The organism is Pseudomonas sp. S30 (assembly GCF_016518545.1).
Taxonomy (GTDB): domain Bacteria; phylum Pseudomonadota; class Gammaproteobacteria; order Pseudomonadales; family Pseudomonadaceae; genus Aquipseudomonas.
In genome coordinates, this window is the sequence record NZ_JACVTO010000008.1 from 171,317 (window position 1) to 228,045 (window position 56,729).

Consider the following 56,729-nt stretch of genomic DNA (forward strand, 5'->3'; position numbering starts at 1 on the left):
GACAACCTGTTCGCCCAGCACCTGGTGCACAAGACTTCCCTGTCGTGCCTGGCCTGGATCGTGTTCGGCGTGCTGCTGTGGGGGCGAACGCGCCTGGGCTGGCGCGGCCACAAGGCGATCCGCTGGACCCTGGCGGGCTTCTGCCTGCTGATGCTGGCCTATTTCGGCAGCAAGCTGGTTCGCGAATTCATCCTGCACATCTGACGAGCAGCCATGAACACTCTGCCATACGCCCCTTTGCTCGGCACCTTGGCACTGGCGCTGCTGTGGTCGGCGCTGTTCTGCGCCGTCGATGTGGCGCGCCAGCAGGCCTGTGCCCAGCACGACGACGGCGAGCCGCCCTTGCCAGCGCTGCCAGGCCAGGCCCTGGTGCTGTGCGCCAGCCTGGGACGCGTGCTGGTGGTGGGCCTGGCGTGCCTGATCGGCCAGCGCCAGGGCGGGGAGCAAGGTTTCTGGCTGGGTGCGCTCGGCGCCGCCCTGGCCCTGCTGGTACTGGCCGACTACCTGCCCCGTCGCCTGGCCCGTCGCAACCCCCAGGCCTTCGTCAGCCTCGGGGGCAGCCTGCTGAGATGGCCGCTGGCCTTGCTGCAACCGCCCGCCTGCCTGCTCGACGGCATCGCCAGGTTGCTACTTCGCCCGTTCAGGGTGCAGCCCACCGCCGTCGCCCTGCACCCGCAGGACGAGGCGCACGGCGATGACGAACAGCCCCAGGAGCCGCCTCGCCATGGCCTGGTGCAGGGCCTGCGGGCGCTGGACAAGGTCACCGTCAACGACATCCTGGTGCCGCGCAACGAAGTCGAAGGGATCAATCTCGACGACCCCATCGAGCTGATCCGCCAGCAACTGATCGACAGCCGCCACACACGCCTGCCGGTTTACCACAACGACATCAATCAGGTCGAAGCCATCCTCAACATCAAGCTGGTCAGCCATGTGCTGAGCAGCCCTGAGTTGAGCCTGGAGCATCTGAAAAGCGCCTGCTACGAGCCCTATTTCGTGCCGGAAAGCACGGCGCTGCAGTTGCAGTTGCTGAACTTCCACAAGCAGCAGCGACGCCTGGGCGTGGTGGTCGACGAGTACGGCGAAGTGCTGGGCATCGTCACGCTCGAAGACATCCTGGAAGAAATCGTCGGCGAGTTCGAGGAAGAACAGAGCCTGGACAATCCGCACATCCATCCCCAGGTCGATGGCCGCTTCGTCATCGACGGCACCGCCTCGCTGCGCGAACTCAACCGCAGCCTGGGCTGGCACCTGCCTTGCGATGGCGGACCGAAGACGCTCAACGGCCTGGTCACCGAGGCCCTGGAAAGCATTCCTGCCAGCGCGGTGTGCCTGAAGATCGGCCGCTACCGCCTGGAAATCCTCGAGACCGAGGACAACTGCGCCAGCAAGGTGCTGGTCTGGACGCAGAACCGCTAGCTATACTCCCCCACGCTTACCCAGCCCTGCCGTGCCGCCCGCTATCCGCACCCGGCGCTCCACGGCCAGTCCGCTTCCGACGCGCCCGCGCTCCTGTCCGTTACCCCGAACAGCGTCCGCACCCTGCCACCCCCTGGGATTTCGTCGGACCTGCGAACCACAACAATATGTGCCGGCCTGCACCTGCAGCTGTGCCAACGACTGTTCAGGGACCTTCGCATGACAACCCGCAGCATTGACGCCGACTCTGCCCCGGCGACGCCGGTCAACTCGCCTGCCCGCGTGGCGACCGCCAGCTTCATCGGTACCGCCATCGAGTTCTACGATTTCTACGTCTACGCCACGGCCGCCGCCCTGGTCATCGGCCCGGTGTTCTTCCCTTCGGGGTCGGGCACCGCGCAGATGCTGGCGGCGTTTCTGACATTCGGCATCGCCTTCCTCGCCCGGCCGCTGGGCTCGGCGCTGTTCGGTCATTTCGGCGACCGTATCGGGCGCAAGTCGACGCTGGTCGCGTCGCTGCTGCTGATGGGGGTGTCGACCACCCTGATCGGCGTGCTGCCCGGTTACGACAGCATCGGCGTGTGGGCGCCGGTCATCCTCTGCGTGCTGCGCTTCGGCCAGGGGCTGGGGCTGGGCGGCGAATGGGGTGGCGCGGCGCTGCTGGCCACCGAGAATGCGCCCGAGGGCAAGCGCGCCTGGTTCGGCATGTTCCCGCAGCTCGGCCCGTCCATTGGCTTCCTGGCCGCCAACGGGCTGTTCCTCACCCTGGCGCTGCTGCTCAGCGACGAGCAGTTCCGCGCGTGGGGCTGGCGCATTCCCTTCCTGCTCAGCGCCGCGCTGGTGCTGGTCGGCCTCTATGTGCGGCTCAAGCTGGAAGAGAGCCCGGTATTCGCCAGGGCCGTGGCGCGCCACGAACGGGTGAAGATGCCGGTGGTCGAGCTGTTCGCCCAATACTGGCTGCCGACCCTGCTGGGCGCCGCGGCCATGGTGGTGTGCTATGCGCTGTTCTACATCTCCACGGTGTTCTCGCTCAGCTACGGCGTTTCGACGCTCGGCTACAGCCGCGAGACGTTCCTGGGCCTGCTGTGCTTCGCGGTGGTCTTCATGGCCCTGGCCACACCACTGTCTGCCTGGCTCAGCGACCGCTATGGGCGCAAGCCGGTGCTGGTGGCAGGCGGGGTATTGGCGATCGCGTCCGGGTTCGCCATGGAACCGCTGCTGACCTCGGGCTCGACCACCGGCGTGGCGCTGTTCCTGGCCATGGAACTGTTCCTGATGGGTGTGACCTTCGCGCCCATGGGCGCCTTGCTGCCCGAGCTGTTCCCCACCCATGTGCGCTATACCGGCGCGTCGGCGGCGTACAACCTGGGGGGAATCGTCGGCGCTTCGGCCGCACCGTTCTTCGCCCAGAAACTGGTGAGCCTGGGCGGCCTGAGCTGGGTGGGTGGCTATGTGTCGGCTGCCGCGCTGATCAGCCTGATCGCGGTGCTGTGCCTGAAAGAGACGCGCCATGCGCAGCTCTGAGCGGCAAGCGACAAGCGGTCACGGGGTCTCATCGGGCTTCTTGTCGCCCGCCGCTGGCGACCTGCCGCCAGCGGTTGAGGGCTTCCCTCAGAACTCGACCTTGACGGCCTGGGCCGCGCGAGTGGCCTTGGCCCTCGCCGCCTCGACGCTCTCGTCGCGCGCCAGGCACACGCCCATGCGCCGGGTCCCATTGATTTGCGGCTTGCCGAACAGGCGAATGGCCGTGTCGGGCTCGCTCAGCGCCGCGCCGAGATTGGCGAAGGCAGTCTGCTGCGACTGCCCCTCGGGCAGGATCACCGCCGAAGCCGAGGGCCCGAACTGACGCACGACCGGAATCGGCAGGCCCAGGATGGCGCGGGCATGCAGGGCAAATTGCGACAGATCCTGGGAGATCAGGGTGACCAGGCCGGTGTCGTGGGGGCGTGGCGAGACCTCGCTGAACCACACCTGGTCACCCTTGACGAACAGTTCCACACCGAACAGGCCACGGCCGCCCAGCGCGTCGGTGACCGCCTGGGCCACGCGCTGGGATTCGGCCAGCGCCTTGGGCGTCATGGCTTGGGGCTGCCACGACTCCTGGTAGTCGCCTTTTTCCTGACGGTGGCCGACAGGCTCCAGGAAGGTAGTACCCCCCACGTGGCGCACGGTCAGCAGGGTGATTTCGTAGTCGAAGTCGACGAAGCCTTCGATGATCACCCGCCCCTTGCCGGCACGACCGCCTTCCTGGGCATAGTCCCAGGCCTTGCGCAGGTCATCGGCGCTGCGCAGCAGGCTCTGGCCCTTGCCCGAAGAGCTCATCACCGGCTTGACCACGCAGGGGTAGCCCAGGTCGGCCGCAGCACGGGCGTAGTCCTCGAAGGTATCGGCGAAGTGGTAGGGCGAGGTCGGCAGGTCCAGCTCTTCGGCGGCCAGCCGGCGAATGCCTTCGCGGTTCATGGTCAACTGGGTGGCGCGGGCGGTGGGCACCACGTTGAAGCCTTCACTCTCCAGCTCCACCAAGGTGGCGGTGGCGATGGCTTCGATCTCCGGCACGATATAGTGCGGCTTTTCAGCTTCGATCACCGCGCGCAAAGCCACGCCATCGAGCATGTTGATCACATGGCTGCGGTGCGCGACCTGCATGGCCGGCGCATCGGCGTAACGGTCCACGGCGATCACCTCGACGCCCAGGCGCTGCAGTTCGATCACCACTTCCTTGCCCAGCTCGCCGCAGCCGCACAACAGCACGCGGGTGGCGGTGGGCGACAATGGGGTTCCGATACGGGTCATTTCAGGTCCTCGCAGGCGTGCGGGGCAAGCCACGAAGGCCCGCCCGCTGAAAAAGGAGCGGTAGTCTACCTCAAACGGCGGCCGTCAGCCGGCCGCCAGCAGGCGGCGTGCGCGCCAGGCCATGATCAGCCAGACGACCGTCACACCGGCGAACTTGGATGCCAGGGCGGTGCCGACCACCACCGGCGTGAGGGCGCCGATCATGCCGAAGAAGATCAAGGTATCGACCGGGATGCTCAGCGCCGAACTCAGCCACAGTCGATCGCGCAGCGGCCGGCGGGTGACGCTGAAGACCAGCCAGTCGATCAGTTCCGAGACGAAGAAGGCCGTGGCGCTGGCCAGGGCGATGGCGGGTTCGGAGGTGGCGTAGGACAACACCAGCGCCACCAGCATGGCGACCAGCGCGCCATGGCCGAAGCGGGTCTGGACCATGTCGCGCAGGATGAACACCAGTCCGCCCCAGGCGGACCAGATGACGTCCAGGTGCGGAGCGCTGGAAAAGGCGTAGTTGATCAGCACCACGCTGCTGATGTAGGCGATGAGGTAGACCATGATCCGAAGGTTCGCAGGGCAAGTGCGACAGGGTAGCCTCGACGGCCTCGTGGGTAAACCGCAGCGGCGACGGCAGGTTGTTAGGGGCGCGCAGTCACCTGCTGATCACGCCGGCACACGTGGCGGATTACCCCAGCACCAACCCGGCCGCTACCGCCCGCTCATGACAGCGCTGAATCACTGCCCGACGCTGGTCATCGTCCATCCGCGTCCACTGGGTGATCTCCTGCACCGTTCGCTGGCAGCCGGTGCAGATGTCCTGTTCGTCCAGCGCGCAGATATTGACGCAGGGCGATGCCACTGGCTGCAGGTCAGTCTTCATCGAGCACCAGCTCACGGGCGTAGCGCTCGGCATTGTGCACGTAGTGGGCGGCGCTGGCCTCCAGCATGCGTTTCTGCTGCTCGGTGAGCTCGCGCACCACCTTGCCCGGCGAGCCCATCACCAGCGAGCCGTCGGGGATCTCCTTGCCTTCGGGGATCAGCGCGTTGGCGCCGATGATGCAGTACCGGCCGATTCGCGCGCCGTTGAGAATCACCGCATTGATGCCGATCAGGCTGTAGTCGCCGACGCTGCACCCGTGCAGCATGGCGTTGTGGCCGATGGTCACGCCCTTGCCCAGCGTGAGCGGCGAGCCCATGTCGGTGTGCATCACCGTGCCGTCCTGAACATTGCTGTCCTGGCCAATGTCGATCAGCTCGTTGTCACCGCGCAGTACGGCGCCGAACCAGACACTGGCGCGCGCCTGCAGGCGGACCTTGCCGATCAGTGCAGCGGTGGGGGCGGCCCAGCTGCTGGGGTGGGCGTCGACGCGCGACTGGCCCAGGCGGTACTTCATGCGTGCTTCCTCACGGTAAAGGCCGGTGGCGGGTGAACCCCGCTCAGTTCTGGATGAAACGTTCCGGCGGCTGGTGCAGACTGATACCGGCATCGAACAGCAGGTTGACCAGCTCGACGATCATGATCGCCGACAACCCCCAGATCTTGTAGTCACCGTACCGGTAGCTGGGCACATACCAACTGCGGCCCTGGTAGTCGATGCGGTGGGTATGGTCACGCGGGTCCTGGCGAAAGAACGCCAGCGGCACGGTGAACACGGCGGCGATTTCGGCGTCGTTGGCGCGGTACTCGACGTAATCCGGGATCAGTCCGACGAACGGCGTCACCTTCAGGCCATGCAGGGAAATCAGCGGGCTCAGCGGACCGACCACCTCCACCAGCCCTGGCGGCAGGCCGATCTCTTCCTCGGCCTCGCGCAGGGCGGTGAACACCAGGTCCGGGTCTTCTGGATCGCGTCGGCCTCCGGGAAAGGCCACCTCGCCGCCGTGGGTGGAAAGCCCCTGCGCACGCAGGGTCAGCACCAGTTCGGGCTCCTCGCTTCGGGTGATGGGCAGCAGCACAGCCGCCTCGGGAAAACGGCGATCCGCTTCCAGGGGGACGGGGGTGTGGTTGCCCATTCGGCGAAGAAGCTCGTCCAGCATTGCGCACTCTCGATTCCAAAGCCTGCCCTGCATCATGCACCAAAGCCGCGAGGCACCCAAGCCCTGGCCGCTTGCGGCGGGCGCCTGGACCACGCCAAGATGAGGGATTCACTCAGGACGATCAGCATGAATTTCTGCAGCGCGTGCGGCAACCCGGTCATTCAACGGATTCCCGAGGGCGACAGCCGGCCACGCTACGTGTGCCCGGCCTGCCATACCATTCACTACCAGAACCCCAACATCGTCGCCGGGGTGCTGCCGACCTGGGGCAGCCAGGTACTGCTGTGCCGTCGCGCGATCGAACCGCGCCGGGGGTTCTGGACCCTGCCAGCGGGCTTCATGGAGAACGGTGAAACCCTCGAACAGGCCGCCCGTCGCGAGACGGTCGAGGAAGCCTGTGCCCGGGTCGGCAGCACGGCGTTGTACCAACTGTTCGACCTGCCCCACATCAACCAGGTCCACGTGTTCTTCCGCGCCGAGCTGACCGACCTGGACTTCGCCGTTGGCACCGAGAGCCTGGAAGTGCGGCTGTTCGAGGAACACGAAATTCCCTGGGAGGCGTTGGCTTTTCGCACCGTCACCCGGACATTAGAATGCTATTATCGCGACCGCATCGGGCAGCAGTTCCCCCTGGGTCATGAATACCTGCCGCCGATGCAGGTTTCGTCGTCCACCTAGGCTTCAGACACAGCCGAGCTTTTCAGGATACGTTTCATGCGCTGGTTCCTCGCTCTCTTCTGCCTGTGCATGGCCTCGGTATCGCAGGCCGCGTTCACCGAGACCATCATCCGCAAGCCGCTCACGGCGACGCCGTCCCAGCCTGCGCCGCTGCAACCCCTGCCAGCGCGCAGCGCCAGCCAGCCGCTGATCGACAAGGTGCTGGTGCTCAAGTCCGAACGCCGCCTGCAACTGATCAGCCGCGGCGAACCGCTCAAGACCTACCGCATCTCCCTGGGCAAACAGCCCAAAGGGGCGAAGGAACGCGAAGGCGACAAGCGCACGCCCGAAGGCTTCTACTGGCTCGATTGGCGCAAGGTCAGCGATCGCTACAACCTGGCGATGCACATTTCCTACCCGAACATCAGCGACGCCGCCAAGGCGCGTCGGGATGGCGTCCCCGCCGGCAGCATGATCATGATCCATGGCACGCCGATCGACGAGCAGTACCCGGAATGGTACTTCCACACGCTGGACTGGACCGAAGGCTGCATCGCCATGCGCAACGCCGACATGCGCGAGGTGTGGAGCATGGTCAAGGACGGCACCATGATCGAGATCCGTCCCTGATCGCGTCCAGGCTCAGCCGCCCTGCGCCTTGGCTCGCCGGGCCTTGAAGAACTCGCTCAGAATCGCCCCGCACGCTTCGCCCAGTACCCCACCTTCGACCAGCACCCGATGGTTGAGGAAACCCTGGGTGAAGAACTGCCCCTGGCTCTGCACGATGCCTGCCTTGGGCTCCAGCGCGCCGAACACCACCCGCTCGATGCGCGAATGCACGATCAGCCCTGCGCACATGCTGCACGGCTCCAGGGTCACGTACAGCGTGCTGCCCGGCAGTCGGTAGTTGCGGACCGCCTGGGCCGCCGCACGAATGGCGACCATCTCGGCATGGGCGCTGGGGTCGCTGTCGCTGATCGGACGATTGAAGCCCTCCCCCAGCACCTGGCCCTGCTGCACCAGCACCGCGCCCACCGGTACTTCGCCCAAGGCAGCGCCCTGGGCAGCGAGCTCCAGCGCCCGGCGCATGAAGTCCTCGTCGCGGCTGCGATCGATGATCCGTGGGCGCATCAGACCACCGCGATCGCGGCCATCAGGCCGGTTTCCATGTGGTCGATGACATGACAGTGGAACATCCAGGTGCCCGGGTTATCCGCCACCAAGGCCACCTGGGCGCGCTCGTTGCGCCCCAGCAGGTAGGTGTCGGTGAACCACGGTTCGGTGATCTTGTGCCGGTTGGAGGCGATCACCTTGAAGCTCATGCCATGCAGATGGATCGGATGCTGGTACTGGGTCATGTTCTTGAGCTCGAAGATATAGCTCTTGCCCTTCTTCAGGGTGGCGATGGGACGGTCGGCACAGGTCTTGTCGGTGATGTCCCAGGCCTGGCCGTTGATCTGCCACAGGCTCGGCGGCCGACCGTTGTCGGTATTCACCGAGACCTTGCCGGCCCACTCGAAATTGAAGTTGAGCTTCTCGGCGTTCTCCAGGTCCGGCTCGGCGATGGGGTTGGCCGGCAGGGCCTTGGGCCAATCCCCCGGAGCCTCAGTGCTGGGCACCGAGCGCAGCGTGCCCAGCCGCACGAAGCCGTCGCGCAGGGACACTTCCTCGCCCGCCTGGGGAATGCGCATGGCCAGGCAGATGCGCATGCCAGGGCCGAGCCAGTATTCGTCTTCCAGCGGCCGGGGCGTGATCGGGTTGCCGTCCAGGGCGTAGATCCTCGCCTCGACATTGCCCTTGAAGTTGATCCGGTAGGTCCAGGTGTTGTCCAGGTTGAGCAGGCGCACGCGCACCACCTGGCCGGCCGGCAGCTCGGTGACGGCCTCGGCCTGGCCATTGATGGTGATCAGGCGCCCGGCCGTGCCATTGCGCGCGGCTTCGCGCGGGACGCTGAAGGGCATGAAGGCGCCCTGCTCGTCCACGTGCCAGGTCTTGAGGCTCAGGGTGCGCTCATGGGCGAAGCCGGTGGGCTCGCGTTCTTCGACGATCAGCGGGCCGACCAGGCCTCTGCCGAGCTCTTCGGAACTGCTGACGTGGGGGTGATACCAGTAGCTGCCGGCATCCGGCACGCGAAACTTGTAGTCGAAGTACTCGCCCGGCTTGACCGGCAGCTGCGAGACGTAGGGCACGCCGTCCATTTCCAGCGGCAGGCGGATGCCGTGCCAGTGGATGGTGGTTTCCACCGGCAGGTGATTGATGAAGCGCACCCGCAGCCAGGTGCCCTGCCGTACCCGCAGTTCGGTCCCCGGCGCCGAAGGCCCGAAGGCCCAGGCCTCGGTCTTGAAGCCGGGCACCAGCTCGACATCCAGGGGCGCGGCGATCAGCTCGTAGTCGTGCCCGGCGTTATCGTCGGCCACCTTGCCCAGCCAGTAGCGTGCCGCGCCGGTGGCGCCCAGGCCAACCACGACCAGGCCGGTCAGGCCCTTGAGCATTTGTCGACGGGTAAAGGACATCGGTGCAGGTACCTCGTGTATGGCCAGCGAGCGGCCATGGGGCCGGCAATCAAGGGCGAATACGATACACCTGCAACTGAGAAAGATTAAGTGCGCGATTGTCACGTCTTTTCGCGCACTCGCGGCGTCCACGGCCCGCCAGCCATGCAGGCCAGCGGCGTGATCAGCTGTACTGCGCCTGCCCCTTGGCCAGCGCACGGCGATAACGCATGCCACCGAGCAGGCCACCGCTCAGCGACTCGCGCAGGGCCTGGTACTCGGCGCTGTCCGGCTCGACCTGGCACGCCTGCTCGCACCAGTACACCGCACGCGGGTACTGGTCGCCCAGTGGGCAGTCCTCGGCCCGGTAGTACTCGACCAGCACGCGCATCGGTTCGGGCCAGCCACCCCCGGCGAAAGCTTCGAGCATCGCCAGGTTGCGCCGCACCCGAGGCGAATCGACCCGGTGGTCGGCCAGGTAGCTGCCCAGACCGAGGAAGCAGTTGAGCGCGCGGTTATAGGCACGCTGGGTGATCTGCTCCTGCCCCATCAGCAGGCCCAGGCAGTCCAGCTCGGCGTCGTTGCCCATGTCGCGCAAGGTCTGCACGTCCATGCCAGGCAGGCCACCGGCTTCCACCCCCCGATCGCACACGGCGCTGAGGTTATACAAGGCCCGCGAAAAACCGTGCGCGCCGGCCTGCCGATAGGCCTCGAGGGCGACCAGCGGGTCGCTGTCCTCGTGCAGGCTCGCCCAGGCGAACTGCATTTCCGGCACCCCACGCGAGGCTGCGTACTGGACCATCGGTCGCAGCACGGTGGCCTGTACCGACTCGTCGAAGGCGTAGTACAGGTCGTTGAATGGACACAGCCCCTCGGGCTCGGGCATCGGTCCCAGGTCCAGCGCGCAGGCGTACCATTCCCGGGCGACCAGCGCGTCCTGCTGCACCCCGCACCAGCCGGTGTCGCACAGCATGCCGTAGAGTACAGCGCCGAACGGCGACGACAGCCGCGAGTTCAAGGCGACCTGCCCCAACCAGGGCTCCATGGCGATCTGGACCGCCGTGTGCAGCATGCGCACGAGCACGCGTTCCTCGACCCGCAGGGTCGGAACCTGCGCCAGGGCCTGGACGAAATACTCGCGAGCGTGCGCGGCATCGCCGGCCAACCAGGCCAGCTCGCCCAGCCGGACCTGCACGGCGGCCTTGGCCAGCACACCGAGCGGCAGTCGCAACAACTGCTGGCCACGCTCGAAAGCGGCCTGCACCGCGGCGGGTTCATCGGTATCGACGTTGTCTTCGTCCAGCGCGTCCAGCCAGGCGATCAGGCGCAGGTCGTTGCGCTGGGACTCGTCGAGCTTGGCGGCCATGGGCGAGTCGGCCAGCCAGAGGATTTCTTCATGGCTGCCGCCCCAGCGCGGCGTCGACAACTGAGCGAAGATCTGCAGCGCACTCGCGCCGACCGCTGCGCCCTGCAGGGCCTGCAGCAACCACAGGAAACCCTCGGGCTCGCCCTCGGCGCGAGGATGCGAACGCATCACCCCGGCCAATGGTTCCGGAGCCGTGCTCGCCAGTGCCGGTACTGGCCCCAACTCAGGCCAGCGCGCTTGGGCAGCACCGGGGATACTGCCCAGGTACTGAAGAGCGTCCGCCGTCAGCTCGCCCTTGAACCAGGCCTGCAACCACTCTGGCTCGCCCAGCACCATCACGTTGCGCATCAGCACCATCGCCAGCACCCAGGGCAGCGGATGTCGCTGCACCAGGTCCATCGCCGTGAACAGCAGCGCAGCCTGGGCCAGGCCAGCGTCCTGCCGATCGGCCTCGCTCACCTCAGCTGCCAGGCCTTGCCCGCGCGCCTGGTTGGCGACCTGCTCCCACATCAGGCACGCGACCAGATCCGGCCACACACTCTCAGGACACGCCAGACGCCAGCGTGGCAGCAGATCGGCGTAGTGATGGTGGCGCTGTGCGGCCTGCTGGAGGTGGGCACAGAGATTGACCAGGCGCTCTTCGCTGGCGGCATCGGAGGCGCGCAGCAGCGCTTGCAGGGCCGCATCGACGCTCTCGAATCGACCTGCCAGGAAATCGACGATGGCGGCAGGAAGACAATCGGCGAGGGAAGCTTCGACGCTGTGGGACGGAATCATGGGCAACCTCTTGGCTGGGCACAGGCGCTGTCCAGGGTGGCCTGTGCTGACGAATCGTTGGTGGCGCGGCCAGGTGATGAAGACAGGCCCAGCGCGCTCAAGGGTTGACCGTTTTACCGGGCGATGGTGCCCGTCGCAAGGCAACGGCGGCGCTCCTGACCGGCATTGCGACCTCGCCGACGCCAGCGCGATGCAGTGAGCTGGGCTCCAGTAAGGGTTCGGACGGTTCAGCCGCCCCATCACAGCGAAGTTCGAGCAGCCTGGATTTGGGAAAGCTTCGGACTCATCGACGTACACATCAGCAATAGCAAGCGGGAGATGCCAAGGCAGCTCTTTTTTGCAAGTTGGCCAGGGGTATGATTGAAAGCCCGGATCATGCAAAATGGCATTTAGACATCATCTGAAAAAGGCTCATCTGGGTGTTCGCCCCTGGCGCCAGCGTCCCGGTCAGAAGCGCCCCGCTCGGAGCAGCCTCACGGATCATGCATAGCCAACCGGTTCGTGACAGCCCTACTGCCGAAGTCTTCGACTGCGTGTAGCCCCACTCACGTGATGTAAACGAGCACCCGCTTGAATCAGCACTTCAATGACACGCTGGCATGGATGCCAACACTGACGCTAGCGCGCAGGTTGCGTCCGGTCGGTACCGCCCTGTAAGGATACTGCTTTGACCCTTTTCCCTCTGCGCCGCTCGCTGTTGGCGCTGTCCGTGGCAGCCGTCTCGGCCCCGCTCCACGCCGCACCTGCACCCGACTTGAACTACGATCTCAGCTCGGGGGACTACCGCGTCAGTGGTGCAGCGTTCAACAACGCCACCTTCTTCGGCACCTCGCAGAACACCGGCGTCTCGATGACAAGCACGAGCCTGACAGGTGATCTGAGCAATCGAGGCACGATCAATCGCGCGGCTTCCGGCCCTGGCGACTTCCCGACCGGGATTTCCCTGCTCCTCAATTCCACCGTCGCAGGTAATATCGTCAACGAAGGCGCTATCACGGTGAGCGGCGAAGCAGCCTCGGGGTTGGACCTCTATGGGGCGACGATCACGGGCGAGGTGAACAACAACGGCAGCATCACGGTCACCGGCAAAAGCGCGGAAGGCATGCTGATCACCTCGACACAGGCGCGCATCAACAATACGGGCACCATTATCGCCAGCGGCGTCGATTCTGCGGGGATCGAGTTGGACAACGCCAGTTTCACTGGATATCCGTCAGCCACTACCAACCAGTCCTATATCAACAACAGTGGAACTGTATCTGCAGAGGGCGTGGGCATTCACGTTGTCAGCATGACCACCTCCAACAGATCCTTGAGCATCACCCAGACCAGCGGGCTGATCGAGGGAGGCCAGGCGGCGATTCAGGTCGAGGACAACGTTCCAGAGACCACCTTCTACTGGCGAGGCGGAACCGTGAAGGGAGATATTCAGGGTCTTACCGGTGTGCTGGTCAAAGGAGACGTGCAGTTCGACGGCTCGACGCTGCGCAGCAAGTACGTCGATATCGCCGAGGCTCGCCTGACATTGCTGCGCCCGCAGACGACGATCGTCGGCGACCTCGATCTGGACAGCGACGCCGCTCGCCTGCGCCTGCTGCTGGACAACACGACACGGCCTGATGCCGCGATCCTGAAGGTCACCGGTAACACCTTCTTCGCCCAAGGCAGCCAGATCGAACTGCAAGCACGCTCCGACGATTTCCGCACCCCGACTCAAGGCACCCGCTATACCCTCATCAACTCTGGCACCTGGGAAGAACCGGGAAACCTCTCGGTCGTCTCTTCCTCTGCGCTGCTCGAGGTGAAGACCTTCGGCATCGAGGGCCAGGACGTGAAGGCCACGGTGGTGACCCGCAGCGACGAGACGATCACCCAGGAACTGGAGCAGGCCAACGGCTCGGCCAATGCCATCGGCATCGTCAAGCCGCTGAAGAACAGCCTCATGGCCCAGCTGGACGACAGCGACCCGGTCTTCCAGCAGTTCGCCAGCGCCGCCACTGCACAGGAACTGGCGCGACTGTCCGAAACCCTCACACCGGACGTCAGCCGTGGCGTGATACACGCCGCGACCAACAGCCAGAACCTGGTCGCCAATACCCTCGCTCGACGCGCCAGCGCCGCACGCGACGACCTGTCTGCCGACCGCGCCCAGCGCCAGAAAGGCGTGTGGCTGCAAGCGCTCTCCAGCGACGCCGACCAGGACCGACGCCATGGGGTAGACGGCTATGCTGCCAACAGCCATGGCATCGCCGTGGGCGCGGACGGCAAGCTCGATGCCGATACCACGCTGGGCCTGGCGTACAGCTATTTGTCCAGCAACGTCAAATCCGACCTGGGGCACAAGACCGACGTCACTGGCCATGCACTGACGCTGTACGGCAACTGGAGACATGACAACCTCTTCGTCGACACGTCGCTGATGTACGGCTGGAACGACAATGCCTCCAAGCGCTCCGTCGCCGGCACCCGTGCCAAGGCCGACTACGACAGCGAGATCTTCGGCGTCAACGCCTTGGTCGGCTACACCTTGCGCCTCGACGGGCAGTGGCTGCTCGAACCTCAGGTCGGTGCACGTTATGCCAGGGTGTCGATCGACGCCTACCGGGAGAAAGGCAGCTCGGCAGCCCTCGATGTCGGCAGTCAGCGCTACGAGATCGGCGAAATGGGCGCAGGCGCGCGTCTGGCCGCCGCATTCGCCGTGGGCGCGGGCAGCCTGGAGCCGGAAGCCAGGTTGATGGCCTGGCATGACTTCATCGCCGACAGGGTGGGCACCACTTCCACGTTCGTGCTCGGCGGCACGCCTTTCACGACCCAAGGCGCCACACCGGCCCGCGACAGCTACGAGCTGGGCCTTGGCGCGAACTACCGCCTCGGCGCGTGGAGCGTCGGCGGCACCTACAACCATGTGGCCAGCAGTGGCTTCGACGCCGATAACTTCACGGCGAACGTGCGGTACGCGTTCTGAGGGAGCAGGTCATAACGCGCGGATGCTGACACCCCTCTTGCAGAGGAGCGGCTTGGCGCTGCCTGAACTGCCAGATGCAAGAAGCCCGCAATCATGCGGGCTCCTTGGTTACGCTGACAAAGTGAAGATCACTCCCACTCAATCGTCGCCGGCGGCTTGCTCGACACGTCGTAGGTCACCCGCGAGATCCCTTCGATCTCGTTGATGATGCGTCCGCTGACGGTCTCCAGCAGCTCGTAGGGCAGGTGCGCCCAGCGTGCGGTCATGAAGTCCACGGTTTCCACCGCGCGCAGGGCCACGACCCAGGCGTAGCGGCGGCCGTCGCCGACCACGCCGACCGATTTCACCGGCTGGAACACCACGAACGCCTGGCTGGTCTTGTGGTACCAGTCGGCCTTGCGCAGCTCCTCGATGAAGATGTGATCGGCGCGGCGCAGGATGTCCGCGTACTCCTTCTTCACCTCGCCGAGGATCCGTACACCCAGGCCCGGGCCAGGGAATGGGTGGCGGTAGACCATGTCGTACGGCAGGCCCAGCTCGAGGCCGATCTTGCGTACTTCGTCCTTGAACAGCTCGCGCAGCGGCTCGACCAGCTTGAGGTTCATTTCCTCCGGCAGGCCGCCCACGTTATGGTGCGACTTGATCACGTGGGCCTTGCCGCTCTTGGCGCCGGCCGATTCGATCACGTCGGGGTAGATGGTGCCCTGGGCGAGGAACTGGATGTTGTGCAGCTTGCTGGCCTCGGCATCGAACACGTCGATGAAGGTCCGGCCGATGATCTTGCGCTTCTTCTCCGGATCGGCTTCGCCGGCCAGGTTGCCGAGGAATTGGGCTTCGGCATCGGCACGGATCACCTTGACGCCCATGTTCTCCTTGAACATGGCCATCACCTGGTCGCCTTCGTGCAGGCGCAGCAGGCCGTTGTCGACGAACACGCAGGTCAGCTGATCGCCGATGGCGCGGTGCAGCAGTGCGGCGACCACCGAGCTGTCGACGCCGCCGGAGAGGCCCAGCAGCACGTTGGCCGAACCGACCTGCTCACGGACCTGGGCGATGGCGTCCTCGACGATGTTCGACGGCGTCCACAGGGCCTCGCAGCCGCAGATGTCCTGGACGAAACGCGAGAGGATGCGACCGCCCTGCTTGGTGTGGGTCACTTCCGGGTGGAACTGCACGCCGTAGTAGCCACGGGCGTCGTCGAACATGCCGGCGATCGGGCAGCTCGGGGTGCTGGCCAGGACGTGGAAGTCGGCCGGCATCTGGGTGACCTTGTCGCCGTGGCTCATCCACACATCCAGGCCCAGCACGCCGTCGGCGTCGATGTGGTCTTCGATGCCGTCGAGCAGGCGGCTCTTGCCGACCACGTCGACGCGGGCATAGCCGAACTCGCGCAGCTCGGAACCGGCGACCTTGCCGCCCATCTGCTCGGCCATGGTCTGCATGCCGTAGCAGATGCCCAGCACCGGCACCTTCAGGTCGAACACCGCCTGCGGCGCGCGCGGGCTGTTGGCTTCGTGAACCGACTCGGGACCACCGGCGAGGATGATGCCGCGCGGGTTGAATTCGCGAATCGCGTCATCGTCCATGTCGAACGGATGCAGTTCGCAGTACACGCCGATCTCGCGCACGCGGCGGGCGATCAGCTGGGTGTACTGCGAGCCGAAGTCGAGGATCAGGATGCGGTGGGCGTGAATGTCGAGGGCCATGGGGGGATCTCTGATTCAGCTGCGAGCTTGAAGCTGCAAGCAGCAAGTTGATCGGGGGAAAAAACACGATGGCCGCGTCAACGCAGCCATCGTTTGGAGCATAGCGCCAGAACCTGCGCCTCAGCCGACGCGGTAGTTCGGCGCTTCCTTGGTGATCTGCACGTCGTGGACATGGGATTCAGCCATGCCGGCGCCGGTGATGCGCACGAACTCGGGCTTGGTGCGCATCTCTTCGATGGTCGCGCTGCCGGTGTAGCCCATGGACGAGCGCAGGCCACCCATCAGTTGGTGGATGATCGCGGCCAGGGCGCCTTTATAGGGCACGCGGCCTTCGATGCCTTCGGGCACCAGCTTCTCGGCGCCGGCCGAGGAGTCCTGGAAATAGCGGTCCGAGGAGCCCTGGGCCTGAGCCATGGCGCCCAGCGAGCCCATGCCGCGGTAGGCCTTGTAGGAGCGACCCTGGAACAGTTCGACTTCCCCTGGCGCCTCTTCGGTACCGGCGAACATCGAACCCATCATGACGCACGAGGCGCCGGCGACGATGGCCTTGGACAGGTCACCGGAGAAACGGATACCGCCGTCGGCGATCAGTGGCACGCCAGTGCCTTGCAGGGCGGCGGCGACGTTGGCGATGGCGCTGATCTGCGGCACGCCGACACCGGCGACGATGCGGGTGGTGCAGATCGAGCCCGGGCCGATGCCGACCTTGACCGCATCGGCGCCGGCTTCGGCCAGGGCCTTGGCCGCCGCGCCGGTGGCGATGTTGCCGCCGATCACCTGTACCTGCGGGTAGGTCTGCTTGACCGAGCGCACGCGCTCGATCACGCCCTTGGAATGGCCGTGGGCGGTGTCCACCACCACCACATCGACGCCGGCCGCGACCAGCGCGGCGACGCGCTCACCGGTGTCCTTGCCGGTACCGACCGCGGCACCGACGCGCAGACGACCCTGGTCGTCCTTGCTGGCCAGCGGGTAGGCCTTGGCCTTCTCGATGTCCTTGACGGTCATCATGCCCTTGAGCGCGAACTTGTCGTCGACGATCAGGACCTTTTCCAGGCGATGCTTGTGCAGCAGTTCACGGACTTCGTTCTTGTCGGCGCCTTCGCGCACGGTGACCAGACGTTCCTTGGGGGTCATCACGTCGCGCACCTTGGCCTCCAGGCGCGTTTCGAAACGGACGTCGCGGGAGGTGACGATGCCCACCAGGTCGCCGTTTTCCAGCACCGGAACACCGGAGATGTTGTTCAGGCGGGTCAGGTCGAACAGGTCGCGCACGGTGGCGTCGGCGTCGATGGTGATGGGGTCCTTGACCACGCCAGCCTCGAACTTCTTGACCTTACGCACTTCGCCGGCCTGCTGTTCGATGGTCATGTTCTTGTGGATGATGCCGATGCCGCCTTCCTGGGCCATGGCGATGGCCAGGCGCGCTTCGGTGACGGTGTCCATGGCGGCGGAAACCAGCGGGATGTTCAGCTCGATGCCACGGGTCAAACGGGTCTTGAGGCTGACCTCATTGGGCAGTACCTCGGAGTAGCCAGGTACAAGGAGGATATCGTCGAAGGTCAGGGCTTCTTGGCTGATACGCAGCATCGCGGGGGCTCCCGGGCGGGAAAAATGGAAGCGCGCCATTATACTCATGCAGCGGCCGGGGCTCAATGGGCAGCTGCACGGCGCCCTCGCGACTCAGCCGCCGACGTGCTCGACGCGCACCACCGCCACCGGCTGGTCCAGCCAGTCGGCGAAGCTGTCGAGAAACGCCTGGGTGAAGCCGGCATCGCCCCAGTTGTTGAAGATGAACCCCAGGTTGGAGAAGGCGCAGGGTTGCAGGTAGAGAAACCCGTTGATGTCGTCTTCGAAGCCGCACAGCGGGCAGGTGAAATTGTCGCTGAGCGCAGGCATCCACTCTTCAAGGCTCTCGAACAACGGCTCGCCGACCTCACGGCGACACTGCGGGCAGCCCGCCTCTTCCAGGAAGCCGTTGGTGGGGGTGTAGATGCAGCGCTTGAGCATCACCTCCAGGCCATTGACCGGCTCGCCGAACGGCAGCAGCTCGGGTCGCAGCGCCACCCGGCGCGCCCCTTCGCCCAGCGCGTAGCCCATGCGATTGCCGGTACGTCCACAGGTGCTCAGCGCTTCCTGCACCACTTTCTCGCGCACCAGCCAGCGCAGGATCGCCCGGGCGCGCGCTTCGTGAAACGGGACGGTGGACTGTTTGGGAACGATGATGCTCTGGCTGGACATGAATGAACGGACCTGAAGACGGCGACTGCGACAAGGGCGTCAGTCTACCGCCTGCTCAGCCGCCGAGGTAGCGGCCGATCAGCGCCAGGCCGCTGAACAGCACCAGCCAGGTGACCAGGCGCACGAAGGTCTCGCGCGACAACCGCAGGCTCAGGCGCCGGCCCAGCCACAGGCCGGCGAACATCACCGGCAGCAGGCTGAGCGCCAGCCATGACAGGCTGCTGTCGGCATAGACGCCGGCAATCGCCAGCAACGACAGGCGCACCACGGTGCTGCAGCTGATCAGCGCACTCTGGGTGGCGCGCACCTGCTCCTTGGTCGGTAGCCGAGCGCTGAGGTAGAGCGCGTAGAGAAACCCGCCGCTGCCGAACAGGGCGCCGAACACCCCGCCCACCGTCCCCATCGGCACCGCCCAGCCCGCCCCCAGGCGCTGCGGGCGCGCCTTCACCAGCAGGCTGTACAGCGCGTAGGACGTCACGAACAGGCCCATCAGCAACAGCAGCAGCTCCGACTTCAGGTTCAGCAGGAACGCCACGCCCAGTGTGCAGCCAAGCGCCATGCACGGTAGCAGGCGCAGCAGTTCGCCACGGACCACATCACGTCGCGACGGCAGCAGGTTGCCCAGCGCCGCGATGAAGTCCAGCAGCACCAGCAAGGGGATGATCCGCGACAGCGGCATGAAATGAATCAATACCGGCCCTGCCACCAGTGCGGTGCCGAAGCCGGCGATGCCGAAGACCACATAGGCGGCGCCGATGGCCAGCACAATGGGCAGCCACTCCAGCGTGGCGTACGGAAGTTGAGCGAGCATGGCGCTATTCCTGGGAAGACATGCACAGGTTAGCCCTGCGCTAGTCATACCGACTAATATGCGATGACCCCATGAGCCATCTTGAAAAGGCATATCAAGGATGACGTCCCTGCGCCAGTTGCGTTACTTCGTGGAAATCGCCGACAGCGGCAGCTTCACTGCGGCAGCCCAGCGACTGTACATCGCTCAATCGGCGCTCAGCCGGCAAATCAAGGAGCTGGAGCAGCAACTCGGCACCGCGCTGCTCGAGCGCACCGCTCGCCAGCCCAGGCTCACGGCGGCTGGTGAGGTGTTCCTGGGACGCGCCCGGCAAGTGCTCGGCGACCTGGAAAAAGCCGAGCGCCTGGCCTCGGAAGTCGGCCAGGGTCTGCGTGGCCGCCTGCGCCTGAACCATTCCAGTACCGTGCCCCTGACCGGCGTGCTGCTGGAGCGCCTCGGCGGCTACGTGCGTGGCAACCCCGACGTGACGCTGGACATCGCCCAGCAATCGTCGGAGGCGCAGTTGCAGGACATCGCCGACGGCCGGCTGGATCTGGGCCTGCTGCGCCTGCCGGTGCTGCGCCAGCACCCGGACGTGACCCTGTTGACGCTGTTCGACGAGCCGCTGCTGCTGGCGGTCGCCGCCGGTCATGAACTGGCGGGAGCGAGCGAGGTGAGCGTGCGGGCACTGAAGACGCAACCTTTCGTGTCGATTCCCCACCGCGACCGTGGCGGGCTGAGTTACCTGTCGGCTTCGGTGTGCCTGGCCGCCGGTTTCTTTCCCCGCGCAGCGCAAATCGTCTCGCGCAAGACCACGCAGTTGCAGTTGATCCAGGCAGGTCTTGGCGTAGCGCTGCTGCCGGCGAGCATGCGCGAAATCGCTCCGTCTACCGTGCGATTCATTCCCCTCGTGGAAAACTGCCAGAGCAGTGTGGCACTCGCCAGCCGGCGCGACGCCGGGATCCTGGAGCGGCATTTGCTGACCGCGATGAGTGGGTGAGCCCTCCCCACTCACATCCAGGATGCCGGCAGCCTCGACGTCGCGAAAGCGCCTGACACAGACAAGCGCGCGGATTGTCCTTTATGATGCCCGGCATGATCAGAGACCCTTTCGAACGACTCGGCCTGGACCGCGAAATCCTCACCGTCAGCCAACTCAATGGCCGCGCCCGCGTGCTACTCGAAGACGTGTTTCGCAGCGTCTGGGTGAAAGGCGAGATTTCCAACCTTGCCCGCCCGGCCTCCGGCCACCTGTACTTCACCCTCAAGGACAGCGGCGCCCAGGTGCGTTGCGCGCTGTTCCGACAGAATGCCGCCCGGGTTCGCCAGGCCCTGCGTGACGGCCTGGCGGTCAAGGTCCGTGGCAAGGTGTCGCTGTTCGAGGGGCGCGGCGACTACCAGCTGATCCTCGACAGCGTCGAGCCGGCCGGCGACGGCGCGCTGCGCCTGGCCTTCGAGGCGCTGAAGGAGAAGCTCGGCGCCGAAGGCCTGTTCGCCGCCGAGGCCAAGCGCGCGCTGCCCGCCCATCCCCGGCGCATCGGCATCGTCACCTCGCCCACGGGCGCGGTGATCCGCGACATCATCAGCGTGTTCGGCCGTCGTGCCCCTCAGGTCGAACTCAACCTGATCCCTACCGCCGTCCAGGGCCGCGAAGCCATCGGCCAGATCGTGCGCGCGCTGCAACGGGCCGACAGCCTCGGCTTCGACGCGCTGATCCTGGCCCGCGGGGGTGGCTCGCTGGAAGACCTGTGGTGCTTCAACGAAGAACCGGTGGCGCGGGCCATCGCCGCGTGCGTGACGCCCATCGTCAGTGCCGTGGGGCACGAGACCGATGTGTCGATCAGCGACTTCGTCGCCGACGTGCGTGCACCCACCCCGTCTGCCGCCGCCGAGCTGCTGGCACCGGACAGCAGCGGCCTGCTGCAACGCCTGGACAGCCTGCAGCGCCGCCTGCTGCTGCGCGTGCAGGCACGGTTGAGTCACGAGCGCCTGCGCCTGGACGGCCTCACCCGACGCCTGCGTCACCCCCGCGAGCGCCTGCGCCAGCAAGCCCAGCGCCTGGACGACCTGGACATGCGCCTGCGCCGCGCCTTCATGCTCGACCTGAACCAGCGTCAGCAGCGCCTGGGCCGCCTGGACACACGCCTGACCGCGCAACACCCCGGACGCACCCTGGCGTTGCTCGGCCAACGCCTGGACAACCTGGCCGAGCGCCTGCCGCGAGCCATGCAGGGCGTGCTCAAGGACCGCCGGCAGCGCTTGCAGGCGCATGTACAGACGCTGCAGATCGTCAGCCCGCTGGCCACCCTCGCCCGCGGCTACAGCATCCTGCTCGACGAGCGGGGCCAGGCGATTCGCAGCGCCGCGCAGACCCGCAACGGCCAGCGCCTCACTGCCCGCCTGGCCGAAGGCGAGCTGCAGGTGCGGGTGGAAGACAATCACCAGACTCCGGTCACCCTTTCGCTATTGGACTGATCCATGACTCGCCTGCTCGCTCCCCTGCTCGCCCTCTGCGCCCTGATGCTGTCCAGCACCGCGCAGGCCAGCTACATCACCCGCGCCCTGAACAAGCCGGTGCCCGGCGGCGTCGCGGTGGTCGATCTCGGCCCGGCCAGCAGCGCCCCGAGCGCGCGCTTCGACGGCAAGCCGGTGCTGGTGGTGCGCGAGCAGGATCGCTGGCTGGCCATCGTCGGCATCCCCCTGACCCAGAAACCTGGCCCGGCCAGCCTGAGCCAGGGTACGCGCACCCTGACGTTCGACGTCGGCAGCAAGCGCTACCCGGAACAGCGCATCACCTTGAAGAACACACGCCAGGTCAATCCCGAACCGCAGGATCTCGAACGCATCGACCGCGAGCTCGCCGAGCAGATCAAGGCCTATCGCAGCTTCAGCCCTGTCACACCGAGCAACCTGATCCTCGACAAGCCGGTCAATGGCCCGCTGTCGAGCAAGTTCGGCGTGCGCCGCTTCTTCAACGGCGAGGAGCGCAACCCCCATGCCGGGCTGGACTTCGCCGTCCCTGCCGGGACGCCGATCAAGACCCCGGCCAATGGCAAGGTGATACTGGTCGGCGACTACTTCTTCAATGGCCGCACGGTGTTCGTCGACCACGGCCAGGGCTTCATCAGCATGTTCTGCCACATGTCCAAGGTGGACGTGAAGCCCGGCCAGATGCTGCGTCGAGGGGATGTGGTCGGACGGGTCGGCTCGACCGGCCGTGCGACGGGCCCGCACATGCACTGGAACGTGAGCCTGAATGATGCCCGTGTGGATCCGGCGATCTTCATCGGCGCATTCCAGCCCTGAAACGCCTTGGAAACGCAGCAGCCTGTGGAGCGGGTGCAATGGCGATGGCAGCCACTGACCGCCACGGTCAGTCGTTGCGCCACAGAAAAATACCGCGCAACAATCTAGAATATGTGCTCGTCATTGAGCCATAAAATCTCAATAGCACGGTTTATTTGAGCATTTATCTCAATTTTTTTCGGCCGCTTGCCAACCTTCGGTCCACTGGTTAGGGTTGATCCCATGAAAACCGCCACCGTCCTCATTCTGCTTCGTCAACACCGCAGCCTTTGCCTGGTCAGCGCACGACTACCCGGGTGAATCGCATCGCCCCGCCGCTTCGTCTCGTCATCGCTTGACAGGCCCGATCAGGCCGCACCTCTAAAGGATTGCTCCAATGACCATGCTCAAAGACCCTTCCAAGAAATACCGCGCCTTCCCCACCATCGACCTCCCGGACCGCACCTGGCCTTCCAAGGCAATCACCCAGGCGCCGATCTGGTGCAGCTCCGACCTGCGCGACGGTAACCAGTCGCTGATCGAGCCGATGGATGCGGAAAAGAAGCTGCGCTTCTGGAAGACCCTGGTGCAGGTTGGCGTCAAGGAGATCGAAGCGGCCTTCCCATCGGCTTCGCAGACCGACTTCGACTTCGTGCGCACACTGATCGAAGACGGCCACATTCCTGAGGACACCACCATCCAGGTGCTCACCCAGGCCCGCGAAGACCTCATCGAGCGCACCTTCGAATCGCTGCGCGGTGCCAAGAAGGCCATCGTCCACCTGTACAACGCCACCTGTCCGTCGTTCCGCCGCATCGTCTTCAACCAGGACAAGCAGGGCGTCAAGGACATCGCCGTGAATGCGGCCAAGCTGTTCGTCAAGTACGCTGCGCAGCAGCCGGACACCCAGTGGACCTTCCAGTACTCCCCTGAGACCTTCAGCGCCACGGAAATGGAGTTCGCCAAGGAAGTGTGCGACGCCGTGATCGCAGTGTGGAACCCGACGCCCGCGCACAAGATCATCCTCAACCTGCCAGCGACCGTCGAAGTGGCCACGCCCAACGTCTACGCCGACCAGATCGAATGGTTCTGCCGCAACGTCAGCCGTCGCGACAGCGTGATCATCAGTCTGCACACCCACAACGACCGGGGCACCGGCATCGCCGCTACCGAACTGGGTCTGATGGCCGGTGCCGACCGTGCCGAAGGCTGCCTGTTCGGCAACGGCGAGCGCACCGGCAACGTCGACCTGGTGACCCTGGCGCTGAACCTTTATACCCAGGGCATCGATCCGCAGCTGGACTTCTCCGACATCGATGGCGTGCGCAAGGTGGTGGAGGAGTGCAACCAACTGCCGGTACACCCGCGTCACCCTTATGTCGGCGATTTGGTGCACACCGCCTTCTCCGGCTCGCACCAGGATGCGATCCGCAAGGGCTTCGCCCAACAGAAGGACGGCGAACTGTGGGAAGTACCCTATCTGCCGATCGATCCAGCCGACATCGGCCGCAGCTACGAGGCGGTCATTCGCGTCAACAGCCAGTCCGGCAAGGGCGGTATCACCTATCTGCTGGAGCAGGAGTACGGCATCAGCCTGCCGCGCCGCATGCAGATCGAGTTCAGCCAGGTGGTGCAGGGCGAGACCGACCGCCTGGGCCTGGAAATGACCGCCCAGCAGATCTACAGCCTGCTGCACAAGGAGTACCTGCAAGCCAACGCGCCGTACGCGCTGGTCAGCCATCGCCTGCAGGAAGAGAACGGCAGCAGCGCCGTGGAAGTGGAAGTTGCCGGTGAAGGCGAAACCACCCTGCACTGGCGCGGCAAGGGCAACGGCGCCCTCGAGGCGCTGGTGGCCGGCCTGCCCGTCGCAGTGGAGATCATGGACTACAACGAGCACGCCATTGGCGCTGGCACCAACGCCAAGGCGGCAGCCTACATCGAACTGCGTGTGGCGGGTGGCCGTCCGGTGCATGGCGTGGGCATCGATGAAAACATCACCACGGCCAGCTTCAAGGCGCTGTTCAGTGCTCTGAACCGCTCACTGAGCCAGCAGACCGCCAAAGCGGCCTGAGCGTCACGGTGAAGCCAAGCCCGCATCTCTGGATGCGGGCTTTTTCGTTTCTGACAGGCGAAAAAAAGGGGCGCCGACCAAGCGCCCCACAAGCCGTGCAGCACACAACGAAAGCGGTATCAGCCCAGCAGGGCCATGGCCTCGGCGCTGCACGCCTCGATCCGCGCCCAGTCGCCATTCTTGACCCAGCTGCTGTCGAGCATCCAGGTGCCTCCCACGCACATCACGTTGGGCAGCGCCATGTAGTTGCGCGCGTTGCCAGGATTCACGCCGCCGGTAGGGCAGAAACGAATGTCGCCGAACGGGCCACCATAGGCCTTGATCGCGGCGATCCCGCCCACCACTTCCGCCGGGAACAGCTTGAAGCGGCGGTAGCCCAGGGCATAGCCGGCCATGATTTCCGACGGCGTGCTGATGCCAGGCAGCAGCGGAATGTCACTGCGCACACCGGCCTGGAGTACGTCGGCGGTGATGCCGGGGGTGACCACGAACTGGGCACCCGCCGCCTCGACGGCCGCGAACATCGCCGGGTCGAGTACGGTGCCCGCGCCGATGCACAGCTCCGGACGCTGCTCGCGCAGGACGCGAATCGCCTGGAGCCCGTGTTCGGAGCGCAAGGTCACCTCCAGGGTGCGGATCCCGCCGGCGGCCAGGGCATCGGCCAGCGGCAGGATGTCCTGCTCGCGAGCGATGGTGATCACCGGAAGGATGCGTGCCCGTGCGCAGATTTCATCGATGCGGGTGGCCTTCTCGGCCATGGAGCGCAGCGGTTGGGGGCGTTCAAGCGTGGTCATGACAGTGAATCCTTGGCTCATGGACACCAGTAGAGGTCCAGGGGGTCGTGAAGAAAGGCGCGAATCGGCATCTGGGTCGCATCATCGGCGGCCAGCGCAGCGCGCAGGGCGGCGAGTTTGCCAGGGCCCTGCACCGACAGCGCGGTAAAGGCGGCGCTGGACAGCAGCGCGCGGGACATCGAAAGGCGCTGGTGCGGCACGCTCGGCGCCAGCATCGCCAGACAGCGACGGGTGCTTTCGGGGTCGAGGCCTTCGGCCAGGTTCGGGCTGCCTGGGAACAGCGACGCGGTATGCCCGTCGTCGCCCATGCCCAGCACCAGGACATCGATGGGCGGCAGATCCGCCAGGGCCTGATCGGCGGCCTGCGCAGCAGCTTCGAGGGTCTCGGCCCGCTGGTAGAGCCCGAGCAGGCGAGCCTTGGCAGCCGGCCCCTTTAGCAGGTGGCGAGCCAGCAGACCGGCATTGCTGTCGGCATGTTCGACCGGCACCCAGCGTTCATCGGCCAGCGACACGGTGACCTGCGACCAGTCCAGCACCTGCGCGGACAGTTGTTCGAGGAAGACGACCGGGCTGCGGCCACCGGAGACCACCAGGCAGGCCCGGCCCTTCTCGGCCAGCGCCGCGCGCAGGCGTTCGGCGACATCAGCGGCCAGGGTCGCGGCCAGGCGCTTGCTGTCGGTCGATTCATGAAGCGTGACGTTCGTCGGCAGTGGCAGTTCAGATATCGCCATACCAGGCTCTCCCATCGCGAGTGATCAGTGCAATCGAGCTCATCGGGCCCCAGGAACCGGCCGCATAGGGCTTGGGCGCATCGCCGGCGTTCTTCCAGCCGGCGATCAACTGGTCGCACCAGGTCCAGGCATACTCGATCTCGTCCTTGCGCACGAACAGGTTCTGGTTGCCACGCATCACTTCGAGCAGCAGGCGCTCGTAGGCATCCGGAATCCTCGCACTGCGCCAGGTGTCGGAAAAATTCAGTTGAAGCGGGCCGCTGCGCAGGTGCATGCCCTTGTCCAACCCTTGCTCCTTGGTCATCACCCGCAGGGAAATGCCTTCATCCGGCTGCAAGCGGATGATCAGCTTGTTGCCGACCTGCAGGCGCTGCTCCGGTGCGAAGATGTAGTGCGGCGTTTCCTTGAAGTGGATGACGATCTGCGACAGCTTCTGCGGCATGCGCTTGCCGGTGCGCAGATAGAACGGCACGCCGGACCAGCGCCAGTTGCGGATGTCGGCGCGCAGGGCGACGAAGGTCTCGGCATCGCTCTGGGCGTTGGCGTTGTCTTCTTCCAGGTAGCCCGGCACCGGTTTGCCGTCGCTGTAGCCGGCGATGTACTGGCCGCGTACCACCCGCGTGCTGAGACCATCGCCGGTGATCGGCGCCAGGGCCTTGAGCACCTTGACCTTCTCGTCACGGATGCTGTCGGCGGAAAGATCGCTCGGGGGGTCCATGGCGATCAGACACAGCAGTTGCAGCAGATGATTCTGGATCATGTCGCGCAGCTGGCCAGCCTTGTCGAAATAGCCCCAACGCCCCTCGATACCGACCTTCTCGGCGACGGTGATCTCCACGTGGGAAATGGAATTCTGGTTCCACTGAGTCTCGAACAGACTGTTGGCGAAACGCAGGGCGATCAGGTTCTGCACCGTCTCCTTGCCCAGGTAGTGGTCGATGCGATAGACGCGACTTTCCGGAAAGAACCGCGCCACGGCGTCGTTGACGCGGCGGGAAGACTCCAGGTCGTGGCCGATGGGCTTCTCCAGCACCACCCGGGTACGTCCGGCCAGGCCGGCCTTGTCGAGGTTTTCGCAGATGGCGCCGTACACCGCAGCCGCCGTGGCGAAGTAGGCGATCAGCGGCAGGCCTTCGGCCACATGCTGGGCCAGCGTCGTGTAGCCTTCGGGCTGGACGAAGTCCAGGTGCAGGTAGGTCAGGCGTTGGACGAAGCGCTCGAGCACCGCCGGTTCGATGTCGGCATCGGGCACGAAGCGGCGCAGCTGCGATTCGATGGTAGCCAGGTGATCGTCGGCGCTGCCCGGCTCGCGGGCCAAGGCCAGCAGGCGCGTATCGGCATGTAGCAGGCCGGCTCGATCGAGCTGGTAGAGGGCAGGAAACAGCTTGCGCAGCGCCAGGTCGCCAAGGGCGCCGAACAGGGCGAAAGTGCAAGGTTCTACACTGATAGCAGCCATGATGTTGGTTCTTTTATTAAAGTGGACGTAGGAATACCGTTTTCAGCCATACATTTCAAGAAGGATGTAGTAAAAACAACAACATTACCCCCTCACACATGGGGCGAGTGGTATGACAAACTCGCCCCCAGTACGATAGACAACCCCTGCACCATGCCCGCTGTTCCCGCAGCCGGCCGAGTTTCCGACCAAGGACATCCCATGGACCGTGTGCGAAACCTCCTGGAACAGATCCAGGGACGCCTCGACGAGTTGAACAAGGCCGAGCGCAAAGTGGCCGAGGTCATCCTGCTCAATCCCCAGCAGGCCACCCGCTTCAGCATCGCCGCCCTGGCCCAGGCGGCCAAGGTCAGCGAGCCGACCGTCAATCGCTTCTGCCGCTCGTTCGGCGTCAGCGGCTACCCCGAGTTGAAGCTGCAACTGGCACAGAGCCTGGCCAGTGGCGCTGCCTACGTCAGCCGCGCGGTGGAAGCCGACGACGATCCAGCCGCCTACACCCAGAAGATCTTCGCCAGCGCCATCGCTTCCCTCGACAGTGCCTGCCAGCAGATCGACCCGCAGCAGGTCAGCCGCGCCGTGGACATGATGATCCAGGCCCGGCAGATCCATTTCTTCGGCCTGGGCGCCTCGGCGCCCGTGGCCATGGATGCCCAGCACAAGTTCTTCCGGTTCAACCTGGCCGTGTCGGCCCATCCGGACGTGCTCATGCAACGCATGCTGGCCTCGGTGGCGCACACCGGCGACCTGTTCGTGATCATTTCCTACACCGGGCGCACCCGCGAACTGGTCGAAGTGGCCCGCCAGGCCCGGGAGAACGGCGCCTCGGTGCTGGGCATCACGGCCGCCGGCTCGCCGTTGGCCAAGGCGTGCAGCATGAGCCTGCACCTGCCCTTGCCGGAAGACACCGACATCTACATGCCCATGACCTCGCGCATCATCCAGTTGACGGTGCTGGACGTTCTGGCCACCGGCATGACCTTGCGCCGCGGCTCGGACTTCCAGCCCCACTTGCGCAAGATCAAGGAAAGCCTCAACGCCAGCCGCTACCCGGCCCAGGACACCGACCTCAGTTGAGCCGATGGGCCTGCAAGCGCAAGCGGGCGCGTTGCCCTGGCGCCAGGCTCAGGCTCTGGCCACTGCCGCTGGCCGCCTCCACGCAGACGAAACCCTGGCTTTCGCGTCCGCTCACGCCCATCAGCGGTCGATTGCCCGGATGCCAGACCACGGTGTCGTCGCTGTCGCTGGTGTCGATGTACAGCTCGCGCTCCCAGGCCTGGTCGTGCAGCTGCACCTTCGGCGTCCCTGGGTAGACCTTCTGGCAGCCGCCCTTGAGGGTGAGCGCACCCTGCTCCCGGCAGGCCTGGCGGTTGAGTCGATCATAGCCCTGGATGTCTTCGAGGCCTGACAGCGCGATCTTCGAGACATCACTGATGCGCCAGAACGCCAGCAGCGCGTGGCTCAACTGGCAGGGCTGGCTGTCCTGGTGTTCGGTGCTCAGGCTCAGCTCCATGCTCGCGCCCAGTCGAGCGTGCAAGTCCACCTGCCAGTCGCACAGGTCGAGGCGCCAGGTGAGCCGGACGCCCTCCTCGTCCTCGCGGCTGTCCAGCAACTTCCAGTCCAGCAACCGACCCCAGCCATGGGCCGGCCACAAGTCTTCGCTGGGGTGACGGCCATACCAGGGCCAGCACACCGGCACGCCGCCACGGATCGCGCCGACCTGCGGCCACTGCTCGGCGCACCACAGCCAGGGCTTTTCACCGGTCGGCTGAAAGTGCAGCAACTGCGCGCCCTGGCGGCTGAACACGGCCTGGCAGCGAGGATGGTCGATGATCAGGACATCACGCTGCTGGTGCCGCTCCCACTCGAAAACCGGCCGCGGCCGTTGCGAGGTGAAGAAGCGTTGAAGCGGATGCTCGGACATTTTTCAGAAAACTCTTGTTGTTGAGACAGCGCTATCTTTGACCCGGAAAAACATCCACTGCCAGGCAGTGGATGTCGGGGGTGGGGATGCGGTGGCGTAAATTTACAACAATCGTTCCTAGGCTTTGTACGAAAAGTGCCTGCGCGACGATCATTCTGCGTTGAAAACAGGCTCGGAATGCTCATTTGCAGCCAGCAAACTCCGCTTCCTCGCCTGTTTTCGCCTTGTCTGATCGCCGCTCGGCGACTTTTCATACAAACCCTAGAATGACGACTGAATCTTCAGGCCCGCCACCAGCGCGTTGTCGACCTCGTCCACGGCGCCGGGGCTCTTGATGTACTGCAGGTTAGGTCGCACGGTCAGCCAGTTGGTGACGTGGAAGCCATAGTACAGCTCGGCGTTGTATTCGGTGCGTTGCAGCGGCAGGAAGGCCGGATTGTCGTAGTTGTCGATGCCGTTGAAGGCATTGATCTGCTCGGCGCGCTTCTTCACGTCGTCGTTGACATGGATGCGAGCGATGCCGAAGCCGATGTCGTCCTTGGGCCGCGAGTCGAAGGCGCCTTTGTAGACCATGCCCACCTGCTGGTAGTTGTCGACCACGTTGGTGGCCTTGTCGTGCACGGTGAAGTTGGCGAACAGGTCCAGGCCGCGACTGGCATCGCCGTTGTGTGCGGTGACTTGCTGCTGGGCCACGACCCACCAGCCATGTTTGCTGGAATGGGACTTGAAGTCGGTGCCGGAAATGCCTTGGGCATTACCATTGACGTCCTTGTACACGTCGGTGGCATCGGCGGTGCTGTAGTAGTAGCCCAGGCGGTATTCGCCCGGCAGGCCGTTGACCTTGGGCTGCCAGACCAGCTCCACCGGCAGGATCGCGCCCTTGGTGCCGCTGCCGCTGAGCTTGAAGCCGTTACCGGTCTCCAGGTTGGAGGGGTTCTGCTCGTAGGCGCCCACCTGGACGAAGAATTCCGGCGTGACGTTGTACTTGACCCGCAGTGCCCACTGGCTCACCGGCCAGTTGTACCAGATGCCGCCCACCCAGTTGCCCACCTGGGAGCCGCAGAACGCCAGGTTCTGGAAGTCGCACGGGAAGCTGTTGAAGTCCTCGCCCGGCCCGTAGCGGCCGAATTTCACGTCCAGCGCGCCGTCGAAGTACTTCTGCTTGACCCACATCTGCGTCAGCCGCCAGGTCTGGCCGCGGCCCCAGACCTCCTGCACCGAGCTGAACTGCCCGGCACGCGGATCGCTGATGCGATCGTTGGACAGGTTGCGACCGCTACGTTCGGTGATCGCCAGCTTGAACTCGGCGTCGTGCCAGCCCAGGATCTTCTGCAGGTCCAGGTGCGCGCCCAGGGCGAACTGATCGCTGTAGCGGGCGGTGCGGTCGTGGTTGTAGCCCCCGCGCAGGTTGCCGGCCACTTCGCCGACGTAGTCGACGGTGAAGTCATAGCCCTTGTCCAGCAACTCGGTGCGGGTGCCGCCCCAGTCGCCGGTCATCCATTTCGACTCGCTGGAGAAGGCCTCGGCCGCGTGTGCTCCGGTGCTGCCGAACAACGCCAGCAGGGTCAGCGACCCGAGCATCCTGATGTTTCTACGATGTTCCATCCGTTGGTTCCTCTTTTCTTGTTATCGATGGGTTGCTTGCTTCAACGTCCCTTGAAACGTGCCACGTTGTCCTTGAAGGACGAATCGGCCAGGCGCAGATCCAGGCGCTCGCCGCTGTCGGCGTCGAACAGCAGGACCCGCGCCGGGTCGAACTGCAGGTTGAGGCTGTCGCCGACGCGGCAGGCGACATCCGGCGCCAGTCGGCAGCAGACCTTGGTCTGGTTGAGGGTGGCGAACACCAGCAGGTCGGGACCGGTAGGCTCGAGCACCTGCACCTCGGCGCGCACGGCAGGCAGCCCGTTGCCTTCGGCTGCGCCCAGGGCGATCTGCTCGGGACGCACGCCAAGGATCACCTCACGCCCTTCCAAGGCCGGGTCAAGGGCGCCCAGCGGCAGTTCGCAGCGGCCCTGGCCGCTATCGAGCCAGGCACACAGGCGACCGTCCTCGCGCACGATGCGCACCGGAATGAAGTTCATCGGCGGCGAACCGATGAAGCTGGCGACGAACAGGTTGGCCGGATCGTTGTAGATCTGCTGCGGCGTACCGAACTGCTGGATGATGCCGTCCTTCATCACCGCGACCTTGTCGCCCAGGGTCATGGCCTCGATCTGGTCGTGGGTCACGTACACCGTGGTGGTCTTCAGGCGCTGGTGCATCAGTTTCATTTCGGTGCGCATCTCCACCCGCAGCTTGGCGTCGAGGTTGGACAGCGGCTCGTCGAACAGGTAGATCTTCGGTCGCCGCGCCAGCGCCCGGCCCATGGCCACGCGTTGCTGCTGGCCGCCCGAGAGCTGGCTGGGCTTGCGCGACAGCAGGTGCTCGATCTGCAGCAGCTTGGCCACCCGCGCGACCTCTTCGTCGATCCCCGCCTGGGGCATCTTGCGGATCTTCAGGCCGAACTCGATGTTCTCCCGCACGCTCATGGTCGGATACAGGGCGTAGGACTGGAACACCATGGCGATGTCGCGATCCTTCGGGCTCATGCCGCTGACGTCCTGGCCGTCGATCAGGATCGCACCGCCGGTGATCTGCTCCAGGCCGGCGATGCAGTTCATCAAGGTGGACTTGCCGCAGCCGGAAGGGCCGACCAGGATCAGGAATTCGCCATCGCCGATGGCCAGCTGGATGTCCTTGAGGGTGTCCGGCAGGCCGCTGCCGTAGGTCTTGTTTACATTGCGAAGTTCGAGCGTTGCCATGACTTACCCCTTGACTGCGCCGGCGGTCAGACCGCGCACGAAATACTTGCCCGCCACCACATAAACCACCAGCGTCGGCAGCGCGGCGATCATCGCGGCAGCCATGTCGACGTTGTATTCCTTGGCACCGGTGCTGGTGTTGACCAGGTTGTTCAGGGCCACGGTGATCGGTTGCGAGTCGCCGCTGGAGAACACCACGCCGAACAGGAAGTCGTTCCAGATCTGAGTGAACTGCCAGATCAGGCAGACCATGATGATCGGCGTGGACATCGGCAGGATGATGCGCCGGAAGATGGTGAAGAACCCTGCGCCATCCAGACGCGCCGCCTTGACCAGCGCCTCGGGAATGCTCACGTAGTAGTTGCGGAAGAACAGCGTGGTGAAGGCCAGGCCGTAGACCACATGCACCAGCACCAGCCCCGAGGTGGTGCTGGCCAGGCCCAGCTTGCCGAGGGTGAACGAGGCGGGCAGCAGGACGGTCTGGAACGGCAGGAAGCAGCCGAACAGCAACAGGCCGAAGAACAGCTGCGAGCCCCGAAAGCGCCACATCGACAGCACGTAGCCATTCAGCGCACCGATCGCGGTGGAAATCAGCACTGCGGGCACGGTGATCAGCACCGAGTTGAGGAAATAGCCGTTGACCGTGGCCCAGGCCTTGCTCCAGCCGATGGTGGTGAACACCTGTGGCCAGCTCAGCAGGTTGCCGGTGCCGATGTCTTCCGGGGTCTTGAAGCTGGTCAACAGCATGACCACCAACGGCACCAGGTACATCAGCACCGCCAGCAGCAGCACCGCGTGGATGGCCAGCCGGCTCAGGCTCAGGCCGGGTTTGGCGACGACATCAGTCATGGCGCTTGCTCCTGAGCTCGGAATACAGGTAAGGCACGAGAATCGCCAGGATCGCCCCGAGCATGAGGATCGCACTGGCCGAGCCCATGCCCATCTGCCCGCGGCTGAAGGTGAACGAATACATGAACATCGCTGGCAGGTCGGAGGAATAGCCAGGGCCGCCTGCGGTCATCGCCGCCACCAGGTCGAAGCTCTTGATGGCGATGTGCGAGAGGATCATCAGCGAACTGAAGAACACCGGACGCAGGCTGGGCAGTACCACGCTCCAATAGATGCGCGGCAGGCTGGCGCCATCGATCTGCGCGGCGCGGATGATCGACGGGTCGACGCCGCGAAGCCCGGCGAGGAACATCGCCATGATGAAGCCCGAGGCCTGCCACACGGCGGCGATGACCAGGCAGTAGACCACGCGATCGGGGTCGATCAGCCAGTCGAAGCGAAAGCCGTCCCAGCCCCAGTCGCGCAGCAGCTTGTCCAGCCCCATGCCAGGGTTGAGCAGCCACTTCCAGGCGGTACCGGTGACGATCATCGACAGCGCCATGGGGTACAGGTAAATGGTGCGGATCACGCCCTCGCGGCGGATGCGTTGGTCGAGGAAGATCGCCAGCAGCACGCCGATCACCAGGGTCACGCCGATGAACAGGCCACCGAAGACCAGCAGGTTCTTGCTCGCCACCCACCAGCGGTCGTTGTCGTACAGACGCATGTACTGGGCCAGCCCTGCCCACTTGTAGGTGGGGAGGAAGGTGGAGGTGGTGAACGACAGGACGAAAGTCCACAGGATGTAGCCGTAGAAGCCCACCAGCACGATGAACATGCTCGGCGCCAGCACCAGCTTGGGCAGCCAGCGCTGCAGCGCGTCCAGGGGTGAGGCCCGCAGGCGGGCGGTGGTCGTGGTCATGACTGAGTTACCCAGAAGAAGGAAAGCACGACCCATGCAGGCGCGGCGGCCAAGTGCGGTCACCGTGGGTCGATGGACCCGCCGAGTCGCCGCGCCTGCAGGGCTGTCACTCGTCTAGCGAGTGGTTACTTGGCAGCCTTCACCGCCGCGTTGAGCTTCTTCGCCGCATCGGCCGCATCGGCTTTCGGGTCGTTGATGTAGTTGGTCACCACATCGAAGAAGGCGCCCTGCACGGCGAGCGTGGTCGCCATGTTGTGCGCCATGCTCGGTTGCAGGCCACCGGACTTGGCATCGGCCAGGAAGTCCTTTGCCGAGGTCTGGGCGCAGCTGTCGAAGCCGTACTTGTCCATGTGCTCGAGCATGTCGTTACGCACCGGTATAGAGCCCTTGTTGATGCTGAAGGTCTTCTGGAAGTCCTCGCCCAGCACCTTGCGCGCGATGTCCTGCTGACCCAGGGCGGTGCCCTTGTCCTTCTGCTTGAACACCGCCAGCGAGTCGATGTTGTACAGGAAGCCCTGGCCGGTGCCGGGGAACGGCACGCACTGGTAGTCCTTGCCCGCGACTTTCTTGGCCAGGGTCCATTCGCTCTTGGCCCAGTCGCCCATGATCTGCATGCCAGCCTTGCCGTTGATCACCTTGGCGGCCTCCAGGTTCCAGTCCTGGCCCTTGCCGTCCGGGTCCATGTAACTGGCGACCTTCTTCAGCTCGGTGAGCGCCTTGATCATCTCGGGACCGGTCAGGGTCTTCTCGTCCAGGTCCACCAGGGCCTTCTTGTAGCCGTCCACGCCCATCACCGCCAGCACCACGTTCTCGAACACGGTGCTGTCCTGCCAGGGCTGGCCGCCATGGGCCAGGGGAATGAAGCCGGCGGCCTTGAGCTTGTCGGCGGCGGCGTAGAAGGCTTCGAGGGTGGTCGGCGGCTCGCTGATGCCAGCCTTCTTGAACACTTCGGGGTTGATCCACAGCCAGTTGATGCGGTGGATGTTCACCGGTACGGCGACGTAGTCACCGTCGTACTTGACGGTGTCGGCGACTTTCTTGTCGAGCAGGGTGTCCCACTTCTCTTCCTTGGCCACGTCCTTGAGCACGTCGGTGTCGAGCAGGCCAGTGGCGGCCCAGTCCTGGATGTCCGGCCCCTTGATCTGGGCGACACCGGGCGGGTTGCCGGCCACGGCGCGGCTCTTGAGCACGGTCATCGCGGTGGCACCACCACCGCCGGCGACGGCGCCGTCCTTCCAGGTGAAGCCGTCTTTCTCGACCTGTGCCTTGAGCACGTCGACGGCGGCTTTCTCGCCACCGGAGGTCCACCAGTGAACTACCTCGACGGTGCCCTTGGAGTCGGCAGCCAAGGCACTGAGCGGCATGAGGGAGGCGAGGGAAATGGCAGCAGCCAGACGGAGCTTGGAATTCATTGGAGTACCTTGTTCTTGTTATGCGGGGCAAGTCGTTCGCTTGCGTTGCATCGATTCTAGTAAGCAGGTCCACCGCTTCAGGTAACGAAGCGACGCCTGAATGTCATCATCTGGTTACATTCGACCGAGCCAGCGCCGTGGCCAGGCTTGGCGCCAATGCCAGGCGCGGCAGCAGGACCGCCTGGTAGGCATGATACAGGTCCGGCTTGCCGCTCCAGATGCTCGTGCCAGGGCGGTTCTGCAGGTCCAGCTCATGGTGCCAGCTGCCCGCGTGGCGATCGATGAAATGCGCGTCGATGAAGTCCCAGAAGCGCCGATACCACTGCTCGTACTCGCGCTCGCCGGTGCGGCGCAGCAATGCGGCGGCCGTGGCGCAAGCTTCGGCGTGGGTCCAGTGCAGGCGCGCGCGCACCACCGGGCGCTGCTGCCAGTCCAGGGTGTAGACCAGGCCCGGCGCGCCATCGGCGTGCCAGGCCTGGCGACAGGCGCTGGCGAACAACCCACGGGCCGACGCGACGAGCCAGCTCGGCACGCTCAGACCCGCCCGGCGACGGGCCGCCTCCAGGTGCAACAGCAGCCGCGCCCACTCGAACGCATGGCCTGGGGTGGTGCCGAACGGCCGGAAGCCATCGGCCGGATGATCGCTGTTGTAGTCGGGCAAAGGCTGCCAGGCCGCGTCGAAATGCTCGATCACGGCATGGTCGGGAGCGGCGGCGGGATCGCGAATGATCCGCTCGGCGATGCGCAAGGCGCGGTCCAGCCAATGAGGCTGAGCGGTGACATCGGCCAGGGCGAGAAACGCCTCGGTGGCGTGCATGTTGCTGTTGGCGCCGCGATAGGCTTCGCCGTGCGACCAGTCCTGGTGGTAGGACTCACGCAGCGCGCCCTCCTCCTCGCTCCAGAAGTGCGCGTCGATCACCTCGATGGCTTCGGCCAGCAGCGCCTGCGCCCCGACCGCGCCTGCCACCACCGCCGAGCTGGCGGCCAGGGCGACGAAGGCATGCAGGTAGGCGGTCTTGGTGCGCGGCGCCCGGGCCTGGGCATCGATGAACCAGCCGCCGTGGCGCGCATCGCGCAGTGGCCCGTCGCGCAGGGCCGCCACGCCATGCTCGACCAGCGGCAGGCAGCCGGGAATGCCTTGCACATGGGCCAGGGCGAAGCAGTGGGTCATGCGGGTGGTGTTCAGGGTGTCGGCGAAGGCATCCGGCGCCAGGGAGCCCTGCGCATCGAGCGCGCCGAAACCGTCGGGCAGGCGCGAGGCCTTGGCGAAGGTCACCAGGCGCAGGCCCTCGGTGTCCAGCCAGGCGTGGTGAACCGGGGCGTCGAGCCAACTGCCGGGAGCAAGAGCGATACTGTCCATCGGTGGTATCAATCCGTGCCAGTGACAGGTCGGGATGCCTGTCGTCTGCGGATTCTAGCCAGCCTCCCTGGCGTGCAGGTCACGAAGGCCGGCGCGAATGTCACCGAATCGTGACAGCGTCGTCACGCCTGCTGGCGGGTCAGTCGATTACCCGCGGCAGGTACAGGGTCACGCGCAGACCGCCCTCGCGCAGGTTCAACAGGCTCACTTCGCCGCCGTGGCTGTGGGCGATGTTGCGCGCGATGCCCAGGCCCAAGCCATAGCCCTGCTGCTGGGGCGAGAGACGGAAATGCGGCTCGAACACCTGTTCCAGACGTTGTTCGGGCACCCCCGGCCCCTGGTCGTCGACCTGCAGGACGAAGCCCTCGTGGCTGTCGATGATGCGCAGGTGTGCACGCTCACCGTACTTGATGGCGTTGTCGATGAGGTTGGCGATGCAGCGGCGCAGTGCCAGCGGCTTGCCGTGATAGGGCGCCAGCGCACGGCCTTCCACGGTGATGCGGCCATCGCGCAGGTAGGGTTCGGCGAGAAACTCCAGCACCTGGTTCAGATCCACCGGCTCGATGTTCTCGTGGATGTCGGTGTCCTTCACGCATTGCAACGCCCCTTTGACCAACAGCTCCAGCTCGTCGAGGTCGCGACTGAACTTGGCCTGCAAGTGTTCGTCCTCCAGCAGCTCTACCCGCAGGCGCAGGCGCGTGATGGGGGTGCGCAGGTCGTGGGAAATGGCGCTGAACAGCTGTGAGCGTTCGGTGAGGTAGCGGCTGATACGCTCGCGCATGGCGTTGAACGCACGGCCCACCTCCACCACTTCGCTGCCCCCGGCCTCGGCCACCGGCGGCACCTCGGCGCCCAGGGACATCTCCCGCGCCGTGCGCGCCAGACGCTTGAGCGGCAGGCTCTGCCAGTGCACCAGCAGGCCGATGAACAGCAGCAGCAAGGCGGTGGTGAGGACGATGAAGCCGATCTGCTGGCGCGGCAGCCTTTGCGGTTCGAGGCCCGTGTAGGGCTCGGGCAGCAGGGAAGCGATGTACAGCCACTCGCCTTCGCCCAGGCGGATCTGGGTCACCAGTACCGGTGGGTTGAGCGGCTCGAGGGTCAAGGCGTAGTGCGCCCAGGAACGCGGCAGCTCGTCGAGCTTCAGGCCACTGTTGAAGATGCGCAGGTCCTCGGGCCGTACGAATTCCACGGATATCTCCATGCCCTGACCGAGGCGCTCGTGCAGCACCCGGCGAACTTCATCGATCACCGCCGCCTTGCGCGCGGTGATCGCAAGCACCGGCATGTCCAGCGGCTTGTCGTTGAGCGAGACGAAGAACCGCGTGCCGCCCATGCTGCGCAACTGGTCCAGGACCATCGGCCGGTATGCCACCGGCAGCGAGCGGAAGTAACTGACGCTGGCGCTCATGGAATGGGCCAGACTGCTGGCGCTGGCGCGCAGGCCCTGCACCTGGCTGGCACGCAACTGGGCGAGCCAGATCAGGCTCGACAACCCCTGGGCGATCAGCACCACCAGCAAGGTGAGCAGCAGCATGCGGCCCAGCAACGAGCGCGGCAGCAGGCGCCAGCGCCGTTCGACGCCCGCGTCAGCCGGCACTGCTGACATTCGCCGCGAGCAAGTAGCCGCTGCCACGCACGGTGCGGATCAACCGCGGTGGCTTTTCGGTGTCACGCAAGCGCTGGCGCAGGCGGCTCACCGCCATGTCGACGATACGGTCCAGCGGCATGGGTTCGCGCCCGCGGGTGGCGTTGCCGATGGTGTCGCGGTCGAGGATCTGCTGCGGGTGGTCGAGGAACAGCTTGAGCAAGGCGAAGTCCGCGCCGGAAAGGATCACTTCTTCGCCATCGCGGTGAAACAGCCGGTGGCTGACCGTGTCCAGGCGCCAGTCCTCGAACGCCAGCACCGCGCTGCCTGGGCTCGCCGTGGCGAAGTCGCAGCGGCGCAGCAGGGCCTTGATGCGCGCCTGCAGCTCGCGCGGGCTGAATGGCTTGCCCAGGTAATCGTCGGCGCCCAGTTCCAGGCCGATGATGCGGTCGGTCTCGTCCGAGCTTGCGGTCAGCATGATGATCGGCACCCGCGCATGACGCGGATGCTGGCGTACCCAGCGACACAGGCTGAAGCCGTCCTCGTCGGGCAGCATCACGTCGAGGATCACCAGGTCGTAGGCGCCGGCCTCCAGGGCACGGCGAAAGCCCTGGCCGTCGGCCTCGGCCTGCACCTGCAGGCCCGAGCGGCTGAGGTAGGTTTGCAACAGTTCGCGAATGTCCTGATCGTCGTCGACCATCAAGATCGTCTTGCCGGCAGTGCTCACAATGAGATCCCTGTGGTGGGGGCAGGTCTTGGCGCCTGCTGAGGGCATTGTACAAGCGCTGGGGCCTGTGTGGGGCAAGTCCGACCGGCATCGCGCGGTCCTGGCTCGCCCCACGCGACCGCTCAGTGGTCCAGCACCTGCTGCAAGGCGACGCCCGCACCCAGCAACCCGGAGAACTCCGCAGTGACCAGCCATACCGGTACGCCGGGGAAGTAGCCGCTCATGCAGCCCTTGTCGGCGAAGCTGGCGGCGAAGCCGCTGCGCAGGAACAGCTCGGCGAAGCGCGGGATCACCCCACCGACGATGTACACACCGCCACGGGCCCCCAGGGTCAGCACGTTGTTGCCGGCCACCCGCCCGAGGAAGCGCGAGAACTGCTCGACCACCGCCAGCGCGCGCGGCTCGCCACCCAGCGCGGCATCGGTGATCTGCGCCGGAGTCTTGTGCTGCGGCGTGGCGCCGTCGAGCGCGCAGATGGCCTGGTACAGGCGCACCAGGCCGCCGCCGCTGAGCACGGTCTCGGCGCTGACGTGGCCGATCTGGCTGTGGATCTGCTGATGGATGGCGGCCTCGCGCGCATTGCCCACGGGCAGGTCGACGTGCCCTCCCTCGCCGGGCAGCGCCATCCAGTGCTTGTTCAGGCTGAGCAGGGTGCCCACGCCCAGGCCGGTGCCAGGGCCGATGATCAGCGCCGGGCGGGCGTCATCGGCCTGACCCGGACAGACTTCGACGAACTCGCCCGGTTTGAGCCGGGTCATGCCCAGGGCCATGGCCGAGAAGTCGTTGAGCATCAGCAGGCGCTGCACCTGCAATGCCTGGCAGAAGGCCGTGCGGTTGAGCCGCCAATGGTTGTTGGTGAAGCGGAAATCATCGCCTTCCACAGGGCCGGCCACCGACAGGCACACATCCGAAATGCCGCCCCGGGCGATGCCCTGCTCCTTCAGATAGGCCTCGATGGCCTGCTCGGGGCTGGAGTAATCCGCCGTGGCGAACACCTGCACCGCGTGCAGGTCATTGTCGCGCCACAGGGCAAAGCGTGCGTTGGTACCGCCGATGTCGCCGACCAGCAAGGCCTTCATTTGAATCGCTCCAAAGCCGAGGTAAAGGCGCTGGCGCCCTGCTCTGCCGGGCTGAATGCCATGCGCATGAAGCCGAACAGCTCGCGGCCGCAGCCCAGGTCGTTGCCCAGGGGTGCATCGGGCTGATCGCGCCCGGCCAGTTCCTCGGCCGAGACCTTCAGCTGCAGCGTGCCTTCGACACCGTCGACGCGCACGATATCACCATCGCGCACCTTTGCCAGCGGGCCACCGTCGAAGGCTTCTGGGCACACGTGGATGGCCGCCGGGATCTTGCCTGAAGCGCCGGACATGCGCCCGTCGGTCACCAGCGCCACCTTGTAGCCGCGATCCTGCAGCACGCCGAGGAATGGCGTGAGCTTGTGCAGCTCGGGCATACCGTTGCAGCGCGGCCCCTGGAAGCGCACCACGGCGACGAAATCGCGCTCCAGTTCGCCGGCCTTGAACGCCTCGGCCAGCGACTGCTGGTCGTGGAAGATTCGCGCCGGGGCCTCGACCACCTGGTGCTCGGGCGCCACGGCAGAGACCTTCATCACGCCACGGCCCAGGTTGCCTTCCATCACCCGCAGGCCGCCCTCGGCCGAGAACGGCCGCGCCACCGGCCGCAGGATGTTTTCGTCCAGGCTCTGGCGCGGGCCTTCGCGCCACACCAGACGACCGTCCTCGAGGAAGGGCTCCTGGGTATAGCGACGCAGGCCGCGCCCGGCCACGGTGTTGACGTCTTCGTGCAGCAGCCCGGCATCGAGCAGCTCGCGAATCAGGAAGCTCATCCCACCAGCGGCCTGGAAGTGATTGATGTCGGCCTTGCCGTTGGGATAGACGTGGGACAGGGTCGGCACCACCTCGGACAGCTCGGCCATGTCCTGCCAGGTCAGCTGGATACCGGCGGCCTGGGCAATGGCCGGGATGTGCAAGGTGTGGTTGGTCGAGCCCCCGGTGGCGTGCAGGGCGACGATCGAGTTGACCAGCGCCTTCTCGTCGACGATTTCGCCCAGCGGCATGAAGCTGCCGCTGGCCTTGGTCATGCGCGTGACCTGCTGCGCCGCCTCGGCGGTGAGGGCGTCGCGCAACGGGGTGTAGGGATTGACGAACGAGGCGCCCGGCAGGTGCAGGCCCATCACCTCCATGACCAGCTGGTTGGTGTTGGCGGTGCCGTAGAAGGTGCAGGTGCCAGGGCTGTGGTAGGACTTCATTTCCGATTCCAGCAGTTCCTCGCGGCTGGCCTTGCCTTCGGCGTAGCGCTGGCGCACGTCGGCCTTTTCCTTGTTGGAAATGCCCGAGGGCATCGGCCCGCCCGGCACGAAGACGGTCGGCAGGTGGCCGAAGCGCAAGGCGCCCATCATCAGGCCTGGCACGATCTTGTCGCAGATGCCGAGCATCAACGCGGCATCGAACATGTTGTGCGACAGCGCGATGGCAGTGGACATGGCGATCACCTCGCGGCTGGCGATCGCCAGCTCCATGCCCGGCTCGCCCTGGGTCACGCCGTCGCACATGGCCGGCACGCCACCAGCGAACTGGCCGACCGAGCCGACCTCGCGCAGGGCCTGCTTGATCTGTTCGGGGAAGTGCAGGTACGGCTGGTGCGCCGACAGCATGTCGTTGTAGGCCGAGACGATGGCCACGTTGGCCGCGTTCATCATGCGCAGGCTCTGCTTGTCCTGGCTGCCACACCCGGCCACGCCGTGGGCGAAGTTGGCGCATTGCAGGCTGGCGCGCATCGGTCCTTCGCTGGCCGCGCCGCGGATGAGCTCGAGGTAGCGTTCACGGGTGGCACGGCTGCGTTCGGTCAACCGGGCGGTGACCTCGAGGATGCGCGGATGCATGTACTGGACTCCAGGCTAGGGTAAGGGCGATCTGAACCGACGGCGGCGCTGGCGGGCTTGGCAACCTAGGCTTGAAGGCAGGGTGCGGGAGGTCGTCAGCGCTTGAGCTCGATCACTCGTTGTAGATTTACAAAAATATTGCCACTAAAAATGCTTGTTTTCTATCTGTGAGTGAATAATCTTGTAATTCCTATAACAAAACCGTTTCAGTGGAGCACTGGTGCCTTTGTGCCACAGGCTTCGCCCGAACTGCCAGAGGTAATGCCATGACCCTTCGCATCGCGATCAACGGATTCGGCCGCATCGGACGCAACGTCCTGCGCGCACTCTATACCCAAGGCTACCGCCAGGACCTGCAGGTCGTCGCCATCAACGACCTGGGCGACAGCAGGATGAACGCTCACCTGCTCAAGTACGACAGCGTCCACGGCACCTTCGACGCCACCGTGGAGGCCGACCATGAAAGCCTCACGGTCAACGGCGACCGCATCGCCGTCAGCGCCATCCGCAATCCGGCCGAGCTGCCCTGGAAAGCCGAGGCCATCGATGTGGTGTTCGAGTGCACCGGCCTGTTCACCGAGCGCGAGAAGGCTGCCGCCCACCTGAGCGCAGGCGCCGGCAAGGTGATCATCTCGGCTCCGGCCAAAGGGGTCGACGCCACCGTGGTGTATGGCGTCAACCATGACGTGCTGCGCGCCTCGCATCGGATCATCTCCAACGCCTCGTGCACCACCAACTGCCTGGCACCGGTGGCGCAGGTGCTGCAGCGCGAGTTCGGCATCGAGCAGGGGCTGATGACCACCATCCATGCCTACACCAACGATCAGGTGCTGACCGACGTCTATCACAGCGATCCCTACCGGGCGCGCTCGGCCACCCAGTCGATGATCCCGACCAAGACCGGCGCAGCCGAGGCCGTGGGGCTGGTGCTGCCCGAGGTGGCCGGCAAGCTCACCGGCATGGCCGTACGCGTGCCGGTGATCAACGTGTCGCTGGTCGACCTCACCGTGCAGCTCGCCCGCGAGGTCAGCGCGGATGAAGTCAACGCGCTATTCCTGGAGGCCTCCCGCCACTCGCGGGTGCTGGGTTACAACGACCTGCCGCTGGTGTCCTGCGACTTCAACCACAACCCGCTGTCGTCGATCTTCGATGCCAACCACACCCGCGCCAACGGGCGCATGCTCAAGGTAATGGCCTGGTACGACAACGAGTGGGGCTTCTCCAACCGCATGCTGGACAACTGCCTGGCATTGTTCCGAGCCCAGTGAGGCTTGCGTAGCAGGCGCGGCGGCTGGGCAGCGGCGGGCGGCCGATGCCCCTGGCCGAACACGCGATGACATTTACTCACTTGACCTTCGTCACGAATGACAAGCATTATCATTCGCTCCCGTTCGGTCAGGTTTCCCCGTGAGTCAGTCCCGCTTCACCGCCGTGTTCCTCGCCCAGCGCCTCTCGCTGCTACGCACCCTGCAGCGCATGGTGGGTAATCCCAGCACGGCCGAAGACCTGCTGCAGGACACCTATCTGCGTGTCACCCGGGCCTTGCGCGAGCGTCCCGTCGAGCACCTGGAACCGTTCGTGTTCCAGACGGCGCGCAACCTGGCGCTGGACCATTTGCGTGCGCGCCGCGTGCAGTCGCGCATGCTCGTCGACGACGTGCCGGAGCCGGTACTGCACAGCATCGCCGCGCCACAGGTCAGCAGCGAAGACGCGGTGCATGCCCAGCAGCTGCTCGAACGCCTGGGGCAGAGCCTGGCCAGCCTCACCGCGCGCCAGCAGCGCATCTTCGTCCTCAGCCGCCTGCAGGGCGCCAGCTACCTGGAAATCGCCGATCAGTTGCAGGTGTCGGCCAGCACGGTGCAAAAGGAACTGAAACTGATCATGGCGATCTGTGTGGGGGTGGCCGAGCGCCTCGCGTGAGCGCTTGCCAGTCTTGCCCGCAGCGCCGATCATCTGCAACGAACTCCGTGCCAGGAACCGCCGTGACCGAACCTGCCCCTCGCCTCTCGCCCGCCGCGCCAGATGCCCGCGCCCGCGCCCTGGACGAAGCGCAGGACTGGCTGATCCGCCTGCAGGCGCCCAGCGACCAGGACACCCAAGCCTTCCAAGCGTGGCTGGAGGCCGACGAGCACAACGCCCAGGCCTACGTGGACGCCGAGGCGCTGTGGAATGGCGCGGCCCTGCATCGGCTCGCTGGCGATGTGCAGCGGCAACGCCGACGCTCGCTGTCCGGCCGCCTGCGCACCTATCGCAAGCCCTTGGCCGCTGCCGCCGTGCTGGTGGTGGGCCTGTTGAGCTTCGGCAACCTGCCGACGCGCCTGCAGGCCGATCATCTCACCCAGGTCGGCGAACGCCAGCGCCTGCAACTGGGCGATGGCGCCAAGGTGCTGCTCAACACCGACACCGCGTTCTCCAGCCAGCGTCGCGAAGGCCAGGAGGTCGCGCGCCTGCTCCAGGGCGAGGCCTATTTCGAGGTGCCCGGTGGCGACCAGGCTCCCTTGGAAGTCCAGGCCGGCCCGCTGCGCGCCCAGGCCCACGACACCCACTTCGCCGTGCGCTACCTCGATGGCCTGGCGCGGGTCCGGGTGCAGCGCGGGGACGTCGATCTGCTGGCCGCCAGCGACCAGCGAGTGCGACTGCGTGCCGGCGACAGCATCGATGTCGGTCCGGCAGGCTTCAGCGAGCGTCAGCGCATCGACCCGAACAAGGAACTGGCCTGGGTGGAGGGTCGGCTGGTGTTCGAGAACTGCCCGTTGAGCCAGGTGCTGGACGAACTGCGACGCTACTACCCCGGCTGGATCATCAACCGCAATGCACGCCTGGAGCAGGTCGCGGTGACTGGCAACTATCGCCTGGACCAGCCGCTGGAAACCCTCAGGGCGCTGGCGCACATCACCTCGGCCGAGCTGCACGAGTACCCCCGGCTGGTGATCCTCAACTGACCCCAGGCGCTCACCGCTACCGGCCAGAGCTAGCAAAAGTTTTTTTACGCGATCTCGACGCGAACCCGTCTCGTTATAGCCAATGCAACTGATTCTTGTTCCAAGAAGCAAGAACAGCACCCATTCATGACGGTTCGCGCGACAGGGAGCGCTTTCGATGTCCTCAGGTCCTTCCCCCGTTCACTTCAGTTCTCGACGCCGGGGACCGCTGTCCCTGCTGACCCTGGCGCTGCTCGCCAGCGGTATCGACTGCCTGCCGGCGCTGGCCGTCGAGCCCACCCAGGCCAGCAGCCCGCGCGGCGGCGATTACCACTTCGCCATCGACCAGCAGCCGCTGGTTTCGGCCATCAACGCCTTCAGCCAGGTCACTGGCTGGCAGGTCGGTTTTTCCGCCGAGCTGGCTCGAGACGTCGCCTCGCCAGGCGTGCAGGGGACGCTGCCGGCGCAGGCCGCACTGCGCCGCCTGCTCGAAGGCACGGGCCTGCAATTGCGCCTGGTCGGCGAAAACAACGTGGTGCTGGAGCGCCAGCGCAGCGGCAACGTGATCGCCCTGCAGCAGGTCACCGTCAGCGCCACACGCAGCGCCCAGGACGTCAGCCAGGTGCCGAGCAGCGTCAGCGTGCAGGGCCGCGAACAGCTGGACCGCAACAACGTCAACGACATCAAGCAACTGGTGCGCTACGAGCCCGGTGTGTCGGTCGGCGGCGCCGGCCAGCGCAGCGGCCTGACCGGCTACAACATCCGCGGCATCGACGGCGAGCGCATCCTCACCCAGGTCGATGGCGTGTCGATCCCCGACAGCTTCTTCTATGGGCCGTACGCCCAGACCCAGCGCAACTACGTCGACCCGGAAATCGTCAAGCGCGTCGAGATCCTGCGCGGTCCGGCGTCGGTGCTGTACGGCAGCAACGCCATTGGCGGCGCGGTGAGCTACTACACCCTCGACGCCGACGACATCATCAAGCCCGGCCAGGATCTCGGCGCGCGCCTGAAGACCGGCTACAGCTCGGCGGACGAGAGCTGGCTCACCTCCGCCACCCTCGCCGGCCGCCAGGGCGAGTTCGACGCCCTGCTGCACCTGAGCCAGCGCAACGGCCACGAGACCGAGTCCTACGCCAGCCACGGCGGTACCGGCCTGGGCCGTACCGCCGCCAACCCGCAGGACGTGCGCACCACCAACGTGCTGGCCAAGCTGGGCTGGAACTACGCCGACGACGCGCGCCTGGGTCTGACCTACGAGCGCTACAAGGACGACCGCGACCAGAACATCCTCAGCGCCGTCGGCGGGCCGTTCATCCCCGGGTTCGGCGCCATGAACAGCTACCGAATGCGCCAGGGCAACGACACCGTGACCCGTGAGCGGGTCGGCATCAACCATGAATTCGGCCTGGACAGCCTGTTCGCCGACCACGCCAAGTGGAGCCTGAACTACCAGATCGCCAAGACCGACCAGCGTACCGACGAGCTCTATTTCGCCTCCGGTCGCCAGGTGGCGCGCGACCGCCAGACCACCTACAAGGACCGCCAGTGGGTGTTCGACGGCCAGTTGGACAAAGCCTTCAGCCTGGGTGACACCGAGCACTTGCTGACCTACGGCGCCACGTTCAAGCACGAAAAGGTCACCGGCTCGCGCAGCGGCAGCGGCCGTTGCCTGAACGTGGGCGGTACCTGCCGCGCCATCGGCCAGGTCAGCGTCAACGACAGCCAGGTGCGGGTCAGCGATTTCCCGGACCCGACCGTCGACACCTACAGCCTGTTCGCCCAGGACGAAATCCGCTGGAACGACTGGACCTTCCTGCCTGGCGCACGCTACGACTACACCCGCCTGTCACCGAAGATGACCGACGAGTTCCTGCGTGGCATCCAGGGCAGTGGCGCAGCACCCTCCGACATCGACGACTCGGACAAGCGCTGGCACCGCGTCTCGCCCAAGTTCGGCATCACCTACGCCTTCGATGACCACTACACCTGGTACGGCCAGTACGCCGAGGGCTTCCGCACGCCGACCGCCAAGTCCATGTACGGGCGCTTCGACAACCCTACCCTCGGCTACCGGGTCGAGCCCAACCCGGACCTGGAGCCGGAGAAGAGCAAGAGCTACGAGACCGGCCTGCGCGGCAACTTCGAGTCTGGCCACTTCGACGTCGCGGTGTTCTACAACAAGTACCGCGACTTCATCAACGAAGACGCCGTGCAGTCGGCCAACCTGGAGTCGACCTTCCAGGCCAACAACATCCGCCACGCGACCATCAAGGGCGCCGAGCTCAAGGGCCGCCTGAACCTCGACGCGCTCGGCGCCACGCCAGGGCTCTATACCCAGGGCTCGCTGGCCTACGCCCATGGCCGCAACGACGACAACGGCCAGCCGCTGAACAGCGTCAACCCGCTCACCGCCGTGCTGGGCCTGGGTTACGAACAGGCGCGCTATGGCGGTCTGCTGAGCTGGACATTGGTCAAGCGCAAGACCCGGGTCGACGACAGCACCTTCTTCGCCCCGGATGGCGCCAGCGCGCAGTTCCGCACCCCCGGCTACGGCGTGCTCGACCTGACCGGCTTCTACAAGGTCAGCGACGACGTGACGGTCAACGCCGGCCTCTACAACCTCACCGACAAGAAGTACTGGCAGTGGGACGACGTGCGCGGCTACGACGGCTTGGGCGAAGCCGCGGTGACCCAGCCGGCCAACCTCGATCGCCTGACCCAGCCAGGGCGCAACTTCGCCATCAACGTAGTGTGGGACATCTGATCCAGCCTACCGCTCCTCCGGGAGCGGCGGCTCACCCGCGATGGGCTGCTCGGCAGCCGATCGTGGGTGAGGTTTTTTTACTGACGCGCGTCTTCTGCTTCGTCTTGTCTAGACCGCCCCACTTCCCAAGGATGCCCCCATGAGCCAAGCCCCCACCGAGCGCCCCGCCCTGCGCTCGCAGCGCCTCAACCACGTCACCCATGCACCCCACACTGACCTCGATGCGCTGGTCAAATCCCACGCACCGTTCGACAGCCGCGACAGCTTCGCCCGCTTCGTCGTCGCCCAGTACCTGTTCCAGTCCGAACTCCAGGCGCTGTACACCGACCCAGCGCTGATCTCGATCTTCCCGGATCTGGCCTCACGCTGCCGTGCCACCCAGGCCGGGCTGGACCTGGCCGACCTGGACACCGCGCTGCCCGCGCCGGTAGCCGGTGCCTTGAGCGCGCCGACCCTGGGCCAGGCGCTGGGCTGGATCTTCGTCTCCGAAGGCTCCAAACTGGGCGCTGCGTTTCTGATAAAGCGTGCCCAGGCCTTGGGTCTGTCCGAAACCTTCGGCGCCCGCCATCTCGGCGAGCCGGCTGGCGGGCGTGCCGAAGGCTGGAAACAGTTCACACGGACCCTCGACGCGCTGCAGTTGTCCGAAGAACAGGACGCCGCCGCCGAGCGCGGAGCCGTAGCGGCCTTCGAGCGCTTCACCGAGCTGCTCAGGCATGCCTACGCCACCGACGCCGCGCTGGCCTGAAACGCCTTGGCCGGCCACCCTCCCGGTGGCCGGATCGCCCTGCAGTGAGACCATGACGACTCGACTCGCACGCTCCCGATTGTCCCGCTTGCTGTATGCGTTGCTGGCTTACGTCAGCCTCGGCATCGGCCTGGTGGCCATCGTCGTCCCTGGCCTGCCCACCACCGAATTCATCCTGCTCGCCGCCTGGGCCGCGACGCGCAGCTCGCCGCGGCTGTCCGCCTGGCTGGAACACCATCGCCTGTTCGGGCCGATCCTGTGGAACTGGCGCAATGGCAAGGTCATCCAGCGTCGCGCCAAGGTCAGCGCCACCCTGAGCATGCTGCTGTGCGCCAGTTTGATGCTGATGGTGCTCGAACATCGCTGGCCGGTATTCCTGGCCATCGCCGGCATGACCCTGGGCAACCTGTGGATCTGGTCGCGTCCCGAGCGGCCTACCGCGCCGTTTCCCGCCCAACTGCATCGCTGAACGTTGCATCCACGCTGCGGATGTACTGCAATGGTCTCCAGCAAGGAGGATCCTGCATGTACCCGATGCTCGACACCATCGCCCAAGAACTGGACCTGGACATCGACGCCTTGCGCCTGCAAGGCGTCGGTGCCCTGCCCTCCACCTTCGCCGTCACCGACCTGGCAGCGGCCAGCCTGGCGGCGGCCGGCCTGACCCTGGCCCGCCTGGTGCAACAGCAGACCGACCACTGTCCGCTGGTCAGCGTCGACCGGCGCCTGGCCTCGTTGTGGTTCGCCACCAGCCTGCGCCCCCAAGGTTGGCGAACGCCGCCGCTGTGGGATGCCATCGCCGGCGACTATCCCACGCGCGATGGCTGGATTCGGCTGCACACCAATGCCGCCCACCACCGCCGGGCGGCGCTCGACGTCCTGGGTACGCCCGCCGAGCGCACGGCAGTCGCCGCGCAGGTGGCGCGCTGGGACGCCGAAGCGCTGGAGAGTGCGGTGGTGCAGGCCGGTGGCTGCGCCGCGAAAATGCGCAGTTGGGCGCAGTGGTGTGCCCATCCGCAAGGCTGCGCGGTCAATCAGGAACCGCTGGTGATTCGCCAGACGTTCGCCGCAGGCTCGCCACGGGTGTGGAGCGGCAGCGAGGCCAGGCCGCTGGCGGGCGTCAAGGTGCTCGACCTGACCCGCATCATCGCCGGTCCCACTGCCAGCCGCCTGCTCGCCGGATTCGGCGCCCAGGTGCTGCGCATCGACCCACCTGGCTGGGAGGAACCCTCGCTGGTGGCGGAGGTGACGCTGGGCAAGCGCTGCGCCCGGCTGGACCTGCATGCACCGGCGGACCGCGAGGTCTTCGCGCGCTTGCTTGGCGAAGCCGACGTACTTCTGCACGGCTACCGTGCCGACGCCCTGGAAGACCTGGGCTTCGGCGCGCAGTACCGGCGCCAGATCAACCCCGGGCTGGTCGATGTCAGCCTCAATGCCTATGGCTGTAGCGGCCCCTGGCAGATGCGTCGCGGCTTCGACAGCCTGGTGCAGATGAGCACCGGCATCGCTCGCGAAGGCATGCGCTGGCAGCAAAGCGAGCAGCCCGTGCCACTGCCGGTGCAAGCGCTGGACCATGCGACCGGCTATCTGATGGCCGCCGAGGCGATTCGCGGCCTGGAGCAGCGCATGGGTCATGGGAGCGGCTACCGTGCCCGCCTGTCGCTGGCGCGCACGGCCCGCTTGCTGGTCGAGCACGGCACCGTGGTCGATGACCTGCCGCTGGAGGAGGAAACCGCCGAGGACCTGTCACTTGCACTGGAACAGACACCCTGGGGCCCGGCAAAGCGCCTCAAAGGTCCGCTGCGGGTCGGCCAGGCGTCTCTGGCGTGGGACATCGCAGCCAACGCGCTGGGGTCGTGCGCACCGCACTGGTGACCAGGTGCCGATTTTCACGCGTTGGTGATCATTTCCCCAGGGCCCACACACAGCTGTGAAACCCGACCCGTCCAACGGCACCTGAAAAGAGGCAGCTCCTTGATCTGTGCCGGGGGTGCCAGCATTCCCACGCGATATGATGACTATGGGCGGCTCAAGGGCGTCGAAGCGTGATGGACGAGGACCTGTGCTCTGCGCTTCTGGCCGAGCAGTTGCAGGCCGATCCGCTGATCATCGCCACCGACGTAGAGGCCGCCCATTTCGATTTCGACCAGCCGACCGCCCAGGCTCAGCCGGACGTACTGCAAACGCTGGATATCTCGGCCGGCGCCATAGGGCCCGAAGATCCAGGCCGCCTGCGACTTCCCCCGACGCACCGGCAAGGTCGCAGTGATCAGCTCGCCGGAAGACATCGAGAACATCGTCAACGGCACCGCCGGTAGGCGCGCCTCGACCGGGCACGCCATGATCGGCTACCGTTGACAGCCATTGGCCGGTGCGTGCCACCGGCCATTTTCGAACTCGCGGAGGACCGCCCCATGGCCCAGTTCCATCCTGGTCGCGTGCACATCGAGCGCACCGCGCTCAACCGCAACGACCACAGCTACGACCTTGCCATCGAGTACGAGGCAATCCAGGACCCCAAGGAAGGGCGCGGCATCCAGTTCCACATGCATGGCAGCATCGAAGACCAGCCGGTCGACGAGCGCTTTTTCCTGGCCAAGGACCAGGTCCTGCCGAGCTTTCTCATGCAACTCACGCGCAGGGCCCAGGCCTACCTGGCAGCCCCCAAGAAGTTCGAGAGCCTGGCGTCGCCGCATCGGCTGTACGACCACATGTTCGAGGACATTCGCCAGACCCTCGACGTGAAATCCGGCGATCCGATCAAGCCCGAACACCTGCAGTGAGCGCCTGAAGGGCGCCTGGGCGCTGGCGGATCACCGGCGCTGGGCCACTGCCAGTGGGCGCGTCGTCGATCGCAAGGCATACTGCCTGCTTTCGTCCCAGGATCGCCCGCCCCATGCGCATCCACGTCAGCTTCATCGACCGCGTCGGCATCACCCAGGAAGTCCTGGCTCTGCTCGGTGCCCGTCACCTCAACCTCGATGCCGTGGAGATGGTGCCGCCGAACGTCTATATCGATGCCCCCACCCTCAGCCCGAGCGTGCTGGAGGAACTGCACGACGCCTTGTTCGAGATCCAGGGCGTGCAATCGGTGGAGGTGGTCGACATCCTGCCGGGTCAGCGTCGCCACCTGCAGCTCGATGCGCTGCTGGCGGCCATGAGCGATCCGGTGCTGGCAGTGGACAGCGCCGGCAAGGTACTGCTGGCCAATCCGGCACTGATCGCCCTGTGTGGGCGCGAGTCGGCTGGCCGCTCGGTGGACGAGCTGTTCGGCGACCCGAACCTGCTCCAGACCCTGCGCGACAACCACTTTCACCTGCCCATGCGCGAGATGCAGCTCAATGGCCAGAGCCTGTTGCTCGATGCCACGCCGATCACCCAGGCCGGCGCGCTGCTCACCCTGTATCCGCCCAATCGCATGGGCGAACGCCTGTCGGCCCTGCGTCACGACCACGCTACAGGTTTCGAGTCGCTGCTGGGCGACTCGCCGGCCATCGCCACCCTGAAGGCCCGCGGCCTGCGTGTCGCCACCCTGGATGCCCCACTGCTGGTGCACGGCGAGACCGGCACCGGAAAGGAACTGGTGGCTCGCGCCTGCCATGCCTTGAGCAGTCGCCAGGCCGCGCCGTTCCTGGCCCTCAACTGCGCCGCGCTGCCCGAGAGCCTGGCCGAGAGCGAGCTGTTCGGCTATGCCCCCGGTGCCTTTACCGGCGCCCAGCGCGGTGGCAAGCCCGGGCTCATGGAGCTGGCCAACAATGGCACGGTGTTCCTCGACGAAATCGGCGAGATGTCGCCTTACCTGCAAGCCAAGTTGCTGCGTTTTCTCAGCGACGGCAGTTTCCGCCGGGTGGGCGGCGACCGCGAGGTCAAGGTCGATGTGCGCATCATCAGCGCCACCCACCGCGACCTCGAGCGCATGGTCGGCGAAGGCAGTTTCCGCGAGGACCTGTTCTACCGCCTCAATGTGCTCAACCTGCAAGTCCCGCCCTTGCGCCAGCGCGGCCAGGACATCCTCATGCTTGCCCATTACTTCATGCAACAGGCCTGCACCCAGATCCAGCGCCCACCCTGCCGCCTGGCGCCGGCCACGCACCCGGCGCTGCTGGCCAACCCCTGGCCGGGCAACGTGCGCCAGTTGCAGAACGTGATCTTTCGCGCCGCTGCCATCTGCGACGGCAGCGTCGTGGACATCGGCGACCTGGACATCGCCGGCACCTCGGTGGCACGTGGCCAGGATGGCGAGGTGACCAGCCTGGAACAGGCTGTCGGCGACTTCGAGCGTGAGTTGTTGCAGCGGCTGTATGCGACTTACCCCTCTACGCGTCAGTTGGCGGGAAGGCTGCAGACCTCACATACCGCGATTGCCCAGCGACTGCGCAAGTATGGTATTCCAGGAAAAACCTGAGCCTCGCATGTTGAGAATCACTGAACAACCGCACATGTAAACCAGTGCCGTTAATCTCGATCAATCGGATGCCCTCGATACCGGGGCTCTGGGGCTCCGTACAATACGTGTGGACACCGATCTCTGTCGGAGCTGGCTTGCATGCTCCAACGGGTTCAGCGTAAACCCCGTGCTGCAGCGCTTTCATACATAGCTCAGAGAGCAATGCAATGAGGGGTTATTTTTTAGCGGGCGGAGCCGAAACCGATATGGCACGATGTCCACTTTTGGACTCTCGACTCTGACCGGGGTGAATCAAGGTATCAATCGCAGTGCAGAAACTCCATAGATGAAATCCAGAAGACCAGTTTTCATGATCGAAGCAGCCTCACTGCACAGTGTGACACTACTTCGATATTACCGAGCGTTAATAAGTAAATATCATTCAGCCTTAAAGCCAGGAAGTCCTTGCTCGACCCGCCATCGTTTGATTACTTCTACGACTTCTTCGGGACCGTCTTTCAATCCATTTCTGGTTGGATGAAAAATAACACTGGAGCCAAGGGGATGTTCAGCCAACCTTTCAAACTCCAAAATAGCTTGAGTGTGAGCACGCTCATTGGGAAAGACCTCGGGGTCAGCATGATAGATAGCATTTACGAGCTCATAGAACTCGGCTTCTGTAAAATCAGAAATCGTTTTCATAGTCTTCATCACCTGTGAGCCTCAATGTGAAATTTTGGCGACAAGATTATCATGTTACTCACGTCATAGACATCACCACCATCAGCAATTCTTACTTTGTGGTGAATTTCATATTTAATCCTTCCACCTACCCTCTCACCAGGCAGCGCGAGCGGCGCCAACCCTCTACGCATCATGTGGAGGTCAGCACGATCGAACTGTACAGAAAGTTCTTGAGTATCGGCAACCCACATCCAGAAGCTACTGCGAAACGCTCCAAAACTACTGAATTTCTGGCCTCGCATTTTTCCGGCGATCTGCTCAGGAATATTGCTTCCCTGTCTATTGTTCTCAATCAAGAGAGCACCTGCCATGTCTTCGCCCATCCCAACAACAACACCCGGCATGTGTCGCCGGCTTCTGAACATCAGATAAAGCGGTGGCAACCCTGAGTCAGAGGGGAAGATGACAACGTAGTCATCGAACCCGGTGTCTTCAAGTTCTGGAAATGAGTCCAATCGTCCCTGTAACGGCTCAAGGGCAGGCCCCACATAGAATGTTGCTGGCAGTGGTATGGCCGGAGAGGTTGTCGAATTGCTCTCTGGGGTAGTGGCGGGCGTCCAAACTAGAGTTCTAGAGGGCGTATCCTCGGTCGTAATGCTATAATTACCGGTCTCGGTGTCCAAGGTTGCCGCCAGCACTCGGACAGCAGAAGTGTGAGCCTTGCCTTCGGTCCCGGCGACGACCACGGCGTCTCGGTCGGCCCCCTCGCTCTGGCTCGCCATCCTCACCGGCAAGTCCAATGCTCCGCGGGCCAGGGCGGCTGCCTGGGCCTCACTGCCGACATCTACACCGAGATCGGCCAACGAAGTGCTGAGTAGGTAGTTCCCCGAAAGCTCCCCATTACCCAACTCAGACGGATACAGCAGCGCCGCAATCCCGACGCCGAGAGGTCCTGCCAGCCCTGCGGCTCGGGCATTCTTCAACTCAGCGATAGCATCGGCGATCACTTGAGTTGATATGATGTCTGAAAAGACTTGCCCGGCAGCACTTAAAGCTGCAGCAAAGCGAAGGGAAACTCCAGCCGAAAAATCAAGGTTGTATGTGTTGGCTGCTCGGACGGCCGACAACTCCTGCGCCTTCTGCGCTTCAGCCTCAGCTATCGCTCTTTCTTGCTCCTTTGCCTGGGCCTCAACTTCCTGCCGCGCCTTGGCTCGAGCTTCTTCCTCTGCGTTGAGTTGCTAGAGCGCTGCGTGAAGGGCCTGTTGTAGCTCGGCGATTTGCGCTTTAAGCATCTGTATTTCAGCTTCTCGCAACTTTACGGTGTAGGCGGCGCGATAAGCAGTATTTAGAGCCTCCTGAACGTTCGAAACCTTTATACGGCCAGTTGCAATGTTTTGGAACGTAGCACCGGCGTAATAGTCGGCATTTTTGTCAAAAGGCGACGAACCATAGTAACTATTCGCTATCTCATGCTGCTGGCCCACATCAACCATTTTGCGCTCGATCAAGACCGACCGGGCCGCTATGTCTGCCTGGAGGCTTTCAATGTAGGAAGGTTGATGATTTCCTAACTCATTACGCACCGCAATAACTTGCTGCTCGACCATAGCTGTCATTGCAGACATGTTGGCCTGATAAAATCCCCTCGCTGCATCATCGGCTATTTTCATAGCCCCCGCAGCAGCGACCTTGAACCCGTCCAGGGTAGGACCCACATGATTGGCAACGTTCCCCCCAGGGGGGGAGTGTCCGGTACGATGGGGTTGTGCTCCGACATAGATGGGGGGGCAATGTAACTTGTCTTTTCTTCCGAGCCATGGACTTCTCCTTGAGAACGTATCTTCTTAACACGTACACTCTTCAGAACGGCGACCACCCCTATATTTGTCAGGAATAAGCGAATAGAAATATGGATTCACCCTATATCCTTTCTTCTTAAAAATAGGCTCACGCCAGTATCGTGCCGTAGCCGGATTTCTAGATCTTCGTATTCTGGAAAAAAAGAAGCGCAATGGACGTCAGCCACTTCCTACGATGAATAAGCAACCACTAACGACCTCTATCTAACTATTAAACAACGAGCTTGAACATCTGGTAACATTTCATCGTGATGGGTACTTTCGTCCAAGTACAAGCAGCATGAAGTAATACCGAAAAGCAGTGAATCGTATTGAAATCAGTACACTGTATTGATTTCAATACATTCTCACTCAGACATCCAAGATCAAGGAACTGAGGGGCCGGCAACTCAGGATTGAGTGCAAGTCGTAACGATTTCATTCCAAGCAGCTACAAACCAATTACTAGAACCCACTAGATTACTGATTTATATGTATTTTTACTGATGGCCTATCATTTGCATGGAAAATCCCATCTCAAGAGCGCGAACCCACCGCGCCCATCCCTGCGTTACGAGGATTTCCCATGAGCGAGTTGCGTTTCACCGAAGATCACGAATGGCTGCGAGTCGAAGCCGACGGCAGCGTCACCGTAGGCATCACCGCCTACGCCCAGAATGCCCTGGGGGATGTGGTCTACGTGCAACTGCCAGACCTGCAACATTACGAAAAAGGCGACGAAGCCTCCACGGTGGAGTCGGTCAAGGCGGCCAGTGGCGTCTACATGCCGCTGTCCGGCGAGGTAGTGGCCGTCAACCCTTCGCTGAATGACAACCCCGAGCGCGTCAACGAAGATCCCCAGGGCGAAGGCTGGTTCTTCCGTTTCATCCCCGAGCACCGCGACCAGGTCGCCGGTCTGCTTGATCAGGAAGCCTACGACCGCCTGTTGCAAGCCAACGCCAACGCCTGAGGAGCTGGACATGACCACACACTTGGGCACCGCCAACGAATTCATCGCCCGCCACATCGGCCCACGCAGCGCCGACGAGCAGGCCATGCTGCAGACCCTCGGCTTCGACTCGCTCGAGGCCATGACCGCCGCGGTCATCCCCGAGCGCATCAAAGGCACCAGCGTCCTCGGCCAGGCCGAGGGCAAGAGTGAGGCCGATGCGCTGGCCGAGCTTAAGGCCATCGCGGGCAGGAACCAGCTGTTCAAGAGCTTCATCGGTCAGGGTTACTACAACACCCACACGCCGGCGCCCATTCTGCGCAACCTGCTGGAAAACCCGGCGTGGTACACCGCCTACACGCCCTACCAGCCGGAGATCTCCCAGGGTCGCCTGGAGGCGCTGCTG

The 56,729-nt window shown here is 64.9% G+C and carries 52 protein-coding genes (2 of these 52 running past the window's edge); 22 read left to right on the plus strand and 30 right to left on the minus strand.

The window, feature by feature from the left end; all coding sequences use genetic code 11:
* The 3 genes from IAE34_RS11600 to IAE34_RS11610 form a co-directional block, all read left to right on the plus strand.
* Positions 1–204, plus strand: the end of a protein-coding gene (locus IAE34_RS11600) for a cytochrome C assembly family protein (protein WP_200139095.1). It extends 606 nt beyond the left edge of the window; 204 of the gene's 810 nt are visible here — the last part of the coding sequence; the start codon falls outside the window, past its left edge; its stop codon occupies positions 202–204.
* 9 nt (positions 205–213) lie between these two features.
* Positions 214–1,419 (plus strand): transporter associated domain-containing protein, encoded by a 1,206-nt coding sequence (locus IAE34_RS11605; protein WP_200139096.1) that lies wholly within the window; start codon positions 214–216, stop codon positions 1,417–1,419.
* Between the two features lie 219 nt (positions 1,420–1,638).
* Positions 1,639–2,943: an MFS transporter gene (locus IAE34_RS11610; protein ID WP_200139097.1), complete on the plus strand. Its 1,305-nt coding sequence runs from the start codon at positions 1,639–1,641 to the stop codon at positions 2,941–2,943.
* Positions 2,944–3,030: 87 nt separating this feature from the next.
* On the opposite strand, the gene purT is transcribed toward IAE34_RS11610, so the two are convergent.
* From purT to IAE34_RS11635, 5 genes are all read right to left on the minus strand, one after another.
* Positions 3,031–4,212 carry a formate-dependent phosphoribosylglycinamide formyltransferase gene (purT, locus tag IAE34_RS11615; protein ID WP_200139098.1) on the minus strand — a complete coding sequence of 394 codons (1,182 nt, stop codon included), beginning with the start codon at positions 4,210–4,212 and terminating at the stop codon, positions 3,031–3,033.
* An 84-nt stretch (positions 4,213–4,296) separates the two neighbouring features.
* Entirely contained in the window at positions 4,297–4,764 is a 468-nt protein-coding gene (locus tag IAE34_RS11620; RefSeq protein ID WP_200139099.1) for a VUT family protein, read from the minus strand.
* A 127-nt stretch (positions 4,765–4,891) separates the two neighbouring features.
* Positions 4,892–5,086, minus strand: coding sequence for a DUF1289 domain-containing protein (locus IAE34_RS11625; protein ID WP_200139100.1), 195 nt, complete (start codon positions 5,084–5,086; stop codon positions 4,892–4,894).
* Positions 5,076–5,600 carry a gamma carbonic anhydrase family protein gene (locus IAE34_RS11630; RefSeq protein ID WP_200139101.1) on the minus strand — a complete coding sequence of 175 codons (525 nt, stop codon included), beginning with the start codon at positions 5,598–5,600 and terminating at the stop codon, positions 5,076–5,078. The genes IAE34_RS11625 and IAE34_RS11630 overlap by 11 nt, the downstream gene beginning before the upstream one ends.
* Before the next feature lie 43 nt (positions 5,601–5,643).
* Entirely contained in the window at positions 5,644–6,243 is a 600-nt protein-coding gene (locus tag IAE34_RS11635; RefSeq protein WP_200139102.1) for a CoA pyrophosphatase, read from the minus strand.
* Between the two features lie 126 nt (positions 6,244–6,369).
* Between IAE34_RS11635 and IAE34_RS11640 the strand changes: the two genes are divergently transcribed.
* Together IAE34_RS11640 and IAE34_RS11645 are read left to right on the plus strand one after the other, a co-directional pair.
* Complete coding sequence (locus IAE34_RS11640) at positions 6,370–6,921, plus strand: NUDIX hydrolase (protein ID WP_200139103.1); 552 nt, start codon at positions 6,370–6,372, stop codon at positions 6,919–6,921.
* Between the two features lie 36 nt (positions 6,922–6,957).
* Entirely contained in the window at positions 6,958–7,530 is a 573-nt protein-coding gene (locus IAE34_RS11645; RefSeq protein WP_200139104.1) for a L,D-transpeptidase family protein, read from the plus strand.
* Between the two features lie 12 nt (positions 7,531–7,542).
* On the opposite strand, the gene tadA is transcribed toward IAE34_RS11645, so the two are convergent.
* The 3 genes from tadA to IAE34_RS11660 form a co-directional block, all read right to left on the minus strand.
* Positions 7,543–8,031: a tRNA adenosine(34) deaminase TadA gene (gene tadA / locus IAE34_RS11650; RefSeq protein ID WP_200139105.1), complete on the minus strand. Its 489-nt coding sequence runs from the start codon at positions 8,029–8,031 to the stop codon at positions 7,543–7,545.
* Positions 8,031–9,413: a multicopper oxidase family protein gene (locus tag IAE34_RS11655; protein ID WP_200139106.1), complete on the minus strand. Its 1,383-nt coding sequence runs from the start codon at positions 9,411–9,413 to the stop codon at positions 8,031–8,033. The genes tadA and IAE34_RS11655 overlap by 1 nt, the downstream gene beginning before the upstream one ends.
* A 163-nt stretch (positions 9,414–9,576) precedes the next feature.
* A complete protein-coding gene (locus IAE34_RS11660; protein WP_200139107.1) occupies positions 9,577–11,535 on the minus strand; it encodes a DUF4034 domain-containing protein in 1,959 nt (652 codons plus the stop codon).
* Between the two features lie 667 nt (positions 11,536–12,202).
* Between IAE34_RS11660 and IAE34_RS11665 the strand changes: the two genes are divergently transcribed.
* Positions 12,203–14,500 carry an autotransporter family protein gene (locus IAE34_RS11665; RefSeq protein ID WP_200139108.1) on the plus strand — a complete coding sequence of 766 codons (2,298 nt, stop codon included), beginning with the start codon at positions 12,203–12,205 and terminating at the stop codon, positions 14,498–14,500.
* A gap of 128 nt (positions 14,501–14,628) precedes the next feature.
* Here IAE34_RS11665 and guaA read toward each other — a convergent pair whose 3' ends face one another.
* The 4 genes from guaA to IAE34_RS11685 form a co-directional block, all read right to left on the minus strand.
* A complete protein-coding gene (gene guaA, locus IAE34_RS11670; protein WP_200139109.1) occupies positions 14,629–16,206 on the minus strand; it encodes a glutamine-hydrolyzing GMP synthase in 1,578 nt (525 codons plus the stop codon).
* Between the two features lie 120 nt (positions 16,207–16,326).
* Positions 16,327–17,796 carry an IMP dehydrogenase gene (gene guaB, locus IAE34_RS11675; RefSeq protein WP_200139110.1) on the minus strand — a complete coding sequence of 490 codons (1,470 nt, stop codon included), beginning with the start codon at positions 17,794–17,796 and terminating at the stop codon, positions 16,327–16,329.
* Between the two features lie 93 nt (positions 17,797–17,889).
* Complete coding sequence (locus tag IAE34_RS11680; protein ID WP_200139111.1) at positions 17,890–18,447, minus strand: sugar ABC transporter ATPase; 558 nt, start codon at positions 18,445–18,447, stop codon at positions 17,890–17,892.
* Positions 18,448–18,502: 55 nt separating this feature from the next.
* On the minus strand, positions 18,503–19,258 hold the full coding sequence (locus IAE34_RS11685) for a sulfite exporter TauE/SafE family protein (RefSeq protein WP_200139112.1): 756 nt from the start codon (positions 19,256–19,258) through the stop codon (positions 18,503–18,505).
* Positions 19,259–19,358: 100 nt separating this feature from the next.
* Between IAE34_RS11685 and IAE34_RS11690 the strand changes: the two genes are divergently transcribed.
* From IAE34_RS11690 to leuA, 4 genes are all read left to right on the plus strand, one after another.
* Positions 19,359–20,237 (plus strand): LysR substrate-binding domain-containing protein, encoded by an 879-nt coding sequence (locus IAE34_RS11690; RefSeq protein ID WP_200139113.1) that lies wholly within the window; start codon positions 19,359–19,361, stop codon positions 20,235–20,237.
* 95 nt (positions 20,238–20,332) lie between these two features.
* Positions 20,333–21,712 (plus strand): exodeoxyribonuclease VII large subunit, encoded by a 1,380-nt coding sequence (xseA, locus tag IAE34_RS11695; RefSeq protein ID WP_200139114.1) that lies wholly within the window; start codon positions 20,333–20,335, stop codon positions 21,710–21,712.
* Between the two features lie 3 nt (positions 21,713–21,715).
* Positions 21,716–22,543: a M23 family metallopeptidase gene (locus tag IAE34_RS11700; RefSeq protein ID WP_200139115.1), complete on the plus strand. Its 828-nt coding sequence runs from the start codon at positions 21,716–21,718 to the stop codon at positions 22,541–22,543.
* Between the two features lie 376 nt (positions 22,544–22,919).
* Positions 22,920–24,593 carry a 2-isopropylmalate synthase gene (leuA, locus tag IAE34_RS11705; protein ID WP_200139116.1) on the plus strand — a complete coding sequence of 558 codons (1,674 nt, stop codon included), beginning with the start codon at positions 22,920–22,922 and terminating at the stop codon, positions 24,591–24,593.
* A gap of 119 nt (positions 24,594–24,712) precedes the next feature.
* Here leuA and IAE34_RS11710 read toward each other — a convergent pair whose 3' ends face one another.
* Genes IAE34_RS11710 through zwf form a run of 3 tightly spaced genes read right to left on the minus strand, consistent with a single transcriptional unit; the run spans position 24,713 to position 27,574 of the window.
* Positions 24,713–25,387, minus strand: coding sequence for a bifunctional 4-hydroxy-2-oxoglutarate aldolase/2-dehydro-3-deoxy-phosphogluconate aldolase (locus IAE34_RS11710; RefSeq protein WP_200139117.1), 675 nt, complete (start codon positions 25,385–25,387; stop codon positions 24,713–24,715).
* Positions 25,388–25,404: 17 nt separating this feature from the next.
* Positions 25,405–26,118, minus strand: coding sequence for a 6-phosphogluconolactonase (gene pgl, locus IAE34_RS11715; RefSeq protein ID WP_200139118.1), 714 nt, complete (start codon positions 26,116–26,118; stop codon positions 25,405–25,407).
* A complete protein-coding gene (gene zwf / locus IAE34_RS11720) occupies positions 26,105–27,574 on the minus strand; it encodes a glucose-6-phosphate dehydrogenase (protein WP_200139119.1) in 1,470 nt (489 codons plus the stop codon). The genes pgl and zwf overlap by 14 nt, the downstream gene beginning before the upstream one ends.
* 210 nt (positions 27,575–27,784) lie before the next feature.
* Here zwf and hexR point away from each other — a divergent pair, with 210 nt between their 5' ends.
* Positions 27,785–28,648, plus strand: coding sequence for a DNA-binding transcriptional regulator HexR (gene hexR, locus IAE34_RS11725; RefSeq protein WP_200139156.1), 864 nt, complete (start codon positions 27,785–27,787; stop codon positions 28,646–28,648).
* Here hexR and IAE34_RS11730 read toward each other — a convergent pair.
* From IAE34_RS11730 to edd, 11 genes are all read right to left on the minus strand, one after another.
* Positions 28,641–29,495 carry a D-hexose-6-phosphate mutarotase gene (locus tag IAE34_RS11730; protein ID WP_200139120.1) on the minus strand — a complete coding sequence of 285 codons (855 nt, stop codon included), beginning with the start codon at positions 29,493–29,495 and terminating at the stop codon, positions 28,641–28,643. The two genes, hexR and IAE34_RS11730, sit on opposite strands and share 8 nt — an antisense overlap.
* A gap of 261 nt (positions 29,496–29,756) precedes the next feature.
* Positions 29,757–31,076, minus strand: coding sequence for a carbohydrate porin (locus tag IAE34_RS11735; protein ID WP_233631106.1), 1,320 nt, complete (start codon positions 31,074–31,076; stop codon positions 29,757–29,759).
* A 65-nt stretch (positions 31,077–31,141) separates the two neighbouring features.
* Positions 31,142–32,296, minus strand: coding sequence for an ABC transporter ATP-binding protein (locus tag IAE34_RS11740; RefSeq protein WP_200139122.1), 1,155 nt, complete (start codon positions 32,294–32,296; stop codon positions 31,142–31,144).
* A gap of 3 nt (positions 32,297–32,299) precedes the next feature.
* The gene (locus IAE34_RS11745; RefSeq protein WP_200139123.1) at positions 32,300–33,145 is read right to left on the minus strand and encodes a carbohydrate ABC transporter permease; all 846 of its coding nucleotides are present in this window, start codon (positions 33,143–33,145) and stop codon (positions 32,300–32,302) included.
* Positions 33,138–34,046 carry a carbohydrate ABC transporter permease gene (locus tag IAE34_RS11750; protein ID WP_200139124.1) on the minus strand — a complete coding sequence of 303 codons (909 nt, stop codon included), beginning with the start codon at positions 34,044–34,046 and terminating at the stop codon, positions 33,138–33,140. The genes IAE34_RS11745 and IAE34_RS11750 overlap by 8 nt, the downstream gene beginning before the upstream one ends.
* A gap of 125 nt (positions 34,047–34,171) precedes the next feature.
* Complete coding sequence (locus tag IAE34_RS11755; RefSeq protein WP_200139125.1) at positions 34,172–35,458, minus strand: ABC transporter substrate-binding protein; 1,287 nt, start codon at positions 35,456–35,458, stop codon at positions 34,172–34,174.
* 106 nt (positions 35,459–35,564) lie between these two features.
* Complete coding sequence (locus IAE34_RS11760; RefSeq protein WP_200139126.1) at positions 35,565–36,818, minus strand: D-mannose isomerase; 1,254 nt, start codon at positions 36,816–36,818, stop codon at positions 35,565–35,567.
* A gap of 139 nt (positions 36,819–36,957) precedes the next feature.
* On the minus strand, positions 36,958–38,352 hold the full coding sequence (locus tag IAE34_RS11765) for an ATP-binding protein (RefSeq protein WP_442793225.1): 1,395 nt from the start codon (positions 38,350–38,352) through the stop codon (positions 36,958–36,960).
* Between the two features lie 52 nt (positions 38,353–38,404).
* On the minus strand, positions 38,405–39,178 hold the full coding sequence (locus IAE34_RS11770) for a response regulator (protein WP_442793222.1): 774 nt from the start codon (positions 39,176–39,178) through the stop codon (positions 38,405–38,407).
* Positions 39,179–39,252: 74 nt separating this feature from the next.
* Complete coding sequence (locus tag IAE34_RS11775) at positions 39,253–40,209, minus strand: glucokinase (protein ID WP_200139128.1); 957 nt, start codon at positions 40,207–40,209, stop codon at positions 39,253–39,255.
* Positions 40,206–42,032: a phosphogluconate dehydratase gene (gene edd, locus IAE34_RS11780; protein ID WP_200139129.1), complete on the minus strand. Its 1,827-nt coding sequence runs from the start codon at positions 42,030–42,032 to the stop codon at positions 40,206–40,208. Before edd ends, IAE34_RS11775 begins: the two co-directional genes overlap by 4 nt.
* A 266-nt stretch (positions 42,033–42,298) precedes the next feature.
* On the opposite strand from edd, the gene gap reads away from it, so the two are divergent.
* From gap to IAE34_RS11815, 7 genes are all read left to right on the plus strand, one after another.
* Positions 42,299–43,300, plus strand: a complete 1,002-nt coding sequence (gap, locus tag IAE34_RS11785; protein WP_200139130.1) for a type I glyceraldehyde-3-phosphate dehydrogenase — start codon at positions 42,299–42,301, stop codon at positions 43,298–43,300.
* A 139-nt stretch (positions 43,301–43,439) separates the two neighbouring features.
* The gene (locus IAE34_RS11790; protein ID WP_200139131.1) at positions 43,440–43,952 is read left to right on the plus strand and encodes an RNA polymerase sigma factor; all 513 of its coding nucleotides are present in this window, start codon (positions 43,440–43,442) and stop codon (positions 43,950–43,952) included.
* 62 nt (positions 43,953–44,014) lie between these two features.
* Positions 44,015–44,974 (plus strand): FecR family protein, encoded by a 960-nt coding sequence (locus tag IAE34_RS11795; RefSeq protein WP_325100991.1) that lies wholly within the window; start codon positions 44,015–44,017, stop codon positions 44,972–44,974.
* A gap of 157 nt (positions 44,975–45,131) precedes the next feature.
* Positions 45,132–47,720 (plus strand): TonB-dependent receptor, encoded by a 2,589-nt coding sequence (locus IAE34_RS11800; RefSeq protein WP_200139132.1) that lies wholly within the window; start codon positions 45,132–45,134, stop codon positions 47,718–47,720.
* 139 nt (positions 47,721–47,859) lie between these two features.
* Complete coding sequence (locus tag IAE34_RS11805) at positions 47,860–48,465, plus strand: biliverdin-producing heme oxygenase (protein WP_200139133.1); 606 nt, start codon at positions 47,860–47,862, stop codon at positions 48,463–48,465.
* 52 nt (positions 48,466–48,517) lie between these two features.
* Positions 48,518–48,934: a YbaN family protein gene (locus tag IAE34_RS11810; RefSeq protein ID WP_200139134.1), complete on the plus strand. Its 417-nt coding sequence runs from the start codon at positions 48,518–48,520 to the stop codon at positions 48,932–48,934.
* A gap of 56 nt (positions 48,935–48,990) precedes the next feature.
* Positions 48,991–50,340 carry a CoA transferase gene (locus IAE34_RS11815; protein WP_200139135.1) on the plus strand — a complete coding sequence of 450 codons (1,350 nt, stop codon included), beginning with the start codon at positions 48,991–48,993 and terminating at the stop codon, positions 50,338–50,340.
* Positions 50,341–50,483: 143 nt separating this feature from the next.
* On the opposite strand, the gene IAE34_RS24750 is transcribed toward IAE34_RS11815, so the two are convergent.
* Positions 50,484–50,807: a hypothetical protein gene (locus tag IAE34_RS24750; RefSeq protein ID WP_200139136.1), complete on the minus strand. Its 324-nt coding sequence runs from the start codon at positions 50,805–50,807 to the stop codon at positions 50,484–50,486.
* A gap of 72 nt (positions 50,808–50,879) precedes the next feature.
* On the opposite strand from IAE34_RS24750, the gene IAE34_RS11825 reads away from it, so the two are divergent.
* Together IAE34_RS11825 and IAE34_RS11830 are read left to right on the plus strand one after the other, a co-directional pair.
* Positions 50,880–51,248 carry a DUF5064 family protein gene (locus IAE34_RS11825; protein WP_200139137.1) on the plus strand — a complete coding sequence of 123 codons (369 nt, stop codon included), beginning with the start codon at positions 50,880–50,882 and terminating at the stop codon, positions 51,246–51,248.
* A gap of 113 nt (positions 51,249–51,361) precedes the next feature.
* Positions 51,362–52,870, plus strand: coding sequence for a sigma-54-dependent transcriptional regulator (locus IAE34_RS11830; protein WP_200139138.1), 1,509 nt, complete (start codon positions 51,362–51,364; stop codon positions 52,868–52,870).
* Between the two features lie 420 nt (positions 52,871–53,290).
* Here the strand turns inward: IAE34_RS11830 and IAE34_RS11835 are convergent, their stop codons facing one another.
* From IAE34_RS11835 to IAE34_RS11845, 3 genes are all read right to left on the minus strand, one after another.
* Positions 53,291–53,554: a bacteriocin immunity protein gene (locus tag IAE34_RS11835; protein WP_200139139.1), complete on the minus strand. Its 264-nt coding sequence runs from the start codon at positions 53,552–53,554 to the stop codon at positions 53,291–53,293.
* 8 nt (positions 53,555–53,562) lie between these two features.
* Positions 53,563–54,663, minus strand: a complete 1,101-nt coding sequence (locus IAE34_RS11840) for an S-type pyocin domain-containing protein (RefSeq protein ID WP_200139140.1) — start codon at positions 54,661–54,663, stop codon at positions 53,563–53,565.
* Between the two features lie 111 nt (positions 54,664–54,774).
* Positions 54,775–55,206: a hypothetical protein gene (locus tag IAE34_RS11845; protein WP_200139141.1), complete on the minus strand. Its 432-nt coding sequence runs from the start codon at positions 55,204–55,206 to the stop codon at positions 54,775–54,777.
* A 754-nt stretch (positions 55,207–55,960) separates the two neighbouring features.
* Between IAE34_RS11845 and gcvH the strand changes: the two genes are divergently transcribed.
* A complete protein-coding gene (gene gcvH, locus IAE34_RS11850) occupies positions 55,961–56,344 on the plus strand; it encodes a glycine cleavage system protein GcvH (RefSeq protein ID WP_200139142.1) in 384 nt (127 codons plus the stop codon).
* Positions 56,345–56,354: 10 nt separating this feature from the next.
* On the plus strand, positions 56,355–56,729 hold the beginning of the coding sequence (gene gcvP, locus IAE34_RS11855) for an aminomethyl-transferring glycine dehydrogenase (protein WP_200139143.1). Its footprint extends 2,481 nt past the window's final position; only the first 375 of its 2,856 coding nucleotides appear in the window; the start codon lies at positions 56,355–56,357; its stop codon lies off the right edge, out of view.

What these genes read in the sequence shown, in the direction of transcription:
- IAE34_RS11605 (WP_200139096.1), top strand. Translation starts at nt 214, where the DNA reads ATGAACACTCTGCCATACGCCCCTTTGCTCGGCACCTTGGCACTGGCG.
- IAE34_RS11610 (WP_200139097.1), top strand. Translation starts at nt 1,639, where the DNA reads ATGACAACCCGCAGCATTGACGCCGACTCTGCCCCGGCGACGCCGGTC.
- purT (WP_200139098.1), bottom strand. Translation starts at nt 4,212, where the DNA reads ATGACCCGTATCGGAACCCCATTGTCGCCCACCGCCACCCGCGTGCTG.
- IAE34_RS11620 (WP_200139099.1), bottom strand. Translation starts at nt 4,764, where the DNA reads ATGGTCTACCTCATCGCCTACATCAGCAGCGTGGTGCTGATCAACTAC.
- IAE34_RS11625 (WP_200139100.1), bottom strand. Translation starts at nt 5,086, where the DNA reads ATGAAGACTGACCTGCAGCCAGTGGCATCGCCCTGCGTCAATATCTGC.
- IAE34_RS11630 (WP_200139101.1), bottom strand. Translation starts at nt 5,600, where the DNA reads ATGAAGTACCGCCTGGGCCAGTCGCGCGTCGACGCCCACCCCAGCAGC.
- IAE34_RS11635 (WP_200139102.1), bottom strand. Translation starts at nt 6,243, where the DNA reads ATGCTGGACGAGCTTCTTCGCCGAATGGGCAACCACACCCCCGTCCCC.
- IAE34_RS11640 (WP_200139103.1), top strand. Translation starts at nt 6,370, where the DNA reads ATGAATTTCTGCAGCGCGTGCGGCAACCCGGTCATTCAACGGATTCCC.
- IAE34_RS11645 (WP_200139104.1), top strand. Translation starts at nt 6,958, where the DNA reads ATGCGCTGGTTCCTCGCTCTCTTCTGCCTGTGCATGGCCTCGGTATCG.
- tadA (WP_200139105.1), bottom strand. Translation starts at nt 8,031, where the DNA reads ATGCGCCCACGGATCATCGATCGCAGCCGCGACGAGGACTTCATGCGC.
- IAE34_RS11655 (WP_200139106.1), bottom strand. Translation starts at nt 9,413, where the DNA reads ATGTCCTTTACCCGTCGACAAATGCTCAAGGGCCTGACCGGCCTGGTC.
- IAE34_RS11660 (WP_200139107.1), bottom strand. Translation starts at nt 11,535, where the DNA reads ATGATTCCGTCCCACAGCGTCGAAGCTTCCCTCGCCGATTGTCTTCCT.
- guaA (WP_200139109.1), bottom strand. Translation starts at nt 16,206, where the DNA reads ATGGCCCTCGACATTCACGCCCACCGCATCCTGATCCTCGACTTCGGC.
- guaB (WP_200139110.1), bottom strand. Translation starts at nt 17,796, where the DNA reads ATGCTGCGTATCAGCCAAGAAGCCCTGACCTTCGACGATATCCTCCTT.
- IAE34_RS11680 (WP_200139111.1), bottom strand. Translation starts at nt 18,447, where the DNA reads ATGTCCAGCCAGAGCATCATCGTTCCCAAACAGTCCACCGTCCCGTTT.
- IAE34_RS11685 (WP_200139112.1), bottom strand. Translation starts at nt 19,258, where the DNA reads ATGCTCGCTCAACTTCCGTACGCCACGCTGGAGTGGCTGCCCATTGTG.
- IAE34_RS11690 (WP_200139113.1), top strand. Translation starts at nt 19,359, where the DNA reads ATGACGTCCCTGCGCCAGTTGCGTTACTTCGTGGAAATCGCCGACAGC.
- xseA (WP_200139114.1), top strand. Translation starts at nt 20,333, where the DNA reads ATGATCAGAGACCCTTTCGAACGACTCGGCCTGGACCGCGAAATCCTC.
- IAE34_RS11700 (WP_200139115.1), top strand. Translation starts at nt 21,716, where the DNA reads ATGACTCGCCTGCTCGCTCCCCTGCTCGCCCTCTGCGCCCTGATGCTG.
- leuA (WP_200139116.1), top strand. Translation starts at nt 22,920, where the DNA reads ATGACCATGCTCAAAGACCCTTCCAAGAAATACCGCGCCTTCCCCACC.
- IAE34_RS11710 (WP_200139117.1), bottom strand. Translation starts at nt 25,387, where the DNA reads ATGACCACGCTTGAACGCCCCCAACCGCTGCGCTCCATGGCCGAGAAG.
- pgl (WP_200139118.1), bottom strand. Translation starts at nt 26,118, where the DNA reads ATGGCGATATCTGAACTGCCACTGCCGACGAACGTCACGCTTCATGAA.
- zwf (WP_200139119.1), bottom strand. Translation starts at nt 27,574, where the DNA reads ATGGCTGCTATCAGTGTAGAACCTTGCACTTTCGCCCTGTTCGGCGCC.
- IAE34_RS11730 (WP_200139120.1), bottom strand. Translation starts at nt 29,495, where the DNA reads ATGTCCGAGCATCCGCTTCAACGCTTCTTCACCTCGCAACGGCCGCGG.
- IAE34_RS11735 (WP_233631106.1), bottom strand. Translation starts at nt 31,076, where the DNA reads ATGCTCGGGTCGCTGACCCTGCTGGCGTTGTTCGGCAGCACCGGAGCA.
- IAE34_RS11740 (WP_200139122.1), bottom strand. Translation starts at nt 32,296, where the DNA reads ATGGCAACGCTCGAACTTCGCAATGTAAACAAGACCTACGGCAGCGGC.
- IAE34_RS11745 (WP_200139123.1), bottom strand. Translation starts at nt 33,145, where the DNA reads ATGACTGATGTCGTCGCCAAACCCGGCCTGAGCCTGAGCCGGCTGGCC.
- IAE34_RS11750 (WP_200139124.1), bottom strand. Translation starts at nt 34,046, where the DNA reads ATGACCACGACCACCGCCCGCCTGCGGGCCTCACCCCTGGACGCGCTG.
- IAE34_RS11755 (WP_200139125.1), bottom strand. Translation starts at nt 35,458, where the DNA reads ATGAATTCCAAGCTCCGTCTGGCTGCTGCCATTTCCCTCGCCTCCCTC.
- IAE34_RS11760 (WP_200139126.1), bottom strand. Translation starts at nt 36,818, where the DNA reads ATGGACAGTATCGCTCTTGCTCCCGGCAGTTGGCTCGACGCCCCGGTT.
- IAE34_RS11765 (WP_442793225.1), bottom strand. Translation starts at nt 38,352, where the DNA reads ATGCTGCTGCTCACCTTGCTGGTGGTGCTGATCGCCCAGGGGTTGTCG.
- IAE34_RS11770 (WP_442793222.1), bottom strand. Translation starts at nt 39,178, where the DNA reads ATGCCCTCAGCAGGCGCCAAGACCTGCCCCCACCACAGGGATCTCATT.
- IAE34_RS11775 (WP_200139128.1), bottom strand. Translation starts at nt 40,209, where the DNA reads ATGAAGGCCTTGCTGGTCGGCGACATCGGCGGTACCAACGCACGCTTT.
- edd (WP_200139129.1), bottom strand. Translation starts at nt 42,032, where the DNA reads ATGCATCCGCGCATCCTCGAGGTCACCGCCCGGTTGACCGAACGCAGC.
- gap (WP_200139130.1), top strand. Translation starts at nt 42,299, where the DNA reads ATGACCCTTCGCATCGCGATCAACGGATTCGGCCGCATCGGACGCAAC.
- IAE34_RS11800 (WP_200139132.1), top strand. Translation starts at nt 45,132, where the DNA reads ATGTCCTCAGGTCCTTCCCCCGTTCACTTCAGTTCTCGACGCCGGGGA.
- IAE34_RS11805 (WP_200139133.1), top strand. Translation starts at nt 47,860, where the DNA reads ATGAGCCAAGCCCCCACCGAGCGCCCCGCCCTGCGCTCGCAGCGCCTC.
- IAE34_RS11810 (WP_200139134.1), top strand. Translation starts at nt 48,518, where the DNA reads ATGACGACTCGACTCGCACGCTCCCGATTGTCCCGCTTGCTGTATGCG.
- IAE34_RS11815 (WP_200139135.1), top strand. Translation starts at nt 48,991, where the DNA reads ATGTACCCGATGCTCGACACCATCGCCCAAGAACTGGACCTGGACATC.
- IAE34_RS24750 (WP_200139136.1), bottom strand. Translation starts at nt 50,807, where the DNA reads ATGGCGTGCCCGGTCGAGGCGCGCCTACCGGCGGTGCCGTTGACGATG.
- IAE34_RS11825 (WP_200139137.1), top strand. Translation starts at nt 50,880, where the DNA reads ATGGCCCAGTTCCATCCTGGTCGCGTGCACATCGAGCGCACCGCGCTC.
- IAE34_RS11830 (WP_200139138.1), top strand. Translation starts at nt 51,362, where the DNA reads ATGCGCATCCACGTCAGCTTCATCGACCGCGTCGGCATCACCCAGGAA.
- IAE34_RS11835 (WP_200139139.1), bottom strand. Translation starts at nt 53,554, where the DNA reads ATGAAAACGATTTCTGATTTTACAGAAGCCGAGTTCTATGAGCTCGTA.
- IAE34_RS11845 (WP_200139141.1), bottom strand. Translation starts at nt 55,206, where the DNA reads ATGAAAATAGCCGATGATGCAGCGAGGGGATTTTATCAGGCCAACATG.
- gcvH (WP_200139142.1), top strand. Translation starts at nt 55,961, where the DNA reads ATGAGCGAGTTGCGTTTCACCGAAGATCACGAATGGCTGCGAGTCGAA.